The following is a 57,671-nucleotide window of genomic DNA, read 5'->3' as shown; positions in this document are numbered from 1 at the left end:
AAAACGGGTTCCTAATCCCGCTGCGGGAATGACCGCCTTTTTGATCATCTCTCACACCCCGTTCAACGTTTGTTTATATAGCTTTAACATGTCATTTGCATTATCGATCCAATTATAATGCTCTTTCACATGTTGTATGCCGTTTTTTCCCATTTGGTGACGCAAATCGGCGTCATTTAGAAGCCGTTTGAACGCCTCGGCTAATTCATTCGGATTTTCTTTTGGTACGATCAAACCAGTCACATCTTTTTTGACAACTTCCGGAAGTCCCCCGACGTTCGACACGACAACCGGTACACCGCACGCCATCGCTTCTACTGCCGCCACACCGAAACTTTCGCTATCTTCCGTAGACGGTACTGCAAAAATATCCATTTCATTAATATATTTCGGTACGTCTGTATTTGGCACGCGCCCCATAAATGTCGTGACGTCACGAATGCCAAGCGTTTCCGCTAGTTGTTCGTATTCTTGACGCTGTGGACCATCGCCTACAATCAATAAATTCGTATTTGGATAATGTTGATGAACGATCGCAAACGCCTTAATTAAGTCCGCAATTCCGTATTTATCAGAAAGAGCTTTAACCGTGCCGATCGTAACCGTGTCTTTCGTGCGCTTTTCCAGCGGCTGGAAGATGGTGAGATCCACACCAAACGGCGTCACCTCAACATGCTTGTCCGTATATTTTTTCGTTTCCGCCGCCATAACATGGCTTGTGGAGCAAATGACATCTGCTTTCTTCAATGTAAACTCAACAATGCTTCGATTCACACGATTTTGTTGCGGAAATTGGTAAATATCCCGTCCCCATACCGAAACATAAAATAGATGAGCATTCGCAAGAGCGCCGACAAACCCATAACTCGACACATAATGGGCGTGCAAAATGTCGGGTTGAAACGACGCCAGCAGTCTTTTTAAAGCGAATACGCTCGAAATATAGGATAATTTCCCGGGAAACCACTTTGGTAGCACCCATGTTTCGACTTCTTCCGCATGTTCCGGTGAATAATGATCTTTAAACGTGATGACTTTGACGTCAATGCCTTGTTGCTTATAAAACAACGCCCATTTATGGGTATGAATCGATTTGCTTGGGGCTAACAACGCTACTTTCATTTTTCTTCCCCCGTTAACGTTCGCTTCACTTTTTCTACTCTTGCAACCCAGGAATGTTTGTTCATAAATGTTTCCGCAATGCGTTGACGATATTGCTCTTTCCGATCAATCATGATTCGAATCGCTTCCGCCATTGATTGTGGATGATCTTCGCAAATGACTCCGTATCCGTCCTCTTCAATAAAACGTTTTTGCGCTAAACAGTTCGTCGCCACAATAGGCAATTCATTCGATAAATACTCGACAAGTTTCACCGGCACAGAAAAATCGTTGTATTCGCTGCGCAATCGCGGAATAAACGCAAAGTCCATTTGTTCATATAAACGATCCAGCTCTGCTCCACTAATGTGCTTTACATCAACATCTAAGTAGCGAATGCGCTCTTTTTGTGCATCAGGAAGCGCTTCGTATTCGTTTTTGCGACATACAATTGTTAAATGAACAAGCTGTTCTGTTTGATTTACGATTTGCAGTGCGTCAAGAAGCAAAAACAACCCGTAATCCTCATTGTTAATGCCTCCCACATACAATCCTCTAGCAACAGCTTCATTCCGCTTTTCTCGACGAATATTTCTTCGCTTTCCTCCAGGCGGAAGATCCGTCATCGGGCGATCAATCGCTACATATTTCCCCATTTCCACACTCGGCAAAAAGATGACATCACAGTACTTCTCATAAAACCGCTCTTCCCACCGATAAATCGTCTGCATAATTTTCTTTTTCCATCCTTTTAACGGATATAGCTCATCAAATTTCCAGTATACATCACGATAAAACACGCCGACAGGCACGTTACGTTTTTTCAAATATCGCAATACCGTCCGGTCAATGAACGGCTTTTGCGGTTTATGCCCTGGGTCTGTCAGCCATAACGGAATCGTCTGGTTTTCCATATAACAAAACCAAACATCATCAAGTTTCCCTGTGCTGACGAATTGACGGAATTGCTTTTCCCGTTCCGCCGACGTTCCGGAAATGAAAATCACTTCAATCCCTTCTTTGTCGCCCCATTCACAAAACGCCCTATACATTTCATGCGGCCGCAACTTCGAACCGCTATTCGCTTGTTCCGCCAGCGCAAACGGATAATAGACGAGAACTTTTTTCATCGTAATCCCTCATCGAATATTGATTTTTTTCAATAGATTACTCTTTTGGAGCCATGGCCAAACATCCGCCTTCACACGCAAAAATAATACCATTCCACCAAAAAGCACGACAAGTAAGATCCAAATGGGATTGAACAGAAAATCCGTAAACCCTCCGACAATCGTGCGAGGAATGTTGATCGAAAAATAAACGAACAAGCTAATAAAAATCGGGTTTTTCGGTAAACGAAGAAAGCAAATATATAATAGTTGAATGATCATCCCGACATAAAACGTGCCGACGATAATCCCCAAATAACCAAAATTCGCATACGCTTCCGCTACAAAGAGCGTATTGAGCACGCCGCCTGTTCCGTCTTCAATCCGTTCTGGGAACACATGCGCCATCACCATTCGCGCAGAACGGACGTTATCTACATCAAACAAGCCGGTAAGGATGGAAGGCAAACTTCTTCCATTCAAAAATGGCAACGCTTCACCAAATAGATTCAAATGTAAAAACGTTGGAGCAATTTGCGCAAAAATCATCCGTCCGATCGGCCCTTTATTATAGGATAAAAATGATTGGACGTCACGAACTCCTTGAATAACGATATACATTCCTACTAAGGCGATGCTGCCTGCCACTCCATACGCCAGCAATTTAGCAGACGACAATTTCGTTTTTCCAATATAAATACGCACAAGCAAAAACATAATCAAATAGAAAAAAATCGGTGATTTTGCTAAATCATACACGTTGACAAACACGGCTCCTGCAAACAATATAAGGAACAATATTTTCCAACGCGCTTCATTCGTAAGGACAGAAAAAATATAAGCCATTAACGATAACAAAGGAGTTAACGAAAGTGCAAAAATATTGCGAAATAGTACATTTCCCTTAAAACGGAGAGATGCTTCAATCCGTAACTCCGCTAGACTCGTATCCCCATGTCCTTTCAACAGCTCAAAAATCGGCACTTGCGGCGTTTTCCAAATCGTATATAAAATCGCTAACACGCTTAGTCCTGATAAAGCGAGAAACCAATAAAAAAACTCATTTCGATTGGCGGTCACGGGATGAATCGGACTTTCTAAATACCGTTGAAATTCGCTTTTCGGCTCAAAGCCGCATAACTTTGAAACAAAAAGCATCGACAGCGGTAAAAACACCATGACAAAACAAACAACCGCAAAGCCAATTACGCGATACTCGTCCGGTCTAAATAGTTTCTGCGTCATGTAATAATTATCAATCCCCAGCACGATGAACAACGAACCAGTGAAGCTCGAAATCAACAAAGAATAATAATAAACGATCGACACAAGATTCGGCTTCACGACCGATAAACTGCCCGACACATAACGAAACAATGCCGTCGACACAAACAACACAACAAGCCAAATAGACACGTATAACATAAGAATGCACCCTTATGCGCGCTCAATCGCCTCAACAATTTTTTCCGCCGCTTTGCCGTCGCCAAATACGTCCGAATACACCGGACGAACTTCTTTTTTGACCGCAGCGACGATTTTTTCCACATCCGTTCCGACAAGAATGTTTGCTTCTGCCTCAAGAGTTTCCACCCATTCCGTTTGTTCGCGCACAGTCACGCACGGTACTTGCATAAAGTAGGCTTCTTTTTGAACACCGCCGGAGTCCGTAATAATCTTTTTCGCATTGCTTTCAAGCGTCAACATATCAAGATAGCCGACAGGCTCAATCACTTTTAAGTTAGGAATTTTTTCCACGCTCAAACCGTATGCCGCCAATTTATGTTTCGTACGCGGATGAATCGGCCATACTTTCGTTTCTTCGATCTGCGCAAACGCCTCTAAAATATTTTTCATATTTTGCACGTCATCCGTATTTTCCGCACGATGAATCGTAATTAAATGATATTGCTTCGCTTCTAAGCCAAGGTCAGAAAGAATTGTGGATTTTTGTTGAGCTAGCTCTTTATTGTATAGAACTGCATCATACATGACATCTCCGACATTGATGACATTGCGCGTAATATTCTCATTTTTTAAGTTCTCAACTGCTGTATCGGTCGGACAGAACAAAAATTCTGACACATGGTCTGTCATAATGCGGTTAATTTCTTCGGGCATTTTTTTATTAAAACTGCGCAATCCCGCTTCGACGTGAATAACCGGGATGTGCAATTTTGCTGCCACAAGCGCACCCGCGAGCGTCGAGTTGGTGTCACCGTACACAAGCACATAATCGGGTTGTTCTTTCAAGACGATTTCTTCAATTTTGATCAACATTTCCCCTGTTTGCTTGCCATGGCTGCCAGAGCCGACTCCAAGGTGATAATCTGGCTTTGGAATGTTCAATTCTTCAAAGAAAATGTCTGACATATTCGCATCATAATGCTGTCCTGTATGAATAATCATTTCTATATGTTTTTTCCGCAATACCCGCGACACCGGAGCCGCTTTAATAAACTGTGGTCTTGCCCCTAAGATTGTTACAATTTTCATGATCTATCCTCCTCGTTCTTACTAGTATTTCCATCTCTTTCATAAATTCTCCGTCGCCGGTTGACGACGAAACTCACGATCTACGCGGCTTGCAAGCACCATGATGAGAAAATACACCCAGCTCAACAAAATAAACGTCGCTCCCATCTTTGTTTCCTGCACATACACAATGGCGGACGTACTAATGAGCGTGTTGACAAATAAAAAAGCCATTTTCGCAAATGACACCGGTACGTAGTATACTTGCTGACTTTTCCGAAAAATAAACGAAACGGCAAATACGTATGTTGCCATGTTCGCAATCACCGCGCCCCATCCGGTGAAAAACGGAACAAGCGCAAAATTGAGACCAATATTAAGGAGCGCAGCCATCGCAAATATGCGAGTAATATACCCCGTTTCTTTTTTAAAGAAAAGACCGACCGAAATAATTAAATAATAGAAATTTAAAAAGGTCACACATGATAAAAAGGCGACATATTGATACGCCTCATAATAGCTAGGTGCAAAAAACGTTTTCATCACCCATGGACTAACCGTCGCTACCACCATCACACCAAAAAGACCTAAAAGCAATAATGCCATGTAAATTTTTGCAAATATATAAGGACTATCCTCTTTGTCTTTGACAGACATGGAATACGGCCGCCATGCCATTTGTACACCGCTTGTGACAAGTGTAATCATCATCGCTAAACGAAGCGCGACCCCAAACACACCGACTTCTTCAAGCGAAGAGAATCCTTGGATAAAAAACGTACTTGAATTCGAAATGACCCAAAATGCGATCGATGTGGGCGCTAAAGGAGCTGCATATACTAATATTTCTTTTAAAATCGGCCATTGGATACGAAACTTCAAATAGTTCCACGTCATGCGCAACATCAGCACAAAAACGACGACGCTGCTCACGAGTCTACCCATAAACAGCCCGCTCGGAGTCGAAGAAAAAAATTTCAACGCCATGTACGAAAGAAAAGCGACAAGCAACATTTTTAGCACGGTGAACAACACGACTTTTTTCGTTTGAAACTCAAAGCGCATCACCGTCGTTACAACGACAAAAATCGTATCAAGAAGCAACGTAAACAAATTCACATATAGCAAATCAACATAACGTGAGTTTTCCAATATTTTCTCCGCAAACCACGGACCTGCTACGACCACAAGCAAGAACAAAATAGCAACGACAAACAGCCGGAAGTACATGACATTTTGTACATACAACAGCCGTTTGTTCTCATCTTTCGTATCATAATAATAAAACGATAGCGCAGAATCCGTTCCGAAAATAACAAGAAACGTTAACATCGATGTCAGCCGGTCTAAAATATCAACAATCCCATATTGCGTCTTCGATAAAAAGCTCGTATACACTGGCAACATAATAAATGCGATCAGCTTCGTACCAACGTTCATGAATGCGTAAAGGAGCGAATCCGCTCCTAAACGCTTAATTTGCGATAACAATTATAACAACTCCCGCTCATCAACCATTTTGCTGAACTTTGCTGGAAGACCTTTGACGACCGTTTTTGGCTCCGTATCTTTTGTGACAAGTGCTCCCGCTGCGACAAACGTTTCTTCTGCAATCGTAATGCTAGGCAAAATGATCGATGCTCCGCCAACGCGCGCGCCGCGTTTAATCGTCGCGCCTTTAATTTTTGAAAATCTTTCTTCTGTTCGTCCCATGTAATTATCGTTTGTCGTCGTCACGCAAGGAGCAATAAATACATGGTCTTCAAGCGTCGAATACGCTGTAATGTATGAGTTCGATTGAATTTTCGTGCGGTCGCCAATTTCCACGTGATTTTCGATACACACCCCGCGGCCGACGATAACGTACTCGCCAATTTTGACGTTTTCGCGCACGCTTGCGAGATCCGCCACCAGCGTGTTCGCACCGATCACCGCGCCGCGGTAAATGACGGCATTCGCACCGATCGTACAATTTTCGCCAATTTCAAGCGCCGGAATGTCGCCGACAAGCTTTACCGTGCTCGTTTTCGCCGGTTTTGGTGGTTTGCCAAGCACCGCGCCATCGGCGATCGTCGTTCCGTCGCCGATGACCGTGCCTTCATGAATCGTTACACGGTTGCCGATTTTCACGTGTTTCCCAATCTTTACGCCTTTTTCAATGACCGTAAAATAGCCGACTTCTACCGTTTCGTCAAGCACAACAGAAGGATCAATAAAATTCATTTTGTCTTCTCCTCTTCATACAGGATTATAGTTTGACATATTTATTTGGCTTTTCGACGTCTTTTAACGCATTGCGCGTATCGAAAATGACCGGGCTGTTTTGGGCAATCATTTCATAATCAAAGTTCGAATGATCCGTTGTAATCAGTACGATGTCAGACTGTTGCAATAGTTCTGGCGTGAGCGCTACCGTTTCAATGACGCGATTGCATGCGCGAAACGAAGGAACATAAGGGTCAACGACCGTAAATTCCGCTCCGTGCTGCTCTAGCAATTCCACAATTTTTAATACAGGGGACTCGCGTACATCGTCGATATCTTTTTTATAAGCGACCCCCAACACCGTTACTTTCGAACCGCGAAGCGCCTTGCCTTCTTCGTTTAAAATGTGCATTGTGCGGTTCACGACATACTCTGGCATCGCGTTATTAATTTCACCGGCAAGTTCGATCAGACGAGTATGATAATTATATTCACGCGCTTTCCATGTTAAATAGAACGGGTCGATCGGAATGCAGTGACCGCCTAAGCCTGGGCCTGGATAAAATGCCATAAATCCGTACGGCTTCGTTTTGGCTGCTTCGATCACTTCCCATACGTCAATGCCCATGCGTTCGCAAAGAATCGCCATTTCATTCGCAAGCGCAATGTTAATATGGCGGAATGTATTTTCGAAAATTTTCTCCATTTCGGCTACCGCCGGGCTCGATACTTCGTGCACATCGCCTTCCAGCACAGAGCGATAAAGCGCCGCCGCCACTTTCGTACATTTTTCCGTCACGCCGCCCACCACTTTTGGCGTGTTTTTCGTTTTGAACACTTTATTACCAGGATCGACACGCTCCGGAGAGTAAGCGACAAACACCGTTTCCCCTACTTTTAATCCTTTTTTCTCAAGCGCTGGTTTGACGATTTCTTCCGTTGTGCCAGGGTATGTGGTAGATTCAAGAACAACGAGCATGCCTTCATGCGCATATTTCGCAATTTCATTGGCGGAGTTTTCAACATAGGACGTATCCGGCTGATGATGTTCATCAAGCGGCGTTGGAACCGCAATCGCCACCGCATCAACTTCTGCGATGCGCGCATAATCGGTTGTCGCTTGCAAATAACCTTTTTTTACCATCTTGTGTAAATCCTCATCGACCACATCGCCGATGTAGTTAATTCCGTTATTCACTTGATCGACGCGGTTTTGTTGAATGTCAAAACCGATCACTTTAAAACCGGCTTTTGCTTTTTCGACCGCAAGCGGTAATCCGACATATCCTAATCCGACTACACCGATGATCGCTTCTTTATTTTCAATTTTGCGTAACAACTGTTCATAATAACTCATCGCAGATCGTTCCTTTCATTATGATAGTGTAACTTTTTTTCCAGTTTCTGCTGACTCTAAAATCGCTAAAATAAGCCTCACAGGGGCAAGGCCGTCTTCCCCAGTGACAATCGGCTCGCGATCTTCCTGAATCGCTTGTATCATATCTTCGACAATGCATTGGTGTCCTGGTTTTCCGAACGGGTCGTTGTTAATTTCCGCAATCACTTGCTCTTTTTCTTCTTCAGAGACTCCTTCAATGTCCCATGTTTCAATGAAGTTAGCCGTACGACCGCTAATTTTCACCGATGCTTTTTCGCCAAAAATGGCGATCGACTCTTCCAAGTTTTTCGGATAAATCGTCGTCGCCGCTTCAATAACGCCAAGCGCCCCATTTTTGAACTGAACAACAGCGGCGGCCACGTCTTCGGTTTCGATGTTACGCAATCTTGTGGCGACCATCGCTTGCACTGATTCGACAGGACCCATTAACCAAAGCATTAAGTCTAAATCATGGATCGCTTGGTTCATAAGCACTCCGCCATCAAATTCTTTCGTGCCGCGCCACGTCGCTTGATCATAATACGCTTGATTGCGATTCCATCTTACCGTTGCATTAGCATGGCTCAGCTTTCCGAATGCGCCTTCGTCCATTTTTTGCTTTAACTTTTGAATCGCCGGCCGGAAACGGTTCGGATGAACGACTGCCAGCTTCACACCGTTTTCTTTGGCGACGCGAATCATCTCTTCCGCGTCCTCAAGCTTTAGCGCCATCGGCTTTTCGACAATAATATGGCGCTTATGCTCCGCCACGATCTTTGTTAATTTCGCATGCAGACCAGAAGGTACGCATATATTGACAACCGCAATATCTTCGTTTTCTTTTAACATCGTTTCTAAATCGGTATATGTTTTTATTTCTTCTGGAAATCCCGTTAAACGCTCTGGATTCGTATCACATACAGCGGCTAGCACAGCCCCTTCTGCGTTTTCAATCGCTTCGATATGTTTTTTCGCGATATGTCCCATACCGACGATCGCAAATTTAATCATTGATAGTACCTCCTAGCATCAAACACATACTTCAGCAAAATGAGGAAAATAAAAGTGAGAAACACGCCCAATACAAGGCCGCTCGCAATCGCTTCTTTCGCATACGACTTCGACGGAGCGACAGCCTCGGAAAGAACAGACGGCTTTTCATAAAACACTAAATCGCTTCTTACACGATTGGCTGTTTCCATCGTTTTCGTTAAATCACTTTGCGCTTCAACCAACAAATCGGTCGTGCTTTCGATTTGTTGCGGTGTGAGAGACGGCGAATCGAGCTTTTTGTTATAATGTTCAATCGATGTTTGAAGCGTTTTGATTCGCTCATCTAACGAATTCAAGTAAGCCATCGTCGTATCTAATCGTTTTTGAGAATGTTCCTGAAGTTCTTTATTGTAGCGCGTGACGATGTCATCAAGGTCATTTTGTACGCTCTTCTCATCATCGCCTTTTACCGTGATTTTGACATATTTCTCTTCTGTCACGACGACGTCCATTTTATTTTTGATATCTGGAAACTTAGCTACAATATTATCTGGATTCGTTAAATCTTTTAAATTGATTGCCCCTGTAAATACGACCGCTTTACCGGTATACTTTGCATGATTCAAAACAAATTGTACGCCTAAAAACGTTACTAGCGCCATAATCGGCGGAATGATGACAAACAGTAGCTTCTTTTTCCAAAAATATAAAAGATATTCGTATAAAACGAACCTTTGCTTGTCCGCTGACAAAAAACTCACCATCCTTATCATAATCTAACGATGCGCATTTACCAAATGCTATTCAGTAAGAAAACGCCCCCTGCACGCAAGCGGCGACGTTTTCTTATTATTATTTCTTATAAAACTCAGCAATTTTAGCTACCACGTATTCTTGTTGTTCTACTTTCAACTCAGGAAACATCGGAAGCGATACCGCTTCTTTCGCTGCTTTTTCCGCCTCTGGAAGATCGCCTTCTTTATACCCTAGATCTTTAAATACCGGCTGCAAATGCAACGGAAGCGGATAATATACCATCGTCGCTACTCCGTTTTCTTTTAGAAATGCCTGCAATTCATCCCGTTTTGGCACGCGAATGGTGTATTGATGGAATACATGGTAACGATCTTCCATTTCCACTGGCGTCACGACAATGTCCCCGGCCATTTCGTTTAATAAATGCGTATATGTAGCGGCGCGTTCGCGTCTTAATTCCGACCATTCGTTTAGGTGCGGGAATTTGACGTTTAAAATCGCTGCTTGCATTTCATCCAAACGGCTATTATACCCTAACACGTGATGATAATATTTCGGTTTGCTGCCGTGAACACGGATAACGCGGCATTTTTCTGCAATGTCATCATCGTTGGTGACAATCATTCCGCCGTCTCCGTATGCGCCTAAGTTTTTCGTTGGGAAGAAGCTATACGTTGCGGCTGTTCCTAATTCTCCGACGTTTTTCCCTTTATATTTCGCTCCGATCGCTTGCGCCGCATCTTCAATGATGACAAGCTGGTGCTTTTTTGCGATTTCGACAATCGGATCCATATCAGCCATTTGGCCATATAAGTGAACAGGAAGAATCGCTTTTGTTTTTTTCGTAACCGCTTCTTCGATTTTCGCTGGATCAATGTTAAACGTCACCGGGTCAATATCGACAAACACCGGCGTCGCCCCTGCGCGGACGATTGCTCCGCCCGTTGCGAAAAAAGTAAAAGCGGTTGTAATGACTTCATCCCCCGGCCCTACACCTGCCGCTTGTAACGCTATATGTATCGCATCGCTTCCGTTACCGCAACCGATTCCATGTTTGACGTTGCTGTAGGCTGCGATATCATTCTCTAATTTTTTGACATGATCTCCTAAAATAAAGCGTGACGAGCTCATCACTTCGTCTAACACCGTTAACATTTCGGATTTTAAACGTTGATATTGCTCGCTCAAGTCTAGCATTGGCACTTTCATAAAAATTCCTCCAATAAATGTTTGGTATCGATTGATAACACGTTTAGTTTATCACATTTTTTTACTTATATAGTGCTCTTTTTTGACAAAATTCGTATATTGCATCTAAAAAACCGTTTGTACCTTCAACAGACACAAACGGCCAGCATGTTTCATGACTGCACTTATCGATGATCGCTGTATACTTTTCTTCCGCCACGAACTAATTTGCGAACAAGCGTCATAAACGGCTTGTACTGCTCATTGACAAGTCCGATCAACTCCGCTAACACTTCTCCTAAAACGAGCAGAGCAAAAAGGATGAAGATAGATTGCCATAATGTAGAAGAAGAAAATAATATTGCGCTCACGCCAAACATAATGCCGAAGCAGTAAATGAGCAACACCGTGTTGCGATGAGAAAATCCGAGTGCCAACAATCGATGGTGCAAATGGGATTTGTCTGGCGCAGAAATCGGCTTTTTGTTAACGATGCGGCGAATAATCGCAAACGTCGTGTCGAAAATTGGCACGCCTAGAATAATAACAGGTACGACAAAGCTGAATAGCGTGACGCTTTTATATAGACCAAGAAGCGATAGCACCGAAATGGCGTATCCTAAAAATAAGGCCCCTGTATCCCCCATAAAAATTTTCGCTGGGTGGAAGTTGTAGAATAAAAATCCAATAATACTGCCTAATATAATAAGGGATAATGTAAAAATTAGCACCTTATCTGCCATGCCTGCCAATACAGCGATCGTTGCAACTCCGATTGCGGAAATGCCGGCGGAAAGGCCGTCGAGACCATCAATTAAGTTAATCGCATTCGTAATGCCGACAATCCAAAAAACCGTAATCGGGTAACTCCATAATCCAACGTCAAATTTCCCGATAAACGGAATAGTGAGCAACTCCACCTTTAACCCTGATGCCACGACAAGACCCGCCACGACAAGCTGGCCGAGAAATTTGACTTTTGGTGAAAGCTCATACAAATCATCAAGCATGCCGATCAAAACGATCAAAATCGCTCCCACCGTAATTCCTGTCACTTGTTCGTGATACACTCCCCCGACAAAATAACCGACGATCACGCCGATAAAAATCGCCAAACCGCCAAGACGAGGCATGATTCGCGTATGCACTTTTCGTTCGTTCGGTTTATCGATCGCACCGATTTTGATCGCAAACTTTATCACAAGAGGCGTTACTACGATGACCGTTAAAAACGAGGCAAAAAACGCCATAATTGCTTGCATGTTCATAAATAGATCACCTTTGACCTAGGATTAATAGTTACACATCATTTTTATGTTACCACATAAGCGGCGTAAATCAATCTTTTTTTTGCTTCAAAACATTCGGCAAGTTTGGATGAGTCAATAGATATTTGTATTTTTTTCCTCTTATCATTCCGAGCAGTTGATTTTTGCCATAGTATGTTATAATTCGTCTAGGAATGAATTTAAGTAGGAGAGAGAAACATGTTAACAAAGGTAAAAGAATTATTTAACGAAAGTGCTCGCGATATAAAAAGACTTCGTAAGCTTGTCGAGAAAGTGAATGCATTAGAACCGCACATCGCTTCTTTAACCGATGAACAATTAAAAGCAAAAACGGGCGATTTTAAAAATCGCTTACGCGCCGGGAAAACGCTTGACGATTTAAAAATCGAAGCCTTCGCCGTCGTGCGTGAAGCCGCAAAACGCGTGCTCGGACTGCGTCATTACGACGTACAGCTCATCGGCGGCTTTGTCTTGCACGAAGGAAACATCGCCGAAATGCAAACGGGAGAAGGGAAAACGTTAGTGGCTACGCTTCCAAGTTACTTGCATGCCCTTGAAGGAAAAGGGGTACATATTATTACCGCTAACGAATATTTAGCGCGCCGCGACCGCGAACAAATGGGGAAAGTGTTCGAATTTTTAGGGCTGACGGTCGGCCTCAACATTTCGCAAATGTCTCCGCAAGAGAAAAAAGAAGCGTATCAAGCGGATATTACATATGGAACCGGAACGGAATTTGGCTTCGATTACTTGCGTGACAACATGGTATATGACATCCGCGATAAAGTGCAGCGCAAGCTTCATTACGCCATCGTCGATGAAATTGACAGCATTTTAATTGATGAAGCACGTACACCGCTTATTATCGCCAACAAATCAAGCATCGGAGCCGATCTGTTTCAAGTGACAGCCCAAATTGTCAAACAGTTCAAAGCAGAGGAAGATTATGAATTATATCCAGAAACAAAACAAATCTTTTTAACTGATGCTGGTGCGTCAAAAATTGAACAAGCATTTGGCATCGACAACTTGTACGATGCCGAGCATCAAGCGCTCTTGCATAACGTCATGCAGTCGCTGCGCGCCTTCGTCATTATGAAACGCGACGTCGACTACATCGTTAAAGACGGAAAAGTGCTCCTTGTCGACCAATTTACTGGACGCATTATGGAAGGGCGAACTTTTAGCGACGGATTGCATCAAGCGATCGAAGCAAAAGAAGAAGTCGAAATTACTGAAGAAAACGATGTCCAAGCAACGATTACGATTCAAAACTATTTCCGAATGTACGAAACGTTGTGCGGCATGACAGGAAGCGCTACCCCATCCAAAGATGAATTTTGGGACACCTATCACCTTCATGTCGTCACGATCCCGACGAACAAACCGCGGCGCCGCATCGATATGGACGATCTCGTCTATCGCACGTACGAGGCGAAAGCGAAAAAGATTGTCGCTGAAGTGAAAAAAATGAACGATATCGGCCGTCCGATCTTAATCGGCACGACATCAATCGCGCAGTCTGAACGATTATCGCAATATTTAACGAAGCACGGAATTAAACATCAAATTTTAAACGCTAAAACGGAAGAAGACGAAGCGCGCATCATTGCGCTCGCCGGACAAAAAGGGCAAGTGATGCTGGCAACGAATATGGCCGGACGCGGAACCGATATTTTGTTAGGCGAAGGAGTCGCAGAGCTCGGTGGGTTGCATATTATCGGTACTGAACGCCATGAAAGCAACCGCATCGATATGCAACTTCGCGGCCGCGCCGGACGCCAAGGCGATCCGGGCTCTTCGCAATTTATCATCTCATTAGAAGATGAGCTGTTTAAATCTTATGATAAAGAAGAACTTGAAAAATGGCTTAGCAAAGTCAAAACAGATGAGGACGGACTTGTCATTTCACCTGATCCGGTGAAATTTGTCAGAAAAGTGCAAGAAACGGTCGAGCACGCTCACTATTCCGCGCGCGCGCATCTATTAAAACTGGATACCGTCATCGATCGGCAAAGCAAAATTATTTACCAAATGCGCGATCGCATTTTAGCGTGTGAACAAGAAGAAATCATGACCGAAGTGCTCGATTATATAAAAAACTATTTGATGCAAACGATCGAAAAATATTGTTTGCCTAATGTTTTTTATGAAGAATGGAATATCAAAGGCTTGTATGAAGAACTATCGTTTGTATTTTTACGTTTTGACAAAACGATCGATGATTTCAAAGAACTAGAAAAAGAACAAATCGAACAAATCGTTTTTAAAGAATACGAGAAACTAAAAGCAGACTTGTTAACGCTGAAAGACGACGAAGCGCTCGCTTCACAGCTAAAGCGCTTTATGATCCAAACGATCGATTCAAACTGGATCCGCCATCTCGATACGATCACCAATATGAAAGACGGCATTCATTTGCGCGGATACGGCCAAGAAGACCCGTATCGTCTATTTGAAATCGAGGCGTTTCATGAATTTGTCCGCCTCCAACAAGACATTCAAGCCGATATTTCGATTCGTTTTATGAACTATGTTAAAAGCCAATTTGAGCTTGACGGCAACCAATAAGGGGGATCTTTCACATGATTTTCAAACGAAAAGCAAAAACAACCGATCCAAACGCGACTACCCTTCATCCCGAACCAGCTTCCGAGCGGGATGAAACCAAGCAAACCGATGAAATCAAAACGACGCTGTCGTTTCATCCGGATTGGGACGTATCGCCACAGGAACGATACGTTTATCAGTTTCACCATCAGCAGCTTCCGCCGTTAAAACCAAACCAAATTTCAATCTCAGGGATGAAGCTAATTGAGTATAATGAAGGCTTTGTAGTTGTCGCCTTTTTGCGGAGCACGCTGCCAAAACCGATTCGCTTTGAGCAAATTGATTTGTTGTTGCTTGATGAAAACGGACAAGCGATCGCGAAACGAAAATTTGAGATGGATAGTTTCGGAGAGTTGCCGCCAATGACAGCGAGACCGTGGCGCTTTCTCTTTTCTGCGGAAGATAAGCTTGTCGATAAAATTCCGCAAGAAGGATGGAAAATTGCGTTTGAGCTCAAACAAGCGCCAAATCCAGAGAACCATCGCCTTGATTTAGAGGCAAGTTGGGAACAAGCATTATCGACGCAACAGCGGGAGCATTTAAAAAAACTGATGGAAACGTTGCCGCCGCTCTCCGTCGGAGAAGTTAACTTTATGGGGCTTGAAGCAAAAATCAACGAAAAGCGTGATCTCATCGTGACGCTGCTCATTCGCAACGGCAGTGATAAAAACATTCAACTTGAACAAATTCCGCTCGTCGTTGAAGATGCCTCTGGGGATATCGTTTGCAAAGGGGTGTTCCGTCTCGAACATTTCGAGGTGAAAGCGAACACAAGCAAGCCGTGGACGTTTATTTTCCCGTCCAACTTATTGCTGAAGGAAAACATCGATTTAACGAAATGGAAAGTGTATCCGCCACGCTCTTAGCCAATAAAAAAGATGCTGTTTCGAACAGGGAACGTTTCCTTGCTTCAAACAGCATCTTTTTATGTATATGATCAGCGCCATACGTTTAACGAGGTAAGACGGTCATGATGCTCTAGCGCCGCAACTTCTTCCGCACTATTGAAATAACGACGTGCACCTAAATACGATTTTCGCCAATACGATTCATCAAGGTCAGAAATCATGACACCTTTTCCCGAACTCGCGTGAATAAACTTGTTGCCCCCAATGTAAATCCCTGCGTGGGAAGCCGTTTTTTTGTAAGTCGCGAAAAAGACTAAATCTCCTACTGCTAAATCGTCTTTTTCTACTTTTTCGCCTTTTCGGTATTGCTCCTCCGCCGTTCGTGGAAGGTTAACGCCGAATTCCCGATACACGTACGTCAGAAACCCCGAACAATCAAACCCTTTCGGTGTCGTGCCACCCCATTTATACGGAACACCAATGTATTGTTTGCTAAACGATACGATGTCCAATTCTTCTGCAAATGCGTAATGTCCGCTGAAAAACACGAACAGCGAAGCCATGATGATCGCTAGACGTTGTTTCATCTGTCTCCCCCTAACTAAACAACCGTTCTCCATCTTTGAAACCGATTGCAATTTCGGTTACTCCACTTCACCCAATCAAAATTTTACCGCATTTTAGGAGAGTGTTGTGTTTCATTCCTATTAAAAATTCGTGTTTATATTACATTTTTGTTACAACATTTACTTTTAAGTTGCAAAATTCTACAAAATTTTTAATAGAAAAAAGCCGGTTCCGATAAAGAACCGACCTTCACATCTATTATTTCGCTACGCTAAATTCGACGTAAGCCCCTTTTTTCATCAGAGCCCCATCTTTGCTTTTCACCGTTGGCGGGATGACTAGCAAATATGATGTCCCTTTTTTCAACGAGCTGTTCGGCTTAATAACAAGCTGCGTTCCTTTGCTTACTTGCACAGTTACCGGAACTTCCTGCCCACCTAATTCATATAGTTTAATTCCTAGTTTGCTTGTGTCACTAATTAGTTTACGAGAAAATTTCATCGTAAACACTTTATCGGCAGGCACGTTCCGTAGCTTCCCTAATGATTGATATGCACTTAGCTGCTTTAGAAGTAAATCACGATGAGCCGCATACAACTCTTTGTTCACAGCAGTCCATACATTCGGCTTGACGCCGACTTCATGAATCGCCGTTCCATTTGGCGAGAAAAAGCGCGCGATCGTTAATTTCAACACACTTCCATCTGATAAGCTAAAGATTTGCTGCATCGATCCTTTTCCGAACGTCCGCTGTCCGTATAACACCGCTGCTTTTTGGTCTTTCAAAGACGCCGCAACCATTTCTGATGCGCTGGCGCTAGAAGAGTTAACGAGAACGTCAATCGGGCCGCTCATTTTCACCGATTGGTCAATCGCATCATACACCTCAGGTTCGTTCGTACGGTCGCGAAGTTGAAACGCCTTCTTGACATTTGGGAAAAAGCCGAGAATTTGCTGAGCAGCATCGACATATCCGCCCGGATTATCACGCAAATCAAAAATCCATCCCTTTACTCCGGAAAGAGAGCGAATCGCTTGTTCGATATCTTTCACAGATTCGCTATCAAAACTATAAAGACGAATATAGCCAATATTTCCTGCTAATCTCGAAAACTCGACATTCGGCCAATTAATCTTTTCACGCACGATATCGAACGTAAGCGTTTCATTTGTCGATGGACGAAGCACTTTTAAATGGACCGTTGTTCCTTCTTGTCCTGTAATAAGCGTCACTGCTTGCTCTTTTGCGTTACCCGCTAACGATTGTCCGTCTACTTCGATAATCACATCCCCCGCACGCAAGCCGGCTCGTGCCGCTGGACCATTCTTTAATACAGATACGACTTTAATTCCTGCAGGATCTTCATTCATCGTGATTCCAATCCCTACAAACTCCATGTTGATCGAATCGAGAAATTGCTGATATTCTTGTGCGGTCATATACGTTGAATATTTGTCCAAACGTTGTACGATTTCTTGCGGTGTCGAGCCGTTTAATACATCTTCGCTTACGGTGTCTACATAATAGTCGCGAATATATTGGCGAATTTCATCGAGCGTGCTTGCAGACGTCGTCGCGGCGGAAACGCTAAACGCTGACGTTGTAAACGAAAATAAGAAGATCAAAGGAATTAAAAATTTTCTTACCATTTTCTGCATCGTTGTTTCCCTTCTTTCGCAAGGTTATTATTGTATGTCAAGAATCGCCGGTGTTTTAAATTCGTCTAAATAACGGTTCAATTCTTTTTTCGTGTTCTCATCCTTTACACGTAACATCCATTGTTCGCATAAAACAAGCAACCTCTCCACTTTCTCGATATCGTCCTGTTCATATGCCGCAATGATTTGATCAAACGCGAACATGATATTGATCGGGAAAAAGGATCGCTGTTTTGTCGCCTCAGCCGGCTGTTGGAACGTTTCCGTCATTTTTTTCCGGATCGATGACCCATGAACTCTTCCAATCAAAGTTTTCGTCTTTCTCAGCTGTCGTTCAAAAGAAGGATACACGTCGTAAACAACTTCCACATCCCCTGAAGAAAGCGCCTGATCGATGCGTGATTTCAACGCAATTAATCGCTCGCCGCTTTCAATGGCGCTAATGTAATACGATGCTTGCCGAATCGTTTCGCTCGCTTTTTCTAGCCGCTTGCGATACTGCCGTTTCGCCGGACCGTTTTTCAAGCGCTCGATCCGCTGCTTAGCTCCTCCATAGCTTTTTTTCGTTTTGTTATAAAGAGCATAAGGCTTGAAAAGAGGGCGAGACTGCATCGTCCGCTGGAGCTGTTCAGCGTAGCGTTCTAGCTTTTCCACATCGGAAGGTAGCGATGCTGCTTCTGCCGGAACGGACTGAAACGACCATGCAACTGCTATGATGAAGGCCATTAGCACGGCAAACGCACGCCTCATTTTTCTTTCTTTCATAATGACATTCACCTACTATTCTTGAAAATATATACCTATTTTAATAGAATAGAAGGAAAAATGAAACAGCCATTCTTTTCATTTTCTCAATTCATTGGTGAAAAAGAAAAAACAAGGAGGATCACCCACTCCTTGTTGGTTGTTACGTAAAGTCCGGCCAATTCGTTTGTTGCTCGTCACCTTCGATTTTCGCTAACGTCCGATAGCGAAACGGCAACAAATCGCTTTCTTGCTTCTTTAAAAACGGCTTGGCGAGCTCGAACGGAATCAAGTCAAACTGCTCTCTATTTTCCGCAAGCAAATATAAACCAACGATCTTCCCTTTTTCCGATATGTCCAATGTGAGAAACGCTGGATAGTACGTTTCATCTTTTGCTTCAAGAACGGCTTTTGCTGTAATCAAGCCGTTTCCTTCTTCTTCAATATCATCATTGCTTATTTTTTCCAGTACTTTAATGGCCCAGCCTTGTTTTTTATAACCTCCGATTAATTTAGGAGGGTTTTCTTGTAGTTGTTTCAATACATCCTGATTTGTCATAAAAGCGTTATAACCCCCTCCGCGTTAGTGCATGTTTTTGAAGCGATTCTGTCTTATGATATACATACTTTCGCGCGAAATGCAAACGTTTTTCTATGGAAATTCAAGTCACTTCATCAATGGACGGTACGAAAAAAGGGGCGCAAAAATCCAGCCCCTAGTTGTAAATCGCTTGAATGTCATCCACATATAATGTTCCGGCATTTTTGTTTGTTTCGTTGACTTCCATATAACGAACCGGCATTTCTAATGTAACCGGCCATTGCACATCGGCCGGAATGTCGGCAGCGACATATTTCCATCCTGTCCAGTCGACGTTTTTGGCAAAATCAATCCAATATCGCTTTCCGCTTCCATCTTTGATTTGTGCCCGCAGCCAATGGCCGTTCGCATCTCCGTACACCCACATGCCAATTTTCGTCGGACGTCCTTTTAACGTGATGCCGTTTTTGGCCACAGCATACACGCCTGACACTCCTGTCTTGCCGCTGAAGTCGTAATCGATTTGCAACGCTTGTTTTCCGTTTTTGACGGTTGCATTGGTGAGCGATACGTTCGCAAAAGCGTAGTTTGCTCCTGATGTGAGCCACTCAATGCTGTTTTTCTCAAAGTCTTCGAGCATTACCGCATTCGGAATTCCGACGGTGACCGGAATCGTCACGGTCTTTGAGCCGAGCCGAATCGTTAATGTTCCGGTCCCTTTTTTATTCATTGCTTGGAAAACCCCGTTTTCCACTTTTCCTAATCCGTTAGAAACCGTATACGAAAAGGCATTCGGAGTAACAGCAATTTCTTTTCCTTTGTAAAATGCTTGAATGACGAGCGGTTGCGTGCTGTTTTCACGCATATAAATTTCTTTTGGTTGCACAACGAGCTGATCGACATCGTTGATGACATGAACAGGGATGCTTCCCGATACGTTGCCGGAAGAGGCGGTGATCGTTCCTTCCATCGGCTGTTTTGCCGCGACAAAGGAGCCGTCTTTTAAAAACGTCCCCGCATTCGAGATCCAGACGACCGGCTGCTGAAGCGGTGCCGTTGTTCCTAACAGCGTGAGCCCTTTGGCGGATAAGCCGAGATCGCGATACGTTCCTCCCGCCCATACGGTTACTTCCTGCGGTTCGATGACTAGCTGTCTCACTTCGTTTGCTTCTCCTTTGTACACGACAAGAAGCGCGTTGGCAACCGGCCGCGCGAATCCGTCGGACGGCTTGTTTTCCACAGCAAGCTTTCCGTCTTTCTGACGCACCACAAACGTCGACGACCCGCCCCCGTCCAGCGTCATCGCATCGACAGCGCCGAAATCTTTCATCAGCTTTGCTAGTTCATCCAACGTTACGCCGTTGCTGTAGTTCGGGTTGCGCCCATCGACCACGACGGTGAATACATTTCCGTTTTCGTCAATGCCAATCGCTGTGCGCGGATGCACTCCAGCGATATTAAACGATTGTACCACTCCGTTTGCAACAAGGTGATATCGTCCCCCGATCGCTTCTTGCACACCGTTCCATGATTCTTGATCGTATTGAATCGAAATTTGAACGGTATCGCCGGCTTTCGCCTGCTGCAAGTAGCTGCTTGCTTCCCCGTGCCCGGATAGCACGATTTCTCCCGGAAGCAGTGGCTCGTTTCCTACGCCGACAATCACTTCTTTCACCGTTCCGGTGACGATGCTATTTCCGTTCAGCTTCCCTTGTACGTTCGTCAGCACAACTTCCGTACCGAGCGGATTCGTCAGCGTGGAAGCGGAAAAATACGGCGTATAAAGGACAAGATGGTTCGCATAACGAGGTTTGTTGATCGAATGGATCATATGGCTGTTCGCCCCGTTAATCGTCATTTCCATCGTGACGTCTGGATTGCCGATCAGCGATTTTCCATTTGCACCGATGCCAAAAATCACTCGCTGATCCACAGGCGTTGTGTTCGTCGTCATAATTTCTCCGTTATGCACCATTAAATCGGTCGGAGAACCGTTGTCTTTAAAATAGTCGCCATTGACCGCCCCGAGCACAAAATGTCTGTCAAAATCAGCGCGATTAGCTTGTTGAAGAACGGTTTCAATCCCAAGCACCTGCTCGTTGGACAGCGCCGTTTCAATGCCGATGTTGTCCGCTTTGACATCGATGTCGAGTTTATAGACGTGCTGCTTACCGCGAGCGCTATTAATCTCTAATTCTGATTTTTCAACCCCCGGCACAATGACGGTGGAAGACTCGCTCGTCACCGTTCCGAGCGATAGTTTTTTAACGCTATACCACTCTGGATTGACAAGCTTTAGCTTCTCTTTTGACGGCGTTTTATACAGTATGTATCCTTTGATATTTGTTACGTATAAATTGCCGCCAAGCCCGTATTGCGTTCCGTCATATGAATAGACGCGATATTGCTCTTTCGGTTTCAACACCCTTACAAACTGCAATTTTCCATTCTCTTTTTTCCATAAATTAATAGATTTTAACACTTCGATTTTGCCAATCTGTCCTTTTACAAGCTTTGTCCTTTCCCAATACACAACCGTTTCCGCATGAACGTTTGGCATCGGTAACACCCATAGCAACAAAGCCCCAAAGAAAAGACTAGCCAACCACTTGCGAAACATGGAAAACTCTCCTTTTACTAGTTTCATAGACGTTTTTCGACATACATTTTATATTATACGACAAAAAAGGTGATTGCTTCCATAGTTTTTTACAAAGTTTTCTTCTATTATATTCTACTTTCCACTTTGATGTTTTTCTAAAAAACAAAGGAACTAGCGGCCTAACACTAGTTCCTTTCGTTTCAGAAAACTACGGCGTATAAAAATTTTGCGTATAATACGGCTGGCCGGAGGCGCTGAAGGCGACTCCTACGCCCAATCGTTGAAAGTCTGGATACAATATATTCTGCCGGTGTCCGAGTGAATCCATCCACGCTTCGTGAACAAAAATCGCGTTGAATTGTCCGTAAGCGATGTTTTCTCCAGCTGTGCGATAAGAAATGCCATCCCGCGTCATACGATCAAACGGGGACAACCCTTGTAAATTCGTATGGCTAAAATAGCCGTTTTGCACCATATCTTCGCTATGCTTTCGCGCTGTGCTTGCGATTTTCGCATCCCATGATAGAAGCGGGAGATGGTTTCGCAGGCGAATCGCATTGACCAGATCAAAAATTTGATATTCATAGGCTGTGCGCAATGCTGCACTTGCCGTTCCGTAAAAACCGTCTTTCTTTTCTTCCAGCTCCCGTTTGACGATTTGCACAGCGGTTAAACGGTTATTGCTATATTTATCGTAAAAAAACGTGACGTAGCTTCCGTCGATCAAATACATATCATATTCGTCATCTTGAATCATGTATTGCACGGTTCCTTTTTGAATATAAGAAAGCGGTGTGCCGTATTTCGCCTCCACTTCTTGTTTAGGGGTGCCGAGCGTAATGCCAGTTTTCGTTTTTACAATCGGCTGATTCGTGTACATCGCTGCGATGCGATCGTTCTGATAGCTGACCATCAAAAAATCTTTATAGTTTCCCCGGTCGTACGTTTCCCAATATAAGCCGTAATCGTTTAATGTTTTCCGCTTCGCTTTTCCGTAAATCGCTTCCACCTTTGCGCGCGAATCGCCGATCGCTAACTGATTCATCGAAACGGCTGCGTTTGTTTGTTTCGCTTGTTGAATGCAAGCGACCATCGTCAATTTCGTTTTCGACGGCGTTTCGTATTTGACATTCGCATCCCGTTTGACATAATAACCGCCGCCGACACTTAAATAGTCAGATTGAAAGGCATAAATGCGATAAACGGTTCCTGGATATAGCGTGCGCACGACAACTGGTGCACTACCGTTCAACGTTACTAAACCCGTTTTCTTTAACACGGTTAAACGGCCAATTTGACCCGGCTTCAGTTCTGCTCCGTCCCACCAAACTTTTTCACTGCCGGTATACGTGGCGCAATTTTCCGCTGCAGCTGCTTTAGAAAACACTCCAGCCAAACTGCCGACAATCAACAACATAGCAATAACCCCTATTCGAACCGCTCTCATGAAGCTCGCCTCCTTAGAAGTTGACTTACTTCTATGATACTAGGAAAATCACAATTATATAAGAGCCGATTTGTACCAATTTGAATGCAAGTCACAGACTTGCCTGCGACAGTCTAAAAAATTAGTAGCCTATTTTCCGATCCGTTAAATTGAGCGGTCATGCTGCGGAATATGATGTCATAATGATTATACGCAATATCCGTTTGCTCGCTCATTATCGCACTTCCTTTCTTTTTCTGTGAAAATAACGGATCCATGAGCGGTTATTTTCATACGTGGGTGGTGAGCAAAACTTGCTCATGGATGTTTTATTTTACTACATTTTTCCGTGAAATAAACAAAACCAAAATGGAGTGTTTCGAAGTATCATTGCGTCAACTATAGGTGGATTGAGGGATAATGGAGAATACGTTTATGATTCACCCCATCACGTCCAAGCGACATTTTCGCGTACCTTTTCGACAAACGCAGCAAAACTCCTGCAATGAAAAGAAAATTTTTTAGCACGCGACAGTAGAGTGAGCCCTACTCTTTCTTGCCAAATACGTTACATCGTTTGCATAATAAAAGTAGATAATTCATAAAATAAAAAAGCTGAGCGCGGCGAACGCTCAGCAAGCAACTACATGCCGCAAGAAGAGCGGCTGACCTTCAGATGTGCAACAGATAAAAAGAAATAACCGTTTCACACCTTTGGTCGAGGGGGACGGTTATTTCTTTTTGTTTACATTCGGGGTGTGACCACGCCACAATTTTCTACCCGGGTGGTGACAGGCACGCATCTGAGTGTATTGAATGATGCGCTAAACTTGAACATGCAGGTTATGGTCATGATCTTGGTTACTACTACCGTCAATGATGAACGGGACATTCAATGCCTGCGAGATTTTAAAAAGTGTCTCTACTCTAGGACTTGTAAGCCCTGCTTCAATTCTTCCAATCGTGGATTTTGGAACTCCAATAATGGATGCAAGTTCCTGTTGAGACATATTCAGCTGCTTCCGTCTTGTTTTAATCTGAGCAGCTATCGTTCCTTCTAATTGAAGTTTTTGAACATGCCGCTCGCCTCGAATAGCTGCATATTTCTTAAAAAAATCACTCATTCTTTTTCCCGTTACAGAAAACTTATAAGACTTTATAAGAAACTTATAAAGATCTACGTTTCCTTCCTTGTTCATCGCACCCGATTTCGCCGAAGCTACTCTCGTTTCTTGCGGCGCTCCGAAGGCTTAAACTCCCCACTAACGGATGGGTACATATCCATGATCGCGTGTCGTGCTAAACCATGGACTTAGCGTAGTTTTTCAAGTTGATGCTTGCGTTCAAGTCGCGATCCATTTCCATTCCACATGCTTCGCAGCGATATGTTCGTTCAGATAAAGACAGCTTCTCCTTCACATGACCGCAATTGCTACACATTTTGCTTGAAGGATAGAAACGATCGGCAACAACAAACTTGATTCCACGCCATGCACATTTGTACGTCATTTGTCTTTTGAACTCATGGAATGTTTGTTCTTGAATCGCTTTCGATAGCTTGTTGTTTTTAAGCATTCCACTTGTATTTAAATGTTCCATCACAACATACGCTGGTTTGGCTTTCACCAATGTTGCCGTGATTTGGTGGGTATAATTTAATCGTATATTTTTCAGCCTTCTTCGCTTTTTCAGAACAAGGAGTTCTAGCTTCTTGATGTTTTTTGTTTTTCTGTAACGGTATTCACCTCCTTTGGTTTGGATTTTATTCATTTCATACTTTCGCGACAGCTTTCTTTGCAGTTGCTTGATGCTTTTTTCCAACTTTTTCACTTTGGGCATTTGGTTGATGTTTTTGAACGTCCTTCCATTGCTTACCGTTGCTAAGTTTTTTACGCCTAAATCGACACCCATGCCTTCAGTGTAGGCTTCATGCTTCACTTCTCCTTCTTCTACACCGATCGTTAAAAACCAATGGAGTCCGTCAAATACGACTCTTGGGTCCGTATATTTCACATGCTTTCCATAAGGAATTTTTCCTCGTTCTGCGAGACGAATCCAATTCAGCTTTTGTTTGTTTTTCTTTCTGGATGTCGTCAGTTTTTCTAGTTTCACATGGGTATGTGTGATTTTGATTTTTGCGGTATCTTGATAAAAACTTGGTCGGGTTCTTTTTTTTGTTTTGAACTGTGGAAACTCAGCTCTCCCTTCAAAAAAGTTTTGGTAGGCAGTTGTGGCATCTTTGATTGCTTGCTTCGTGATGTTGTTGGAATATTGATTGAGCCACGCATATTCCTTCGTTTTTTTGAGTTGTGTCAGCCGCTTTCGGATGTGATCATCGCCTAAAAATTTGCCACCCTGTTTGTCATTTTCTTGTTCTTGTGCTAATGCAAAATTGTACGCCCACCTGGCAACACCTGCACATTGAAAAAGCTTCGTCTTTTGCTTATTGTTGGGCAGAAGCATGACTTTGTACGTTTTGATCATCTTCTCCCAGCTCCTTTAGCATCTTCTTGGCTTTGTTTTAATTATAAAATAATCATGAGGTTTTTATAAATATTTATGCATTTATAACTAACAGTTAAAAGCCTCCTCGTTTATTAATAAAGGCAAGGATCAAAAGCGCAATAACAGGCGTGTTGATTAACCAATAAAAACCAGTTGACATCGCTCTATTCCTAGCTTTTCTGCCGTTGTCGGCAAACGGTTCGTTTGCCGACTGGGCATGCGCACAGCATGCCCTCCTCGAACAATGAACGCTTTGCGGGCAAATTACATTTGCCCGCCGGCGTTCTTGTTCGAGGAAAAGGCAGAAAAGCTTATGGTCAGCCATATGATTCTATGTTTTTTAGTAAAATAATGGATAATCAACACTAGTGGCGCAATAACTTTCATATGCTGATTCGGTCGGCACAATATCCTTTCGTCTTATCGCTCCATTATACTGCTTGTCGAAATAATGAAGCAGTATGACTTTTGAAAAATTGTGGATCGCAAATATAATTCTGTGATTTCCAGTTTTTCCACCCTTTATGCCCCATCTGTAAAAATTATCATAACGAGTATTCATGCTAAGATGTTTTAATGACGGAGGAGTTATATCGTCCGAAACGCTGTTGTCTTCCGGATCAGACGGATATGGATTATGTTGAATAATCGTAAGTTGCCTTGCATATACATCAGCAACATGACACCATATAACCGGACGGACCTTTTTGTCTAAGTTCTTGCTCTGCTTTATCCAAGAGATAATCTTCAAATTCCTTTACATTTCCTGCGTATATTACCTCAAACAATATCCTCTACCCTTTACTAAATTATTATTACACACATGATAGCATTTATGCTACTGAAACACAAATAATTTATAAATTACATTTTCCTTAATACTTCCATCTGTTCTTCTTTGGATGCGTCTACATTAAGTAGCCGTGGTTTGAATGCTTCCATGCCGAGCAAGTCGTCTAATCATTTCAATGCGCGTTCCAGCATTGACTAAGTTTTTGCAAAAACTATGACAAAAGCGATGCGAGGTAATGTTCTCCATATTAGTCAGCCGAGCGTATTTAGCCAACATCTCTTGGATTCCTCTTTCGGATAAAAACGGGGAACGCTCGGATACAAATAATCGTGTGGATTCTTTATGTGTGTCATTATGGGAAGGAGTGACTGATTTTCATGCATGGGTGGAGAGAAAATTTTTCTCATGGATGTTTACAGAATACGAAAAATCAACATAACTCATTCATGATTACATTCGCTATTACAACCACCGACGTATACAAGGTGTTCTCGATTATCAAACACCTGTTCAATATGCAAAAGTTAGCTAAAGAAGAGCACAAGGAGCTATATTTTCTCCTTCTCGTCTTACCAATCCATTCTCAGAATTCCGAGGGTCTGTCAAGCGCTCTCCTTGACAGGCTCTCGGGGTTCTGAGACACTGAGGAAAAGACGAGAAAAGGAAAGGAACCCAGAGCTTTATCACTCTGATTCCCTCGCAAAACCGAATTTATACTGTCTACTTTTCGGATCGCAATGCGTAACCGTCTTAATCCGTTGGTCGCGGGAGAGCGGTTACTTCTTTTTGTTTATATAGACGGCGATGGTGACAGTTAATGCCCACATTCCAATGATGCCTATTCCTCAAGTACCTTGTTTAGCTTCTTATCAAAAGTATATACCTGATATCCCTTCACTTTATTATAGGCGTATAAAAGGGTATCGACAAAGTCCAGCCGTCTTTTTCCAAACAGAATGAGCGCTTCTTCTAATATTTCAATATCATGCACATCGATATTATCGTATTTAAACAGTTCTAAAAGAGTATCGCATATCTCGTCATTTTTTACTCTGTACACTTTTTCAAGAACATAAACGACTTCAACTACTACCTCATTCGGCAATAACACCTTGTTATTTTCAATAATCGTTGCGGCTTTCGCTGACAAATCATCATGATCATTAAGCAAATATCTTAGGATAATGTTTGCATCAACGATTTTCATATTGATCCACCACGGCTTTAGACCAAGCATCGCTTTCTTGAGCTCGCAAAGCCTCGTTTTTATATTTTGACAGCACTCCCCTCAAGCTCTTTTTTTCTACTTGTTCTACATCTTCTTCATCTGTATAAGGAAGGATAATGACTTCTACTTTCCTATTTTTCAATTTTTCGGGTATATCTATAAATTTTTCCAAATCATTGCTGTTTTTTATTACTCTCACAAAATCCATACCTCTTCGCTCCTTTCAATTAAGACAGGACTCTTTAAACATATTGTACCATTTAACCGTAATATTATAACATGAAAATTCACTTTACTGATTCTTGCCTAGTCCAATTCTCGTTTAAACCCACTCGAACGCCTCTAACAATAGCGAATGAAGCAGCTTATACACATTCCTAAAAATAAAAGTCGCCCCAGCTCCAAAATGGAATCGAGTCGTTCGTTCAAAGTTATAATATATGTTTCAAATGCTGGTTGATGCGAAAAAAAAGAAACAGAGAGCCACTCAACGACTCTCTGTTTCTATCAATCTTCGACAATCTTCGGGGCGTGACAGGCACGCTACCCTACCCCATATTCTTTTGTTTTTCTAATACGACATCAATTAAATAATCCATTTCTTCTTTCTTCTCCGCTCGATACAAATCATCTAATAAGTGATGCAACAAATACAAATCAGTAATAAGGTCTACTTTGTTTTGCATCGGTTTACTTTCCAAACCTAATCTTGCGCTTAAATATTTTTTTATTGCCTGCTGGCTTTCATTGATTCTTGCTCTTTCTTCCGCCATTCGGATCACTCTCGCCATACTTAACACCTCCATTAGTTTTTCTACATACTCCTTATCAATAAACTTGTCGGAAACCGCAATAATCGTTGCCAATAAACGTACTTGTTTTTCCTCATTTTTGATCCGTTTCGCAATTTCTACTGTTTCAATCGCTCGTTCGGAACGATTGAGGGAACTTCGCATTAATGGGAGGAAAATGAGATGCAGCTCATCTAGATCCGTAAGCTCTTCCCCATTTTCGACTTTCGTCCACAAATTTTGAATAATGGCATCACCATTATATTTTTTCATCAACACCGCTTGTGCCTCATATTGAACAGAACCGTAGCTTTTTTGTTCTAACACTTTTTCCACATCGGCTCCATAAATGACTACTGTCTTAATAGGCTTTTTATACCTTTCATACGCACTCACATCATATTGAAGAAATCGATCCAAATCTTTCTCATCAAACGTCGTTTGAAACTCAAGATGCAAATACGTATCATCTGCAAGCAAAAATAGAAAGTCCATTCTTCGATCATTAACCGCAATAGTCGGCAAATCCGTTGCTTCTACCCGAACAATCGGAGCAGTACGAATCCCATAGAAATCCAGAACCTTTTCTTTAAATTGAGCAGTCATGTTACGGAATATGATATCATAGTTATTATATGCAATATCCGTTTGCTCACTCATCATTACACTTCCTTTCCCTTTATTTTACTACAAATTTTTCATGAAATAAACATAGGCAGCCAATCACTCTCCCTATCTCCGCTCAAAATTGCAATCAACACCCTCCCTTCATATTCCTTTCTTGACGTCCTTCTTTTATTCTCCGAAACGCCATCGCCTTCCATAACGATTCATCGGTGATGTCATCGGCTCCTGTTAAGTCGGTAATAGTGCGAGCGAGACGAATGATTTTTGTTTGCACGCGGTTGCTCCAGTCATTCGTAGCCGCCCAATGTTGAAACAGTTGCTGTTGACCTTTCGTTAGCGGACTTTTCGCAAGCAGTACGTCAATCGGCACACGTCCGTTCGTTACTTCTTCCCCATATCGTTCGTATTGTCTTAAACGCGCGGCCTCCACCCGACTGCGAATCGTTTCCGAACAGTCTACTTGTTTTGATTTTTGAGTCAAATCCACTGCTTCTAACGATAACAATATATCGATGCGGTCGTAAATCGGCCCTGAGATGCGCTGGCGATATGCTCGGATTTGTTTCGGGCTGCATAGACAATATCGCTTTTTTGAACCGAAATATCCGCATGGGCATGGATTCATCGCCCCGATCAAAATAAAATGTGCTGGATACGTCACCGTCGACGAAACGCGGCTAATCGTTACTTTGCCCGTTTCTAACGGCTGGCGAAGCATGTCCAACGTCTTTTTCGTAAATTCCGCCATTTCATCAAGAAATAACACCCCGCGATGAGCAAGAGAAACTTCTCCCGGCTTCGGATGTGTTCCTCCCCCAATCAACGCAACCGATGATGCAGAGTGATGCGGATGACGAAACGGTGGGGAGGAATCGTTTTTCGGTTCTCCTGCTAGTTGGTATAAACTAAGCACTTCCAACTGCGCTTCATGGGAAAGGCGCGGCAAAATCGTCGGAAACGTCTCAGCTAACAAACTTTTCCCACATCCTGGCGGTCCGATCATTAACACGTTATGTTCCCCTGCTGCGGCAACTTCAAGCGCATACTTTGCATGTTCATGCCCAATGATATGTTGAAAATCGCGGTGATTGTTTTGTGGAACATCAGCGACTGAAGGAAGATGAAAAGTTGGAGAAATCGTTTGTTGCCCTTTTAAGCATTGTACAACTTCATCTAACGTTTGAACGAACACACAATTGACATGTTGCAAGTGATGAAGGGGTAGGGTAGGATCGTATGGCGCATATACTTGCTCAAACCCAAGCTTTTTTGCCGCTAAAATGGCTGGTAACATCCCATCGACAGACTGAATGGCTCCATCTAATGACAATGAGCCTAGAAACGCAATATGTGGCGGAACTGGCTGTTCGAGCTTTCCTTTTACTTTTAAAATGCCAATCGCCATTGCTAAGTCAAACATCGGGCTTTGTTTTTTTCGCTCTGGCGGCGACAAATGGATGACAAGTTTTTGCTTCATCACATCGCACCCAAATGCATGCAATGCCGCAACGACTCGCTCCTTTGCTTCTTTCACCGATGTATCGGGCAATCCAACAATCACAACGGAAGGCATTCCCGGTAGTTCTCTCACTTCCACTTGCACACGATACCCTTCCATCCCACGCAAACCGATGCTACAAACTTTCATTTTATTCCTCCTTGACGCAGTTCGGTACAACATCCTCTTTCACAAACTGCACATATTTTTTCTTTTTCTCAACCATCGTTCCAGAAAAATAACGAAGGAGTACATCGATGTTCATAAATGAAGGCAATGCGGGAGATTGGTGATAAAAATGGAAACTGCTCCAGCGATAATGTTCGGGGAGATGTACCATACGTGCCTCGACAGGGTTGAGATGAATATAGCGACTGACCTCTAACATCCCTGCGTCATCGTCAATGATTTTACTGAAGTAGCGCTTTTCAAACACATGACCGGTTAACCCGTAACGTGTATTATAATAATTGGCGTATCGTTTATTAATAAATGCCATCACTTTCGAAATGGATTCCTGTTGCGAACGGAGCTGCAAATGGAAATGATTCGTCATGAGGCAATACGAAGCGAGTTCAAACGGAATTTTTTCATGAAGCTGTTCGAGGATATACAAAAACGCGCGGAAATCATTTGCTTCTTTAAACAACGGATCACGCCGGTTTCCACGGCACACAATGTGGTAAAACAAATGCGGCACCCAAATCCGCCTCGCCCGACCCACATTTTTCACCTCACATCAACTTTCTTGCGTATCCTTTCGACAAAAACGGGCAAAATCCTGCATCGAAAGAAAAATTTTTTGATACTCTGCACGCAAAACTACTCTCTCGACGGGTGACAGGCACGCTACCAACGGGTGACACTCATCCCACTTGTCAAACCAGCTATATCATTTGTATAATATAAGCAGATATTTCATAAAATAAAAAAAGCTGAGTGCGGTGAACACTCAGCAGGCAACTACATGCCGCAAGAAGAGCGGCTGACCTTTAGATGCGTAACAGATAAAAAGAAATAACCGTTTCACACCTTTGGTCGAGGGGGGACGGTTATTTCTTTTTGTTTATATAGACGACGATGGTGACAGTCAATGTTAGCATTCCGATGAACACTAAGCTGAATTGCGCAATAAGACTCAATGCTTCATACGTCGTCATATTCCCACCTCCCTCCATCGGGGAAGTGGTCAACCGCCCACCCTGCTTATGTAGTTGCTACGGAGATAGTAACATTTTTCTATCACTCTCGCAATTTCAACAACAGCTGCCACAAAAAATGCCACAGCACATCAACAAAAATGCAGAAAAAGAAACAGAGAGCCACTTAATGACTCTCTGTTCTTATCAATCTTCGGGGCGTGACAGTGGAGTGAGCCTTAATATGCATTCTTATTCACTAATCCATTCGAAATCGTTTTAAAAATAATTTTAATATCAAACAACAGGCTCCAGTTTTCGATGTAGAAGATGTCATGCTCGATGCGAGCCTTAATGGACGTATCTCCACGCAATCCACATACTTGCGCCCATCCGGTGATGCCAGGACGAACATGGTGCTTGATCATATATTTAGGAATTTCCTCTTTAAACTTTTCAACGAAATAAGGACGTTCAGGTCTTGGACCAACGACGCTCATATCACCTTTTAATACATTAAAGAATTGCGGCAGTTCATCCAAACTTGTTTTCCGCAAAAATGCTCCAAACTTTGTCCTCCGCGGGTCATTTTCCACTGTCCACTGTGTATCAGAAACAGACTGAGGCAAATGCTTCATCGAGCGGAATTTGTACATATAAAACGTTCTTCGGTTCAGTCCAACCCGCTCTTGCTTAAAGATAATCGGCCCTGGCGAAGTCAGTTTGATTCCAATCGCGATCAATAACATAATTGGAGATGTGACAATAATAGCAACAAGTGAAAACACAACATCAAACGAACGCTTCAATATGCGATTTCTTAACTCATCCAACGGTACGTCCCTTACATTAATGATCGGTAAATCCCCGAAAATCTCGAAATGAGGAACAGCTGGAAGCATATCATAAAAATCAGGAATAATCGAAACTCGAACTCCCATTTTTTCACACACTGCAATAATTTCTCGATATTTCGGATATGCTTGCAGAGGAAGTGCAACAATTACTTCGTCAATTAACTGGTGGCTCAATACATGCTCAAGATCAGCAGTTTGTCCAATAATCGGTTTATAATGAGCAAACTCCGGTGCATGCTTAGTGCGAAAGTCATCTAAAAACCCAACGACCTCCAACCCGTATTCCGGATGCATTTGAAGATTTTCAAAATACTTTCTGCCAATCGATCCTGCACCAATAATTAAAACAAACTGTTTGTTATACCCCTTTTTTCTTAACTTGCGGAGACTTTGTTTTACAACGTAACGATAGATCGAAACTAACGTCAAATTCCATGCAAAATATAGCAATAGAAACGACCGCGACACATCAACAGTTTTAAAAGTAAAGAGCACGCTTAATAAAATAAACATGCTCAACGTATGTACTTGCAATACCTTCGCTAACTCATTAGAAAACTTCTCTTTCCGTTTAGGCGCGTACAATTCTACTAAATATCCTATTACAATAGCAATAGCGCCATAAACGAAGCTCCAAAACCAATAATCTTCCAATGGCAAATGACCGCCAACACCGTCGTGAAATACTTTAAACTTCAGCACCCAAGCTAAGAAAAAAGCGCCTTGCATCATTGCAAAATCGACAAAAGCATAAAGCTTCGTTAAAAACCGCTCTCTCCCTCTAATCACCTTAACCACCTATTTTCCGAAAAGTGTTAATTATTGCAGAAAGTATGAACTTGGCTGCTATGCCCATATAAACGAAATAATTCACTATAAATGGATATTTTCTAGCATAATGCTTCTTATGGAATAAAAACATAGCCCGATGAAATTCATAAACAATTTTAAAAGGTTTCTTTTTACTGCTTGCCCCTTTGTAATGGATGATGCTTGTAAATGGGCAATAATAAATCTCCCAACCCGCCTGTTTGATTCGATAGCACCAATCGATATCTTCACCGTACATAAAAAACTGTTCATCTAATAACCCGACTTGCTTAATCACTTCTCTGCGCACGATCATAAATGCCCCTACCAAACAATCGATTGGATGCGGTTCGTTCAAATTCATATAGCCGAGATGATATTGATTAAATCGCGGACTTTTTGGGAAAAGTCTCGCCAATCCCACTAAGTAGTAAAAAGAAGCCTCCGGAGTTGGAAATCCCCGATGACAAGCCCGGTCTAATTCTCCATTCGGCAAAACAACCTCGCATCCGCTCGCTCCAACCTTCTTATTTTTATCCATAAATTCTATCATTTTCTCAATGGTATCTTCTTTTACAATTGTATCAGAATTTAACAACAAAATATAGCGTCCTTTCGACAATTTTATTGCTTGATTATTTGCCTTTGAAAATCCTACATTTTGTTTATTTTCAATCACCGCCACATTCGGGAACTTTCCCTTGATGATATGGACGGAATTATCCGAAGAATGGTTATCTACAACAATAATTTCATAACTATACTTTGTCTTAGATTTTAAGATAGACTCAATCGCCCCAACTGTTAGTTTCGGTGTATTATAATTAACGATAATAACGCTAATATCCATTGTTTCACCTGCTTGTAAAAAAATAATCCGGCCTAACTAACCGGATTATAGTAAATAATTGATCTATTGTAAATATATCACTTCAAATCCTAAAATCAGTTTTTAAAAATTCTTTCAACGCTTCACGCCAATGTCTTAACATTGGAAACCCATTCACCTTCATCGCAAAATTGTCTAATACAGAGTATTTAGGGCGTGCTGCCGGTCTAGGAAATTGTTCCGTCGTAATTGGATTTACCTTCACCTTGATATTACTTTCTTCAAAAATCGCTTTCGCAAACTCGTACCAAGAACATGCCTCACTATTTGTCGCATGATAGATTCCAAATTTCTCAGTTTGGACTAATTCAATAATAAAGTGGGCTAAGTCAACCGTATATGTAGGAGAGCCAATTTGGTCATTGACAACACCGATTTCTTCTTTTTCTTTCGCCAGTCGAAGCATGGTTTTGACAAAATTTTGTCCAAACTCACCGTATACCCATGCCGTTCTCACAATAAAATATCGAGAACATAACGATTTTGTTAACTCCTCACCAACGAGCTTAGATTTTCCGTATACTCCCAACGGATTTGTTTGATCATATTCCCTATAAGGAATCGCTGAATTCCCGTCAAATACATAATCGGTACTAATGTAACATATTTTCGCTCCAACTTTTTCCGCTGCCACCGCCAAGCTTCTTTGTCCAAACGCATTCACTAAATAAGCTGTTTCTTCTTCTATTTCCGCTTGATCTACTTTTGTATAGGCAGCAGCGTTTATGATGATATCAGGTTTAATCTTTGTAATAACTTCATTTACTATGCTCTCATTCGTAATATCCAAATCACTTTTTGTAAACGAATATAGTTCAAAGTTCGTTTGCTGTAGTTGCCTTACAAGCTCTTGACCTAACTGCCCATTTGCCCCAGTGACAACAATCTTCATTATAATCTCCCTAACTTCTGTCCATATTGTCTTTCATAATACTCTTTGTATTCACCTGATAAAATGTTTTCCCACCAAGAACGATTTTCTAAATACCAGTCAATCGTTTTCTTTAATCCTTCTTCGAACGCATATTTCGGCTTCCATCCTAACTCTTTACGGATTTTTGTCGCATCAATGGCGTAGCGTCGATCGTGACCAAGGCGATCTTCAACAAATATAATGAGCGATTCAGGTTTGTTTAAATATCGTAAAATTGCCTTTACTACTTCGATATTCGTTCGCTCATTATTGCCGCCAATATTGTATACTTCTCCATTTCTTCCCTTATGTAACACTAGATCAATCGCAGAACAATGATCTTCCACATGAAGCCAATCACGAACATTCAAACCATCACCATAAACAGGGAGCGGTTGATCGTTTAAGGCATTAATAATCATCAACGGAATTAACTTTTCTGGAAAATGGTAAGGGCCGTAATTATTAGAACATCTTGTAATATTCACTGGCAATCCGTATGTTTCATGATACGCCCGTACTAAAAAATCTGCACTAGCCTTGCTCGCACTATATGGACTGTTTGGAGCTAACGGTGTTGTTTCCGTAAAATAACCCGTTTCTCCTAATGTTCCATATACTTCATCAGTGGAAATCTGTATATATTTTTTCACACCATACTTTTTCGCTGCATCAAGCAACACTTGAGTGCCTTGAATATTCGTTCGTACAAATACTCCCGGATCAGTAATACTGCGGTCTACATGCGACTCAGCCGCAAAATTCACAACCGCATCGATACCTTCTGCAAACAATGATTCAATCAATTCCCGATCCGTAATATCGCCTTTCACAAATCGATAATTCGGCTCATTTTCAACTTCTTTTACATTTTCCAAATTCCCTGCATATGTAAGTGCATCTAGATTAATAATCTGATAGCTTGGATATTTTCGAACCATGTAATTGACAAAATTACTGCCAATAAAACCTGCTCCACCTGTAATCAATACTTTCATCTGCATTTCCTTCCCTTAATAAATGAAATTGTTTTCTGCTTCTGCTAGCCTAGGATGCTTACTGTCTTTTTCAGACAAAATAGGAGAATGAGTAGGCCAATCAATCTTTAAATCTGGATCGTTCCAACAAATTCCTCGGTCATGTTCTGGTGAGTAATAATTATCTACCTTGTATAGCACCTCTGTATTCGGCACAATCGTACAAAACCCATGAGCAAAGCCCTTGGGAACTAACAATTGCCGCTTATTCCCTTCACTTAAAATAAATCCTTGCCATTTTCCATAAGTTAGTGAACCTTTACGAATATCAACAATCACATCATAAATCGCTCCACGAATCACCCGAACTAGCTTTGTTTGAGCATAAGGCTCTAATTGGTAATGAAGTCCTCTCAACGTTCCGACTTCTATCGATAAAGAATGATTGTCTTGAACAAACTCGTAATTGAATCCTAATTCTTTGAAAACTTGATCATTGTAACTTTCCATAAAGAACCCACGATGATCACCAAACACTTTAGGCTCTATAAGAAAGGCATCTTTAAATCTTGTTTCAATAATTTTCAACTAACTCACCTTCTTTACTAACCCGATTGGCAATATCGAGCAAATATTGCCCATAACCGTTTTTCTTCAAAGGCTCGGCTAATTTTAGCAGCTGCTCTCTCGAAATGTAACCTTTGCGATACGCAATCTCTTCCAGACACGCTACTTTTAAACTTTGCCTTTTCTCAATTGTTTCAATAAAAAGCGAAGCCTCTAATAGCGATTCATGCGTTCCCGTATCTAACCAAGCAAAACCGCGCCCAAGCAATTCAACATGAAGGTCTCCCATTTCCAAATATGCCTTGTTCACATCCGTAATTTCAAGTTCTCCACGAGCAGAAGGCTTAAGCGACTTAGCGATGTCAATAACACGATTATCATAGAAATATAAACCCGTCACCGCATAGGTAGACTTCGGATTTTCCGGCTTTTCTTCAATAGAAATAACTTTACCATTCTTGTCGAATTCGACTACACCAAAACGTTCAGGATCTTTTACATTGTATCCAAATATAGTCGCTCCACGCTTTCTCGATGCAGCTCGTTCCAACATCTCCGTAAATCCATGACCGTAAAAAATATTATCACCAAGAATAAGAGCCACATGATCATTACCAATAAACTCTTCCCCAATAATAAACGCTTGTGCCAGCCCATCAGGCGATGGTTGAACAGCATAGGATAAAGATATTCCTAAGTCACTTCCATCACCAAGAAGCTGTTCAAAGCGCGGCGTATCCTCTGGAGTGGAGATGACAAGAATGTCGCGAATACCCGCGAGCATTAAAACGGATAATGGATAATAGATCATTGGTTTATCGTATATTGGTAATAACTGCTTTGATATTGCCTTTGTCAAAGGGTATAGGCGTGTGCCGCTGCCGCCGGCCAAAACGATGCCTTTCATATTTACCTAATTCCTTTCTTTGTAAATTATCCTAAATGAATTTTAACAATAAATGCATACAATTATTGTTCACTATTAAGGTCATTTATAAGTTTTTAGTTTCTTCTAAAACCCGTTTTATAGAACTGATTTTATATAGTATTTGAGCGCTCAAAATATCCTAAAGTCCGTTTTTCACATAATCAATCAAATTACTTTAATCAGAGGTCATATATAAGTTGAATTAAAGATTTACAATCGGACGCACAGCCAGTCGATTGTTTGTTCTGGGTGTTGGTTGATCCGTTGAATGAACGCTTGAACATTTGCTCGGATTTCCTGCACCGTCGAATAGAACACGTTGTAGATGACATCCGATTTCAGCCATTTCCATAATCCCTCGATCAAATTCAACTGAGGACTGTATGGTGGCAAAAATACCAACTCTAATCAATCTTCGTGTTCTTCCAAAAATGGTTAAATGAGTTTGGCATGATGAATACGAGCATTATCTAAAATCATGACGATTTTGCCCGTTGGATAACGCTCTAATACAAGCTGAAGAAACCGAAGGAATGTTTCGGCGTCATAGCGCTCTTCTTCAATCCAAAACACGTCACCTGTTTCATAATTTAATGTGCCAATCAACTTCACACCTTGATGTTTCCCAAACGTCGGTATGATTCGTTGCTTTCCCTTGACAAACCATGTCTTTTGAATAGCTTGGTAATCACGAATCATTGATTCATCTTGAAACAGAATGTGGGAGATCTCTCCATTCAACAGTTTTTTTAACATCTGGAAATGTAGTTTCGATAAGCTCTTTCTGTTTCTCTTCATCGGCATTGGCTAGCGTATAGATCGGTTTGGTGTAACTTAAACCTAATCGATGAAGGATTTCGCTTGTTCCGCGAATGGTATACGTTTGCCCCCATTTCCGTTGAATGAGTTCGGTGATGATCGCTAGCGTCCAATTGTATTTCGCTTCAAATCCTACATCAATAGGAAGCTGATGTTCGATGATATGTGCTAATTCTTTTTCCTGATGCGGAATCAGTTTACGCGGAGCACCAGGTGAATATTTCATATCTAATCCATCCGAGCCGTGTTGGGTATACGTATTGACATAGTTATAGATCGTTTTCTCCGAGCGACCGATAATCTTTGCGATTTCTTCCTTTGCGTACCCTTGCAAATGAAGATAGATGGCTTGGTAGCGCTCGTACATGCGTTTACTTTTCGTTTCTTTCATTGCGATCCATAGCCTTTCGATTTCATGAATATAGCTCATCATATTCTCTCCGTTCCTTTTTGCTTTCTCTCATTATTTGACATGGAACGTGAGAAAACCTTTATTTCAATTTATATAGTTCAAGTTTTTTGCTTTGTTACTTAAAATATATTTTTTGTTAAAATAGTGTTGATGTATCTACTGATTCCTTCTTCTATACTAATTTTAGGCTCATAACCAACCGTGTTAACCAATTTTGAAATATCTAATATATTTTTTAATACATTAGTTTTTATAGGCGGCTTTTCTAAAATTGTGATTTTTTTACCCAATATTTCTTCAACCAAGGAAATCAGCTGCTTAATAGATGTTCCCTTTCCAGAGCCCAAATTCAAAGTCTCATTATAAATATCTAAGTAGATAGTTTTATAAATCAACTCACTTAAATCATCTATATAAATATAGTCTCTAATTGTATTTATACTTGCCCATAACTCAAACGGTTCGTTATTGACAGCTTTATAAACAAGAGTAGGAATAATTCCTTGATTTTTATTAGGAATATTAATTCCACCGTAGGGATTAGAAATTCTAAAAATTAAATAACGAAAATGGGAAGCCTCATTATTTTTTATCCTAATTAACTGTTCAAAAAAAGCTTTTTGTAAACCGTAAATACTAATTGGATTGAGAATTTCATTTTCACTTATATAATTCTTATTTACATTTCCGTATACAGTCCCTGCTGAAGAAAGAAATACAAATTTTTGTATATACTTTTCAGAAAGAAAGTTAAGTAAATTTATGAATGGTATATAGCTATTCTCTATATCATTTCGTAAGTCCATAAAATAATTGTTAGCGTTAATACTACCTATTGCATAAATCACCGTAGTCTCTTCATTAAACATATGTTTATAGCTATTTATATTTTTTATATCATCTTCAATAAATTCTATCTCTTCTTCTAAAAAATTGGAGTATACAGACTTTCTGCCAATAACACTTACGTCGTAATTTTTTTTACAAAAATAATTAGCTAAATTTAACCCCAAATAACCACAGCCTAGTATAAGAATTCTTTTCATTTTTCCTCCAATATACTTACAATAAATTTATAAACCTTATCTACTTCCTTAGACCAAGAAGTTTCTTCCAAAAACTTCTCTGAATTGAGTATAAGACTTTCTCTATACTCTTTATTTTTTAACACTTTTTCCAAGGATTCATTGATACTACTAGTCGTCGCTTTAGTATATACTAGCAAGTTTTTGTTATTATCAATCCAAGAATTATTACTACCTTCGTTTATTATAACTGGGCAACCAGAAGCGAGCAGTTCTAAAGGAAGAAGAGATAAATTTGTAAAAGAGAGTATTAAAGCTACATCACATTGACTATATAAATCAGGCAATTCCTCAATTTTCACTATTCCAGCGTTTAAATGTTTAAATGGAATTTCGTATTCCGAAACATCCCATCCAGCCATAACTACTTCTGTTTCAGGGTTATTTTCACAGTAGACAGATAATGCTAAAAGACCTAGTTCAAACCCCCTTCTATCAGTTGGAGGTCTTGAATAAAAGAAAATTCGAGTTTTTTCAGGATCCCTTCTCTTTTTTCTTTTATATATATCCTTATCATACGAAAAGCTAAAGCTTTCACACTTCATTCCATATGAATTACTTAATTTTTCTTTTAGCCAAGTCCCAGCTGTTATTCCGTAAAAATTAAATCTATATGTTTCCTCAGCAAAAGCATAATTGCTCCCTTTAGGATAAAAGTATGGCTCAAAATCCTGTACAAAGTAGGCTTTCTGTGAACATTCGCCAAATGCTCTCACATAATATGCAGTCTGCCAAGAAGTCGCAATTGCCAAATCATATACTTGATTAATCTCGTATATTTTTTCTGGAGTATTTAGAATATAATAGTTAGCATTGGTTTCGAAAAAATATTTATTAACAATTTCTTTTAATGTTTTAGTATCTCTCCATTGTGTGTTACCGCATATATATATGTCAGATCTTACTTTGTAATTCTTTTCGAGTAAATGAACAAACCTAAATATATTTAAATGTCCCCCTGACCCTATTCCGAAATCGGGAATGAACCAAGCAATTCGAATACAATCTCCTTTTTTATATTTTATTTTCGGCGGGTTTTCTTTTAACAAAATATAGGAATAAAACTCATTTATATCTCTTTTTATTAGTACTTTTTTTGTTCCTCTTAATACTTTAGATTTTATAATTCTGAGCCCTCTATACATTCCTTCATTCTTTAGTATGTTTATGACCTTTCTCAAGTTATAATATAAAACCCTCATGCCTCTCTATCTCCATTTATTATTCTATATTCTCTAGAGAAAATTTTATTTAAAATATTAAACCTATTCCCCTTTACACCCAAATATGCTCCTAAATATCTGTTTGTATTCTTTAAAATTGAATAGATTGACCATTTTATTTTTTCTCTAAACAAAATATTTTGGTTAAACAAAAAACACATATCAGAAAACCAGTGTTTACAAATATAAATTGGAATAAGAAAGACGCTTTTCACAGGTATATAATTGTATATATTATTCAAACCTCTATATTCATCATAATATCTCCGAAACTGCTCGCGAAAAGAGTAACGATGAGAATGATAAACTATTGAATAAGGAGTATATGCTTTTTTATAACCTCTTTCTATAATTTGTTTTGCCCACAATTGATCCTCTGCAAAATCCACATCTGGATAAGGTATTTTTTTCCATATAGATTTTCTCATAGCAGAAGAATTGTCAGAATAAAAACAAAGCATATGTCTATAGCCTTCATCTAATTTGTAGCGTTGTTTATCTTCCAGATAGTGTACAGTAATTTCTTCACCAAAACCTTGAAAATGCCTATTAATTAATTCTTTTTCAAAAATATCGCAATCATCATAAGGAATATGTCTACCAAAAACCCCTGCTATATTATCATCAATTTCAAAAGGAACTAATAAATTTTCAAGCCAATAATTATCATACGGCAAAGCATCTTGTGTTAAAAAAACTAAAATTTCTCCTTTTGCTCTTGAAGCTCCTAAGTTTCTAGTCTTCCCATGCCCAAATTCTCGAGGTTCTATTTGTAATAGTCTTACATTATTTCTCTTATTCATTTTAGATCTAACAAATTCGACAGAGCCGTCACTTGATCCTGAGTCGATTATTATAATTTCAAACGTTCCATCTCTCAATTCCTGTTCTAACACTTTATTCAATACTTTCTCAAAAATTTGTCCCCCATTTTTAACAGGAATGATAACAGATGCTCTTATTTTTTGGGTCATTTTTTATTTTCCCCTTTTCGAAATCTTCTACTCAGATAATAGAAAATACTCGACATAATTTTACTTTCTTCTGATTGTAAAGACATTATTTTTTTACGATAATCCACTAACATATTTTCTAATGTTTTTACAGAGTTGGTTAATTGTTCTATTTCTTTTTGTTTTAAAGACACTTCTCTCTCTAATCTTCTCCACATAGATTCCGCATGGTTTACTCTCTTCCAAAGTTGTTTATTCTCTTCAACACACTCTACATATAAATAACTCTTCTTAAGTTCTCTAACATAAACATCCAAATATTTATTAATAGTTATATTAGAGATTAAGCTATTTTCTTCTGAATTTACTTCACTGCTCGAGTCTAATCCTATCTTTTCTAGAACCTTAAAAATATTTTTATCTAATAAATATTTATTAGAAGCAAGATTGTAAAAATATTCTCTTCTATTAAAAGCTTTCTCAAATCCTTGTAAGATATCCCTATAAATTTCCTGACTTTCCCTTCGTTTTCCTGTACATCTTCCAGAAAAATTATAGTACTCTGCTCTAGAAAAATTCTTCTCATCAATCCAACCTGGTCCACCGAAATAATCATAACAATAAAAAGGAATACCAGCAGCCATTGCCATTTGAATGGTTCTTCCAATAGTAATTACTAAATCATATTCAGCTAATTTTTGGGCAGTAAGTAAGGTGAAGTTATGCCCATGTCCATATAAATCAACCTTAACATTATTATTTTCAAAAGTAGTAACTAAATCATAAATTTCCTTAGGAATATGATTTGAAACAACACAAATTTTTTCTAATTTACATTGCTTCCACTTTTGAAAAACATTAAAATATTCTCCACTTACTGAATTGTGAAAAATAAAAATTTTATCAGAATCTATCCCTTGTTTCATCATGGCATCCCTAGTTTCTTGAGAATTAGCTAGATACAGATTAATATTAAAAGGTATTAAAGGAATAGATTCTAGTGGTTCAAAAGGAGATAAAGAACTATATATTATTTTGTCGGCTTTTACACCCAACTTATAGATTGAATAATAGAAAGTGGGGAAATGCTGAGACCAAAGCAAGTCATACTCCTTATTTTCTAATTCACCTTCAAGAACATTAATAACTGTAATATTATTTTCAATAAATTTTTGCTTTATTGGATTATCGAATAAAAAACTAATTACAGTAACATCATAACACAAATAATCTTTAAAAAATTTGGCTAAATCAAAAATAACCAATTCTGAACCAGCAAAATTTTTTAAATGATGGGTAGTAAGCAATATTTTTGGGGACATATATATCACCTTGGATGAATTTTGATAGCATTACTAAATAATGATTCTCCCCACTCATATAATGGGGTCCCAAAGTCCGACTCTAAATGTATTGCTTTCCCCTTCCTTTTCTCCCATTTACAACCATATGGATGATAAGGAAAATGGTTTATGTAATAATCACAAGTTTCCTCCCAATGTTTTACTGATAGAGATTTTCCATAATGTTGACAATAAAATCGGGTAATAACTTTAAGATTCGAATCATATTGGGGTTCCCTTGAATCGTCAAGCTCATAATATATTTTATTTTTATTCATTTTCCAAAGCATAACAATGTCTCTTCTCTCTGGACCAAAATACCTTCTAAAATTCAATAAAGGTTGTCCTTTACAGTATGGTTCACAGTTATTAGGAGTTAAATAAGCATCAAATAATGAAATTCTTATTAAATCAACATCTTGTGCCTCTTCGCTCTGAACAAAACTTCTTATGTCTCCAATATATCTTTCATCTGCATCGGCACAAAAGATCCACTTTGGGTTGAACGTATGTGCAAGATTTAATAGTTTTCTTCGATGAACAGTTTCTGCTTTGATTCTTTCTTCTGCACTTTCAGCCCAATTAAAATTTCTTATTATAGCAATAACCTTAGGGTGACGCTTTAAGTACTTAAAAGTTGAGTCAGTACTCGCATCATCATAACAAATTATTGCATCTGCGAAACTAGAAATATGATCCAATGTATCTTCAATAATTAACTCCTCATTCCTTATCCTTAATATACAGATAATAAGTATATCTTTAGGAACTCGGTTTCTAAATAAATATAACTTTTCTTTCCTAAATCTTCGAAACAAACTCCCTAATATATCCATAGATGCTTACTCCTAAACTTTCCTTCAGCTAAAGGAATACCATTTTTATTTTTTTTATTTTCAACTTGGAACTCTAAAACGTAATCCTGTCTATCATAAGGAAACATTGATAACTCATCAGAAATTATTACCGAACCATAGTATGTACCTTTTACAAAATCATTTTGAGGTATTTTTAAACAAAAACTTTTTATCGGTTTATCAAAATATATATCATCCCTTACAGTATTGTATAAAGTAACAATGTTACCTTGTTCATCATATATAATTACTCCTATACCGTAATCCTTTATATATTCGTTAAATTCTAATTCAATATTTATATAGATATCATCATCCAAAGTATATAAAAATTTGTCAGTTTTAACATTTTTAATGTAAATTTTATTCAAAAAATTACTATTTAACCTTTGCACGCTCAAATATCTACTCTTCTGACTATTAATATAATTTTGGTACTCGCTACAGACTACATCGGCTTGACCATCCATCTTTACTTTTCCTTTTTCTAACCAAATAGCTCTGTCACAAAAATTTCTAACACTTGATATAGAATGACTTACAAAGAAAATAGTTTTATTTTTCCTTCTAAATTCTTTCATTTTAGTAAAAGATTTTTCCTGAAAATACATGTCTCCTACAGATAGTGCTTCGTCGACTACTAAAATATCAGGATCTACATTAATCGCAACTGAAAATGCAAGTCGAGCGTACATTCCACTTGAGTATAGTTTTACTGGATAGTTTATAAAATCACCTATGTCTGCAAATTTAATTATCTTATCTAAATTGCTCTCTATCTGTTTTTTTGTTAAACCAAGTAAAGATCCGTTAAGATAAATATTTTCAATTCCAGTATATTCAGGATTGAACCCTGCACCTAATTCTAGAATAGAAGACACTTTCCCATTGACCGATACTTTCCCTTTAGAAGGTTTTAGAACTCCTGATATTATCTTTAACAAAGTCGATTTTCCTGAACCATTTAGCCCTAAAACTCCTACTGTCTCTCCTTTACTCACTTTAAAAGAAATATTGTCAAGCGCATAATGCTCTTTGTGATACTTTTTCCTTGAAAAACTGATTGCTTCTCTCACTCTATCTAAAGGGTTTTCGTATAGTTTGTATATTTTAGTAAGATTTTCTACTATAATCGCTTCTTCTCTGTTAAACATTTTCCCATCCACCACCCTAAATCACATCGGCAAAATGAGGTCTAAGTTTTCTATAAAGATATGTACCTAGACCTATCGTAAAAAATGTTACACCCCAAAAAAACAATGTCTGACGGGGATACTGCCAAAACCAAGCGTTATATATAAACGAATTCCTATATCCTTCTACAACATAATAAAATGGATTTAGTTTAATGAGTAAATGATATTTTGATGGCAAAAGATTTAATGACCAAAAAATTGGAGTAATCCAAAAAGCTATTTGTAATATTAATGCTAAAAACTGCCCTAAATCCTTTACAAAAATGATTAAGGAAGAGGTTATTAACGAAATTCCATATACGAGAGTTATTGTACATAAAATATAATAAATTACTTGTAAATTATAAATCTTGGGTTTGTACCCATAGAAAGAAAAAAATAACAATAGAACTAAAACGAAAAACAAATGAATAATTAAAGAAGAGCATATTCTTACAAAAGGAAGAATATTTAATTTAAAAACCACATTCTTTACAAGAAACTTATTATCTAAAATAGATGTAGAAGAATAACTAATAGAATCTGAAATAAAAAACCAAGGTATCATCCCTGTCAATAACCATAGTATAAATGGATAGTTGTTAACTGGCACAGATTTAAAACCTACTTCGAATATAAACCAAAAAACCCCTATGTTAACAAGTGGAGGAAAAAACGCCCAGAATAACCCTAAAAAAGAGCCTACATATCTATTTTGTAAATCTTTTTTTATTAATTGAATTAGTATATATCTATGCTCCCTAATAACTTTAAAATTATTTACTAAAAAATTAACAGACACCATAAATTCCTCCATCTACAACTTTAAGCGTTTAAATAGAGCTACTATAGTTTTAAATATTTTATTATTTTAAAAAAACAAGAGCTATTATTTCTTAAGAATGTAAAGAGGAGAACTTCAAATATAAACAGAAGGAAATCAAATTTGGCTAATTTTAGGTACTTAAGTAAGTTTCTTAAAGATATCTTATTACTTAAATCTAATCTCATTTTTGCAATTTCAATATGATAATATACGATTTCTTTGTATTCACCTGTTAACCATAAATTCGATAATATAAATTCGTATCTATTGAACTGTTTCTTTATCCTATAATATACATAGTCATCTATAGTATAAATGTTACTAAGTCTTTTTTTACCTATCTGATTATTTGGATGCATTCTATATAAAACCATTGGATCGTGGATATACCCTATTCTTCCTCTTGCAGCTGCACAAATAGCGAGCCAATGGTCGTGTACATACTCATCGTAACTTGGAAAAGGTATCGCACTCTTCGCAACATCAGTCCTAATCATCATTGCACATCCTGTGACGCTATTTCTATTAATTAGGTGAGCAAAAGTATTGTCACCATGGACATGTTTTAGTCTAAAATTGCTTCTCTTAAAACTCTTATGAATGATACGATCATTTTCATCTATTAAGCTCAAATCAGAATATACGAGTGTGCAATGATGTTTCGTGATGTGACTCACTAAGCGCTCCACCTTTTCAGAAAGCCATATATCATCTTGATCGCAGTAACAAATATAATCGCCATTGGCTTCTTTTGTTAGTCGCTCAAAGGTCTTATTGCTCCCAACATTCTTTTCATTTCTTATTACCTTGCATGGAAACCTAGAGATAATATTTTCCGCCGTTTTCTTTACTTTTTCATACTCTGCATCATTAGCACTATCATCACAGATGATGATTTCAATATTTTCGTACGTTTGATTATTCAAGCTTTGCAACTGTTTCTCGAAAAAATCTGTACGCGGAAAATACGTAGCAACCACAATCGAAACCAATGGCATCTCCATTTAAAATCAACTCACTTTTTCCTGCTTATTTTGCATAAGGAAAGAAACTAACAATCCAAGCAATATCCAGAATATTACGGCTGTACCGATGATGGAATCGTTAAATAACGCCTGAATGAGATACGCACCACAAGCGATAGCGACGCTTGCGAAAATAGCTTGTTTATCATCAACTAATTTCGTATTGATCAAACGTTGTATTGTCAATATCCCAATGTTGACAATGAAAGCAACAAACGCAAGCAGGGCAATCACACCAGCTCCGTAAGCAATACCGATGTACATGTTATGCGGCTTATCGACTATAACAGTATATGTCTCGATATTGGCTTGCTTTTCAGGGTCATCTTGCGGGAAAAAGTAAGGAAGTGTATCAAGACCGTATCCAAATAATGGACGATACTGAATAAGTTCCCACGTTTTTTTCCATATGTATAAACGTCCCGATCCAGGACCAACTCCTGATTCAGGAAGTTGTGGAAGTTGATACTCCTTATTTTCTTGATTCGATCCTGTTTTCGCATATACATGACTTGCATCAAAAGCTTGCTGGAATTCATTGACTACAGCACGAGCTTCCGCAAACGGATTGCTTTTTATAAAAAACCCAAACGTTTCATCCCATACTTTCGGATTATGGTTTACCATGACAACATAAATGCATGCTGCTCCGACTAAAAAAACGGCAAAAGTAACTGCGAATTTACGTTTGTATATTGCTTTAAAAACAAGCGAAAAGACAAGCGGAAGGGTAAGCATTAATGTAAGAAATCCACTAACCGAAAGAGAACTTAACAACATCGCAAAACATAGTAAAGACATCACGAAATTTATAATACTTCTGATCTTATTTTTATCTAATAATGCCCAAGTGAAGAAAAGGGTCGTAAGAACAGCCGAAACCCCACTTACATAGTTCCCGTGGTTAATGGTCGCAAGTAACCGCGAACCTTCCGTCAATTTTGCGCCTTGGGGAAGATTTGAGTAAAGCAATTTTTTCACCCAGTTTAATTCGAGTACGTTATAACCGTAAAAATTAACAATCCCCAACAAAGCGTTAATCAGCACAAATGGGTATAGGCAATATAACGCCCATTTTAGCCTCTTCTCTGTATAATGAATATTCGCAGCGATAAAAAACAACATTAAATAACAAAGATACGTAATAGCCCCCTCGTTTCTGTCATACATTCCATAAAGGGCAAGCGTCTTATACGGCGCAAAAACAACCGACAAAGTAATAAAGATCGCTAACAAAGCTAACGATATGTTTATTTTTGTTTTTGGTATAGAGTATCTAAGCACGGCAACCTTATATATAAATAGTAGACTTAAACATGCAGTGGAAATTAGCAATAAAATGTGTTTGTAATAAGTAAATACATCTGCTTTCTTTCCCGTATCCAAAATATCCGTTTCCGTAATGGACGGGCTGATATAATCGGTAATATGTACTCTTGTTAATAATGGAACAAAGACTAAAGTAAAGATGAGTCCGAAAAACAAGAATCGATCTACTTTTTCTATTTCAAGCCTGTCTTCTTCCTCATCGCGCTCAATTTTTAAATATCTATATAAATCAGACATAGCCATCCACCTTATGTAGCGATTATTTTGTTCGTTTATGAATGAGGGTCAGAAGTTCATCAATTCTAGAATGGTAGTTTTCGGATCCCGGCAGCTGCTTACTTTTTTCGAGATATGCCTTCGCCTTTGCGTACTCCCCATTAAAATACAAAATCTCGCCGAACTGTAATGTGAAAATCGGATCTTCCTGCAGGAAAGGCCGTTGTGTAATAGCTTTTTCATAATAAAGAGATGCGCGTCGAAAGTCGTTCTTCATCGCATAGGCTAACCCAACATAGCGCATAATGTTATAACGGTCCGGATATTTCTTTAAAAGCGGCTGCAATAATTGCAGCGCTTGCTCCCCATTGCTTTGCTTGATCCATTCAAAAGCTTGCTGATACTGAATATAATCCTGCTTAAACTGCTGGTCTTGCCGTTCCCCTTTCCAATAAGCATAGCCAATACCAGCAAAAACAAAAACGATCAAACCAAAGAATACATACCGATTGAGTCTTTCGCTCATTGTTTATTCGCCTCATTCTACTAAAAATCGACAATCCTCTACCTGTAAATTTTAGTAGATTATTATCAATAAAGCAAGTGTTTCTTCAAACAAATATACCCATGATCTCTAAAAAAGGGTAAATTTATTCAAATTTTATACAATAAACAGAGCAAGATATCATTAGAGTATAAGTAAAAAGTCCTGCAAGAGAGATATCTCTCTGCAGGACTTCTCATTTTGAAACAATCACACACCTAAAATATTATTTTGCAACGTTTACTACGTCACTTGAAACAGTGTTACCTACAACAGTTGGAGATGCACCTTCTGCACTAACATCAACTAGGTTCGTTGCGCTTACAGTAATTGGTTTAGTTAAGTCAGTTACAGGAGTTGCTAATTTCAAGTAAACAGTTTTATAGCCAGTATTACCAGTTGCAGATACTGGAGTTGTAGCAGCGCTATCAGTATAAACTCCTGTTACATTATTTAATGTACCATCAACTTTAACTGTAAAGTTGTTACCAGTAATAGCATTTGAAAGTGTAGAATGTGCAACAGGCTCGCTGAAAGTTACTTTAATTACATCTGCGCTAGTTAATGTTGCAGTGAATGTTGGAGCTACGTTTTCATTCATGGATTCTGTCGTAGTAACAGTATCCATTGCAATACCGGACACGTTTTTAATGTTGCTAACTGTAATTACATGAGTACCTGTCCACGTATTAGCCCCTGGAGCAAGAGTTACAAGAATTTTATTCGTTGCTCCATCAAACACAGCTTTTGATAAAGCTACTCCGTTAATATTAAAGTTAGACAAGTTAAGCGCAGAAGCATCTAAGTTTTGAGTAAATGTGAAACGTAAAGTGTTGTTGTCTACTACTTCAACACCGTTCGTACTAACATTAGTATCAAGAGCAGGTTTTGTTGTTAAGCTATCTGTGCCACGCACAAATGTAATTTGTTTACCTTCAGCATATGCATTAGGGTTCGAAGCTAAGTCTTTAACTAAAGCTGTTGCTCCTGTTGGTAAAGTAACTGTATATGTTCCTTTTGGTAAAGAAGAAATATCTAATGCAACAGATTTAGATTTACCATTTACAGGATTGTACAATTTGAAGTTTGTACTATTTGTTGTAAGTGTCACACCAACTTGTTTGCGCACATTGTTTTCATCAACATAATAGTCGTTGCTTGACACAACAGTAATATTATTCTGAGTAGTTACTTCCTCGTCGAATGTAAGAACAAGATTTTCAATACCATTTATTTTCACTACTTGACTGCTTACTAGTTTTGGAGCAGTTGTGTCAGCTTTCAATTCTACTACTTTCGTGTAAGCATCTCCTACGTTACCTGCAAGGTCTGTATAGCTGCTTACTTCAACTGCTTGAATCCCAAGTTGAGCACTATTCAATGTTGCTGTATAAACTAAACCTGTAGAATCAACAGAAACGGAAGCAGCAGTAGTACCGCCAATTTTAATTGTTGGATTACCTAATAATTTTTCACTGAATGTAACTTTAACAGTCTTGTCGTTTACTGCTTCAACGCTTTGAACAGTAGGTTTAGTTGTATCAACAGTAGTTTTCATAACTGTTAGCTCTGCTGGGTTTGGATTAATTACGTTTCCGTTATAATCAACAGCGCCAAAGATTTTCAATGTTAAGGCTTTATTTACTGGCACAGACGAAGAAGCTAAGTTAATTGTCATTTCATCGCTGCCAGCAGTAAAGCTTGGAGATACTGAAATTTCAGTCGTTCCATCATAAAGCTTCACTGTACCAACGCTATTTAACGGCTCAGAGAATTTAACTTTTAACGTTAAGCCGTTATCTGCATAAGAATAAGATAGAACCGCAGGTCTTACTGAATCAGTTGTATCAATCGTTGTTGTGTACGCAGGAACATCCTTGCCATCAGTTGTTTTAACGTTCTTAATATCAACAACGTAACGTTTTGTAAAGAAATCACTGTTAGCAGCAACTAATGTCAAAGTTTTCTTATCATCGCTTAAAGATGCTTTAATATCTGTTTGGCTGATAGCAGGTTGCCCATCAAGCGCAGTAAACACAATTGAAGTAGTCTTCAACGTGTCATCAGACGTATCAGTAGTACCTTTATCAACTAATACAGTTGAAGCATCAATTGGTTTATTAAATTTGATTTGTACTGTTCTAGAGTTAACCGCACTTACACCTACAACTGCAGGAGCAACTTTCGCCTCATACGCAGCTTTTACAGTTGCTTGTTTTGTAGTTAAGTCAGCTTTGAACGCAGTTGCTTTCGTTAATGCGTCTTGAGCTTCTGCTAATGCTTTTTCAGCTGCAGCTAGGTCGCCTTTGTTTGTTGCTTCTTCAGCTGCTTTTAATTTCATAGAAACAGTTACGTCATAGATTAAGCTGTCGCGAAGTTGTTGCGCAGCTGCTTTGAATTGAGAGCGAAGCAAGTCGCGAGTTGTTTGACCGTAAACACGATCTAAGATTACTGTGCGAGATTTTAACTCATAAGAAATTTTGTGATAAAGCTCTTCTACTTTTGCAAGATCTTTCGCATCAACAGCAGCTTGCAATTCTTGGCGCATTGCGTCTAATTTCACTGCATAGTTGTATGCGTCAATGTAAGGAATTACACGTGAAGTAATGTATACTTCATATGTAGCTTCTAAGTCAGCTAAGTATGCGTCTTTGTTTGCGCCGCCTGCTTTTTTCACTAATGCTACCGCATCAGCATACGCTTTTTTCGCTTTGTTGTACTCAGCATATACAGCTTTGATGTCTGCAAATTCACCAGTGTTTGTTACTGTGTGGCTGTAAGTGTAATATGCATTTCTCATTTGCGCTTTTGCTTGGCTTACAACCGCATCTACATTAGTAGCCGCTTCAGAAGCGTTTGGGTTTGCAGCTACGAATGCACTTGCAGCAATTGCGCTTGCTGTTGCAAGTTTGATAGCTTTCTTTTTGCTCATATAATACGTCTCCCTTCTTTATCTAAACTTTAGAGCAATGAAATAAAGATTAGTAATTTCATTGCCTAAAAGATTTAACTGGGGCAAAACATTCCTATTAACCTATCGCTAGGCAATAGTAGTAAATGGTGCGTATGTTGCTACATCTTGATGTTCTTTCCCCATCTCTCCACGTTTACTATAATAATACATTTTTCTTGTAATTTCTAGTCTTAAATACAAATTTTTTAGGCAATTCTCTTATCGAATCGATTACAAATTCATTACAAAACCATTACAAAACCATTACAAAATCACACACTATACATCTATACGCATTTTTTTTCAGAAATAGAACTTTTTTTGCGCATACGCATCAACCACATGGTCGATTTTACCATTATTTTCGAAAAATACGTGAACAAGAGCACCTAAATTTGGTGCTCATTACAACAAAGTAATTAACGCTTTTTTATTTTGCTGCATTTGTTCATCTAATGCTTTAATTTTTTCTTTTAATTTCTGAATCTCTGGTTGGTTCGTGCCAACTTTCTTTTCCAACGCGCGAATTTCATTTTTCACCGCTTTTAATTGGTTAGAAAGCGAAAGCAATTTGCCGATGAGCTCGTCAATTTGTTCTTGTTTTGCTTCTTCATCATCATTTTGATTCTCTGCCGGCTGATCGACAGAAGTCGTTGTTTGAGCGCCTGTAGAAGCTGGCGCTGTTGAATTTGTTGCCGGAGCGCTTGGTTGCGTCGGATCTGTCGGCGTCGCTGGCGCTGGCGTTGTTGAATCCGTTGGCGCTGGAGCTGTTTGCGTTGGATCCGCCGGCGTTACCGATGTTGAATCCGGTGTGGTTGATTGCGTTGGATTGGCCGGCTCGCTAAGCGCTTCGATGTCGGCTGTCACGCTGTTCATCCGCTCTTCGATTTTGCTCACTTTTTTATTCAATTCAGCCAATTTTTTCGCAAGCATTTTCTGCTCTTTTTTCTCTAGTTCCTGTTTTTTCTTATTTTCTTTTTTCTTCTCTTCTAGCTTCTTCACGACAAACTCGCTTTTTTCCGCATGCTTTGCTTTCGCTTCCCGCTTCCCGTCATATTTTGCGGCAAACGCAGGAGATGCGACAAGCATGGAAGCAAGTAAAATTGGCAACCCTTTTTTTAACATTACCATCCCTCCTTCTTCATTTTCTTGCTTGGTAATGGCAGCTGGCTGGCATAGGTTTCCCCGTAGCCCCTATAGCTTTGCGGCGCTAAGTTTCCTTAGCTGTGCCTTTGTGAATAATTGTACCACAATTTTCTTCCCATGGAAGCGAGCCAAAATCACTATTTTTCTAGCAAATCTATACAAGAATGAGAGGCCCGACCATGCGAACCTCTCCTCTTTTAGTCTATCTTTTTCACTTGAACGGAAAACGGGGCGCTCAGCTCTGTTCCTGTTACGTCATAGCGGCCATCTAGCAGCAAATCCGTAAAGCGAAATTGCCCTTGAAACTGTTCCAGGTCGTTCGCAATCGTAAACTGAAACTGCATATAATAGTCATCGTTATTGACGAGTTGTTCGGCCACCTTTTCGATTTCCGCCTGCGGCACATTGTATTGCTGCAAATACGAAATGGAGTTTAAAATTTGATCATAACGGTCATCGAAATACGCGCGCAATGTCACAACGTTTCCGTCCACCGTTCCTTCTACTGGGAGCGGGTCATTGTCCATGTAAAAATACCAGCCTGAAAGCTCGTTGCCGTCTTGTTTTTCAATGACAAAGGAAACACGTTCTTTGCCGCTAACGAGCTCATACTCCCCTTTTAACGCTTGTTTCACTAAGGAAGTGAATTGCTCCGCCGAGAGCGGAACGTATTGAATGTTAGTTGTTTTTTGGACGTACATGCCGCTGCCGACGCCGTAAAAAAGTGCACCTTGTACAGTTTTGCTGCTGTAGACGCGGTATTGTTGCCCTTTTTTCAATATTCGGACGACGTTCATTTTATTTTGTTTCCATTGGTAAAGTTCCGTGTTTTTCACCACGACTACTTTCCCGATCGTCCCTTTTTTCAATTCCATGTTGCCCCATAACACTTTCGCTTCGGCAACGCGCCCGCCCCAGCTGAAAACACCCGCCGCAACGACGAACATGATTGCAACACTCGTCAGCCATTTTCTCATCATCGTATTGACCCCCAAAACGTAATCATACATTTATTGTAAACGCATTGTTTAAAATAGGAAATACTTTTTTTCGTTATACTCACTCGTTTTCCATCTTCATAGCAAATCGCGAAAACAGAGACCTCTTGAGCTCCTGTTTCATTCCGTTTGATACACCCCAGCCAATACGGGCGCACGGCCGATGGAAATGTAAGTCACATGCGAACGTCTCGCTTCTTCAGGCGAATAGCAATTGCGGCCGTCTAGGACGATCGGCGTGCGCATATGTTCGCGGAACACGGAAAGCGGCGTTCGCTTAATTTCATCCCACTCCGTCACGATGAACGCCGCATCTGCTCCGCGAATCGCTTCGATGATCGCATCGGCATATTGAACCGACGGAGGAAAGTGTTTTTTGGCGTTATCAACCGCAATCGGATCGTATGCGACGACGGTTGCCCCTTCCCCGATGAGCTGGTTGGCAATGACAAGCGAAGCCGCTTCCCGCACATCGTCGGTATTCGGCTTGAACGCCAAACCGAGAAGCGCGATTTTTTTCCCGCGCAGGCAGCCAACATATTGTTTCGCTTTTTCAACCAACATCGACTGTTGCTTGTTATTCACTTGGATGACAGCTTCTAGCAATTCAAAACGGTGCTGCACGTTGCCGGCGATTTGCACGAGCGCTTTTGTATCTTTTGGAAAACAAGACCCGCCATAGCCGATCCCCGCTTGTAAAAACTGCGGACCGATCCGCTTGTCAAGCCCGATTCCGTAAGCGACATCGTCAATCGTCGCCCCCACTTTTTCGCATATGTTGGCTATTTCGTTAATAAAGCTAATTTTCGTCGCTAAAAAAGCGTTCGAGGCGTATTTAATCATTTCCGCGCTCGCCAAGTCCGTTTTCATCATCGGGATGCCTAGCGGTTCATATAACTTGGCGACGACAGCAACCGCCTCTTCGTCCTCTTTGCTTGCGCCGATGACGATGCGGTCGCCATAAAACCAATCATGAATCGCCGACCCTTCCCGCAAAAATTCCGGGTTCGATACGACGCTTATCCGCAAAAACGGCGGTTTCAACCGTTCCATCATTTGGCGGATTCGCTCGTTTGTTCCGACCGGCACCGTGCTTTTCGTCACGATAATGACGTCCTTTTCCATATTGCGCGCAATTGAACGAACCGCTTCTTCAATATACGTTAAATTCGCCGAACCATCTTCCTGTTCCGGCGTACCGACGGCAAGAAAGACGATATCCGCTTCCCCATACGCTTTTTTTTCATCCGCGGTAAAAGACAATCGCCCTGCGCTCATGTTCTTTTGGATTAATTGTTCAAGCCCTGGCTCGTAAATGGGGGAACGTCTTTGTTGTAATGCCGCTATTTTTTCTTTTTGAACATCAAAACAAACGACCGTCTGCCCCATTTCGGCTAAGCACGTTCCCGTCACTAGTCCGACGTATCCGGTTCCCGCTACTGCAATGTTCATTCCGTTGCTCCTCTCGTTACAGTGTGTTACGTCTATCTTACACGATTTTTCACACTTCTGTCAGATGTACAGTATTTCCATTTTGCAGTGTCTATTGTTTGTTTACGATGAAGAAAAGCGGAGGTGATGCAAGGTCGTTCTGTCTATGAACGGAGCGCATCACACCGATGGAGCTTGGAGCTGGACAGCGATTCAAGATTTTATGTTTTCTTATCATGAAACAAAAACGAACTGACTTTATAAAAAAGCCAGTCCATGCGCTTACCAATACCGCTTCGCCCCCATGTAGCGCGCGCTCCAGTATGGGCTGTTGAACGGGCTGATCGTCACGCCGGTGGAGCTGCCGCTATGGAGAAATTGATTGTTGCCGACATAAATGCCTGCATGGGAAACGGTCGAGCCTTCTGTTTGGAAAAAGACGATATCGCCAACGGCAGGAATATCGACGCTTGTGCCGGCGTCCCACATCGTCGCAACCGTGCGCGGGATCGTGATGCCTTGCTGCTGGAACAAATAGACGATCAAGCCGCTGCAGTCAAATCCAGTTTCCGGCGTTTGGCCGCCCCATACGTACGGTTTGCCTAACAGCGGGGCAGCATCGGCGACGAGTTCAATCGGGTCGAATTTTTTTGCAGGTGCTTGTGCGGCAAGGCGCGTATATGTTTCGTCATCGACCATTCCCGTTACTTGCAATTTTGCGCTCTGTTGAAACTTTTTCACCGCTTCGGCTGTCGCTTGTCCAAAATAGCCGGTGATTTCCGGATACGTAAAATAGCCGAGCTGCTTAAGCTTCGTCTGCACTTCTTTCACTTTATCGCCGCTTGCGCCGATCGTTAAAAAGATGGCTGGCTGCGTGGAAACCGGCTGCGCCTTTTTCGCGAGCGCCTCCCCTAGTTTCGCCAGCGTCGTGCGATCGGCGACACCCGTAATCGGCAGCCCTGCATCTTTTTGAAACTTTTTCACCGCCTCTCGCGTCACCGTGCCGAAATAGCCAGTCAGCTGCGGATACGTAAAATAGCCGAGCGTTTGCAGTTGCTGCTGAAGCGTTTTGACCGCTTCACCGGACGCTCCAAGTTTCGATTCCGCCGCTGATTTCGCTGTTGACGAAGCGACTGTGTTCGTATTGGTCGCAAGCTGCGTCGTTTGTTTCATTGCCGGTTTAGCCGATGTCTTTACCGCTTGTTTTGCCGCCGGTTTCGCCACCGCTTTTAAGGCGGCATACGTTTTCTCATCGACAACGCCTGTCACCGGCAAGCGAGCAGACGCTTGAAATTTTTTCACCGCCGTTTCCGTAATCGCGCC

The 57,671-nt window shown here is 40.4% G+C and carries 50 protein-coding genes, 2 pseudogenes and 1 riboswitch (2 of these 53 cut by a window edge); of the genes and pseudogenes, 3 read left to right on the top strand and 49 right to left on the bottom strand.

The window, feature by feature from the left end:
• From galU to HNQ34_RS06445, 12 genes are all read right to left on the bottom strand, one after another.
• Nucleotides 1-48, bottom strand: the 5' portion of a protein-coding gene (galU, locus tag HNQ34_RS06500) for a UTP--glucose-1-phosphate uridylyltransferase GalU (RefSeq protein WP_183252792.1). The gene continues 819 nt to the left of window position 1, outside the view; 48 of the gene's 867 nt are visible here — the first part of the coding sequence; it begins with the start codon at nt 46-48; its stop codon lies beyond the left edge, outside the window.
• 3 nt (nt 49-51) lie between these two features.
• A complete protein-coding gene (locus tag HNQ34_RS06495; protein WP_183252790.1) occupies nt 52-1,122 on the bottom strand; it encodes a glycosyltransferase in 1,071 nt (356 codons plus the stop codon).
• Complete coding sequence (locus HNQ34_RS06490; protein WP_183252788.1) at nt 1,119-2,231, bottom strand: glycosyltransferase; 1,113 nt, start codon at nt 2,229-2,231, stop codon at nt 1,119-1,121. Before HNQ34_RS06490 ends, HNQ34_RS06495 begins: the two co-directional genes overlap by 4 nt.
• A gap of 9 nt (nt 2,232-2,240) precedes the next feature.
• A complete protein-coding gene (locus HNQ34_RS06485; RefSeq protein ID WP_183252786.1) occupies nt 2,241-3,635 on the bottom strand; it encodes an O-antigen polymerase in 1,395 nt (464 codons plus the stop codon).
• Between the two features lie 12 nt (nt 3,636-3,647).
• A complete protein-coding gene (wecB, locus tag HNQ34_RS06480; RefSeq protein WP_183252784.1) occupies nt 3,648-4,706 on the bottom strand; it encodes a non-hydrolyzing UDP-N-acetylglucosamine 2-epimerase in 1,059 nt (352 codons plus the stop codon).
• 39 nt (nt 4,707-4,745) lie between these two features.
• Entirely contained in the window at nt 4,746-6,176 is a 1,431-nt protein-coding gene (locus HNQ34_RS06475; protein ID WP_183252782.1) for a lipopolysaccharide biosynthesis protein, read from the bottom strand.
• A complete protein-coding gene (locus HNQ34_RS06470; RefSeq protein ID WP_183252780.1) occupies nt 6,177-6,908 on the bottom strand; it encodes an N-acetyltransferase in 732 nt (243 codons plus the stop codon).
• 25 nt (nt 6,909-6,933) lie between these two features.
• On the bottom strand, nt 6,934-8,247 hold the full coding sequence (locus tag HNQ34_RS06465; protein ID WP_183252779.1) for a nucleotide sugar dehydrogenase: 1,314 nt from the start codon (nt 8,245-8,247) through the stop codon (nt 6,934-6,936).
• Between the two features lie 18 nt (nt 8,248-8,265).
• The gene (locus HNQ34_RS06460; protein WP_183252777.1) at nt 8,266-9,279 is read right to left on the bottom strand and encodes a Gfo/Idh/MocA family protein; all 1,014 of its coding nucleotides are present in this window, start codon (nt 9,277-9,279) and stop codon (nt 8,266-8,268) included.
• Complete coding sequence (locus tag HNQ34_RS06455) at nt 9,276-10,022, bottom strand: lipopolysaccharide biosynthesis protein (RefSeq protein ID WP_312856104.1); 747 nt, start codon at nt 10,020-10,022, stop codon at nt 9,276-9,278. Before HNQ34_RS06455 ends, HNQ34_RS06460 begins: the two co-directional genes overlap by 4 nt.
• 91 nt (nt 10,023-10,113) lie before the next feature.
• Nucleotides 10,114-11,226 (bottom strand): DegT/DnrJ/EryC1/StrS family aminotransferase, encoded by a 1,113-nt coding sequence (locus tag HNQ34_RS06450; protein ID WP_183252773.1) that lies wholly within the window; start codon nt 11,224-11,226, stop codon nt 10,114-10,116.
• 164 nt (nt 11,227-11,390) lie between these two features.
• Nucleotides 11,391-12,473 carry a glycosyltransferase family 4 protein gene (locus tag HNQ34_RS06445; protein ID WP_183252771.1) on the bottom strand — a complete coding sequence of 361 codons (1,083 nt, stop codon included), beginning with the start codon at nt 12,471-12,473 and terminating at the stop codon, nt 11,391-11,393.
• Nucleotides 12,474-12,692: 219 nt separating this feature from the next.
• Between HNQ34_RS06445 and secA2 the strand changes: the two genes are divergently transcribed.
• A complete protein-coding gene (secA2, locus tag HNQ34_RS06440; protein WP_183252769.1) occupies nt 12,693-15,065 on the top strand; it encodes an accessory Sec system translocase SecA2 in 2,373 nt (790 codons plus the stop codon).
• Between the two features lie 14 nt (nt 15,066-15,079).
• Complete coding sequence (locus HNQ34_RS06435) at nt 15,080-15,970, top strand: accessory Sec system S-layer assembly protein (RefSeq protein ID WP_183252767.1); 891 nt, start codon at nt 15,080-15,082, stop codon at nt 15,968-15,970.
• A 71-nt stretch (nt 15,971-16,041) separates the two neighbouring features.
• Here the strand turns inward: HNQ34_RS06435 and HNQ34_RS06430 are convergent, their stop codons facing one another.
• The 9 genes and pseudogenes from HNQ34_RS06430 to HNQ34_RS17450 all read right to left on the bottom strand — a co-directional run.
• Nucleotides 16,042-16,539, bottom strand: a complete 498-nt coding sequence (locus tag HNQ34_RS06430; protein ID WP_183252766.1) for a C40 family peptidase — start codon at nt 16,537-16,539, stop codon at nt 16,042-16,044.
• 238 nt (nt 16,540-16,777) lie between these two features.
• The gene (locus HNQ34_RS06425; protein ID WP_183252764.1) at nt 16,778-18,178 is read right to left on the bottom strand and encodes a S41 family peptidase; all 1,401 of its coding nucleotides are present in this window, start codon (nt 18,176-18,178) and stop codon (nt 16,778-16,780) included.
• Nucleotides 18,179-18,205: 27 nt separating this feature from the next.
• Nucleotides 18,206-18,943, bottom strand: coding sequence for a hypothetical protein (locus HNQ34_RS06420; protein WP_183252762.1), 738 nt, complete (start codon nt 18,941-18,943; stop codon nt 18,206-18,208).
• Between the two features lie 142 nt (nt 18,944-19,085).
• On the bottom strand, nt 19,086-19,481 hold the full coding sequence (locus HNQ34_RS06415; RefSeq protein WP_183252760.1) for a hypothetical protein: 396 nt from the start codon (nt 19,479-19,481) through the stop codon (nt 19,086-19,088).
• Between the two features lie 157 nt (nt 19,482-19,638).
• The gene (locus HNQ34_RS06410) at nt 19,639-22,083 is read right to left on the bottom strand and encodes a phosphodiester glycosidase family protein (protein WP_183252758.1); all 2,445 of its coding nucleotides are present in this window, start codon (nt 22,081-22,083) and stop codon (nt 19,639-19,641) included.
• 190 nt (nt 22,084-22,273) lie between these two features.
• Nucleotides 22,274-23,512 carry a CAP domain-containing protein gene (locus tag HNQ34_RS06405; protein ID WP_183252756.1) on the bottom strand — a complete coding sequence of 413 codons (1,239 nt, stop codon included), beginning with the start codon at nt 23,510-23,512 and terminating at the stop codon, nt 22,274-22,276.
• 803 nt (nt 23,513-24,315) lie between these two features.
• The gene (locus HNQ34_RS06400) at nt 24,316-24,690 is read right to left on the bottom strand and encodes a helix-turn-helix domain-containing protein (RefSeq protein WP_246363880.1); all 375 of its coding nucleotides are present in this window, start codon (nt 24,688-24,690) and stop codon (nt 24,316-24,318) included.
• Between the two features lie 100 nt (nt 24,691-24,790).
• Complete coding sequence (locus tag HNQ34_RS06395; RefSeq protein ID WP_183252754.1) at nt 24,791-25,975, bottom strand: RNA-guided endonuclease InsQ/TnpB family protein; 1,185 nt, start codon at nt 25,973-25,975, stop codon at nt 24,791-24,793.
• Nucleotides 25,976-26,909: 934 nt separating this feature from the next.
• Nucleotides 26,910-27,083, bottom strand: a pseudogene (locus HNQ34_RS17450) (tyrosine-type recombinase/integrase); the annotation flags it as partial.
• Nucleotides 27,084-27,231: 148 nt separating this feature from the next.
• On the opposite strand from HNQ34_RS17450, the gene HNQ34_RS17920 reads away from it, so the two are divergent.
• Nucleotides 27,232-27,321: an IS3 family transposase gene (locus HNQ34_RS17920; protein WP_183252869.1), complete on the top strand. Its 90-nt coding sequence runs from the start codon at nt 27,232-27,234 to the stop codon at nt 27,319-27,321.
• 306 nt (nt 27,322-27,627) lie between these two features.
• On the opposite strand, the gene HNQ34_RS06380 is transcribed toward HNQ34_RS17920, so the two are convergent.
• The 28 genes and pseudogenes from HNQ34_RS06380 to HNQ34_RS06250 all read right to left on the bottom strand — a co-directional run.
• Nucleotides 27,628-27,996, bottom strand: coding sequence for a PIN domain-containing protein (locus tag HNQ34_RS06380; protein WP_246363876.1), 369 nt, complete (start codon nt 27,994-27,996; stop codon nt 27,628-27,630).
• Nucleotides 27,983-28,225 carry a hypothetical protein gene (locus HNQ34_RS06375; protein ID WP_183252750.1) on the bottom strand — a complete coding sequence of 81 codons (243 nt, stop codon included), beginning with the start codon at nt 28,223-28,225 and terminating at the stop codon, nt 27,983-27,985. Before HNQ34_RS06375 ends, HNQ34_RS06380 begins: the two co-directional genes overlap by 14 nt.
• A gap of 340 nt (nt 28,226-28,565) precedes the next feature.
• Nucleotides 28,566-29,468, bottom strand: a complete 903-nt coding sequence (locus HNQ34_RS06370; RefSeq protein ID WP_246363871.1) for an RpnC/YadD family protein — start codon at nt 29,466-29,468, stop codon at nt 28,566-28,568.
• A 94-nt stretch (nt 29,469-29,562) separates the two neighbouring features.
• Nucleotides 29,563-31,083, bottom strand: a complete 1,521-nt coding sequence (locus HNQ34_RS06365) for a YifB family Mg chelatase-like AAA ATPase (RefSeq protein WP_183252745.1) — start codon at nt 31,081-31,083, stop codon at nt 29,563-29,565.
• Between the two features lies 1 nt (nt 31,084).
• Nucleotides 31,085-31,657 (bottom strand): transposase, encoded by a 573-nt coding sequence (locus HNQ34_RS06360; RefSeq protein ID WP_183252743.1) that lies wholly within the window; start codon nt 31,655-31,657, stop codon nt 31,085-31,087.
• A gap of 328 nt (nt 31,658-31,985) precedes the next feature.
• Entirely contained in the window at nt 31,986-32,093 is a 108-nt protein-coding gene (locus tag HNQ34_RS17270; protein ID WP_019418134.1) for a putative holin-like toxin, read from the bottom strand.
• 218 nt (nt 32,094-32,311) lie between these two features.
• Entirely contained in the window at nt 32,312-33,718 is a 1,407-nt protein-coding gene (locus HNQ34_RS06355) for an undecaprenyl-phosphate glucose phosphotransferase (RefSeq protein ID WP_183252741.1), read from the bottom strand.
• A gap of 1 nt (nt 33,719) precedes the next feature.
• Complete coding sequence (locus tag HNQ34_RS06350) at nt 33,720-34,589, bottom strand: glycosyltransferase family 2 protein (RefSeq protein ID WP_183252738.1); 870 nt, start codon at nt 34,587-34,589, stop codon at nt 33,720-33,722.
• Nucleotides 34,590-34,671: 82 nt separating this feature from the next.
• A complete protein-coding gene (rfbD, locus tag HNQ34_RS06345; protein ID WP_183252735.1) occupies nt 34,672-35,520 on the bottom strand; it encodes a dTDP-4-dehydrorhamnose reductase in 849 nt (282 codons plus the stop codon).
• Nucleotides 35,520-36,539, bottom strand: a complete 1,020-nt coding sequence (gene rfbB / locus HNQ34_RS06340; RefSeq protein WP_183252732.1) for a dTDP-glucose 4,6-dehydratase — start codon at nt 36,537-36,539, stop codon at nt 35,520-35,522. Before rfbB ends, rfbD begins: the two co-directional genes overlap by 1 nt.
• A 15-nt stretch (nt 36,540-36,554) precedes the next feature.
• Nucleotides 36,555-37,106, bottom strand: a complete 552-nt coding sequence (gene rfbC / locus HNQ34_RS06335; protein WP_183252730.1) for a dTDP-4-dehydrorhamnose 3,5-epimerase — start codon at nt 37,104-37,106, stop codon at nt 36,555-36,557.
• Entirely contained in the window at nt 37,093-37,992 is a 900-nt protein-coding gene (gene rmlA / locus HNQ34_RS06330; RefSeq protein ID WP_183252728.1) for a glucose-1-phosphate thymidyltransferase RmlA, read from the bottom strand. Before rmlA ends, rfbC begins: the two co-directional genes overlap by 14 nt.
• Nucleotides 37,993-38,223: 231 nt before the next feature.
• A pseudogene (locus HNQ34_RS06325) lies at nt 38,224-39,265 on the bottom strand (IS630 family transposase).
• Nucleotides 39,266-39,363: 98 nt separating this feature from the next.
• The gene (locus HNQ34_RS06320) at nt 39,364-40,290 is read right to left on the bottom strand and encodes an NAD-dependent epimerase/dehydratase family protein (RefSeq protein ID WP_183252727.1); all 927 of its coding nucleotides are present in this window, start codon (nt 40,288-40,290) and stop codon (nt 39,364-39,366) included.
• Nucleotides 40,287-41,531 carry a rhamnosyltransferase WsaF family glycosyltransferase gene (locus tag HNQ34_RS06315; protein WP_183252725.1) on the bottom strand — a complete coding sequence of 415 codons (1,245 nt, stop codon included), beginning with the start codon at nt 41,529-41,531 and terminating at the stop codon, nt 40,287-40,289. The genes HNQ34_RS06320 and HNQ34_RS06315 overlap by 4 nt, the downstream gene beginning before the upstream one ends.
• A complete protein-coding gene (locus HNQ34_RS06310; protein WP_221277322.1) occupies nt 41,528-42,526 on the bottom strand; it encodes a glycosyltransferase family 2 protein in 999 nt (332 codons plus the stop codon). Before HNQ34_RS06310 ends, HNQ34_RS06315 begins: the two co-directional genes overlap by 4 nt.
• The gene (locus HNQ34_RS06305) at nt 42,523-43,827 is read right to left on the bottom strand and encodes a glycosyltransferase family protein (RefSeq protein WP_183252723.1); all 1,305 of its coding nucleotides are present in this window, start codon (nt 43,825-43,827) and stop codon (nt 42,523-42,525) included. The genes HNQ34_RS06310 and HNQ34_RS06305 overlap by 4 nt, the downstream gene beginning before the upstream one ends.
• A gap of 5 nt (nt 43,828-43,832) precedes the next feature.
• Nucleotides 43,833-44,684: a glycosyltransferase family 2 protein gene (locus HNQ34_RS06300; protein ID WP_183252720.1), complete on the bottom strand. Its 852-nt coding sequence runs from the start codon at nt 44,682-44,684 to the stop codon at nt 43,833-43,835.
• Nucleotides 44,672-45,859: an ABC transporter ATP-binding protein gene (locus HNQ34_RS06295; RefSeq protein WP_183252718.1), complete on the bottom strand. Its 1,188-nt coding sequence runs from the start codon at nt 45,857-45,859 to the stop codon at nt 44,672-44,674. Before HNQ34_RS06295 ends, HNQ34_RS06300 begins: the two co-directional genes overlap by 13 nt.
• Nucleotides 45,860-45,875: 16 nt before the next feature.
• On the bottom strand, nt 45,876-46,682 hold the full coding sequence (locus HNQ34_RS06290; RefSeq protein WP_409978357.1) for an ABC transporter permease: 807 nt from the start codon (nt 46,680-46,682) through the stop codon (nt 45,876-45,878).
• A 44-nt stretch (nt 46,683-46,726) separates the two neighbouring features.
• The gene (locus HNQ34_RS06285; RefSeq protein ID WP_183252714.1) at nt 46,727-47,710 is read right to left on the bottom strand and encodes a glycosyltransferase family 2 protein; all 984 of its coding nucleotides are present in this window, start codon (nt 47,708-47,710) and stop codon (nt 46,727-46,729) included.
• Nucleotides 47,711-47,716: 6 nt separating this feature from the next.
• Nucleotides 47,717-49,297 carry an O-antigen ligase family protein gene (locus HNQ34_RS06280; protein ID WP_183252711.1) on the bottom strand — a complete coding sequence of 527 codons (1,581 nt, stop codon included), beginning with the start codon at nt 49,295-49,297 and terminating at the stop codon, nt 47,717-47,719.
• Between the two features lie 22 nt (nt 49,298-49,319).
• Nucleotides 49,320-49,802 carry a tetratricopeptide repeat protein gene (locus tag HNQ34_RS06275; protein ID WP_183252709.1) on the bottom strand — a complete coding sequence of 161 codons (483 nt, stop codon included), beginning with the start codon at nt 49,800-49,802 and terminating at the stop codon, nt 49,320-49,322.
• A 244-nt stretch (nt 49,803-50,046) separates the two neighbouring features.
• Complete coding sequence (locus HNQ34_RS06270; protein ID WP_183252706.1) at nt 50,047-52,752, bottom strand: S-layer protein; 2,706 nt, start codon at nt 52,750-52,752, stop codon at nt 50,047-50,049.
• 426 nt (nt 52,753-53,178) lie between these two features.
• Nucleotides 53,179-53,898, bottom strand: coding sequence for a hypothetical protein (locus HNQ34_RS06265; protein WP_183252703.1), 720 nt, complete (start codon nt 53,896-53,898; stop codon nt 53,179-53,181).
• A gap of 33 nt (nt 53,899-53,931) precedes the next feature.
• Nucleotides 53,932-54,014, bottom strand: a riboswitch (cyclic di-GMP riboswitch).
• 102 nt (nt 54,015-54,116) lie between these two features.
• Nucleotides 54,117-54,899, bottom strand: coding sequence for a hypothetical protein (locus tag HNQ34_RS06260; protein ID WP_183252701.1), 783 nt, complete (start codon nt 54,897-54,899; stop codon nt 54,117-54,119).
• A gap of 138 nt (nt 54,900-55,037) precedes the next feature.
• Entirely contained in the window at nt 55,038-56,369 is a 1,332-nt protein-coding gene (locus tag HNQ34_RS06255; protein ID WP_183252699.1) for a UDP-glucose dehydrogenase family protein, read from the bottom strand.
• 261 nt (nt 56,370-56,630) lie between these two features.
• Nucleotides 56,631-57,671 carry the 3' portion of a C40 family peptidase gene (locus HNQ34_RS06250; RefSeq protein WP_183252697.1) on the bottom strand. Its footprint extends 183 nt past the window's final position, so the window shows 1,041 of its 1,224 coding nt (coding positions 184-1,224); its start codon lies off the right edge, out of view — the gene reads right to left on this strand; the stop codon is at nt 56,631-56,633.

This window comes from Anoxybacteroides tepidamans (assembly GCF_014201465.1).
Taxonomy (GTDB): Bacteria; Bacillota; Bacilli; order Bacillales; family Anoxybacillaceae; genus Anoxybacteroides; species Anoxybacteroides tepidamans.
The sequence above is the reverse complement of the archived record's forward strand: the minus strand, read 5'-3'. Positions and strand labels throughout refer to the sequence as shown.

Coding starts and splice junctions, on each gene's coding strand:
- HNQ34_RS06400 (WP_246363880.1), bottom strand. CDS start 24,690: ATGAACAAGGAAGGAAACGTAGATCTTTATAAGTTTCTTATAAAGTCT.
- HNQ34_RS06305 (WP_183252723.1), bottom strand. CDS start 43,827: ATGTCCCCAAAAATATTGCTTACTACCCATCATTTAAAAAATTTTGCT.
- HNQ34_RS06365 (WP_183252745.1), bottom strand. CDS start 31,083: ATGAAAGTTTGTAGCATCGGTTTGCGTGGGATGGAAGGGTATCGTGTG.
- HNQ34_RS06260 (WP_183252701.1), bottom strand. CDS start 54,899: ATGATGAGAAAATGGCTGACGAGTGTTGCAATCATGTTCGTCGTTGCG.
- HNQ34_RS06430 (WP_183252766.1), bottom strand. CDS start 16,539: ATGAAACAACGTCTAGCGATCATCATGGCTTCGCTGTTCGTGTTTTTC.
- HNQ34_RS06485 (WP_183252786.1), bottom strand. CDS start 3,635: ATGTTATACGTGTCTATTTGGCTTGTTGTGTTGTTTGTGTCGACGGCA.
- HNQ34_RS06300 (WP_183252720.1), bottom strand. CDS start 44,684: ATGGATATATTAGGGAGTTTGTTTCGAAGATTTAGGAAAGAAAAGTTA.
- HNQ34_RS06350 (WP_183252738.1), bottom strand. CDS start 34,589: ATGGATATTAGCGTTATTATCGTTAATTATAATACACCGAAACTAACA.
- HNQ34_RS06370 (WP_246363871.1), bottom strand. CDS start 29,468: ATGAGTGAGCAAACGGATATTGCATATAATAACTATGATATCATATTC.
- HNQ34_RS06450 (WP_183252773.1), bottom strand. CDS start 11,226: ATGAAAGTGCCAATGCTAGACTTGAGCGAGCAATATCAACGTTTAAAA.
- HNQ34_RS06405 (WP_183252756.1), bottom strand. CDS start 23,512: ATGAGAGCGGTTCGAATAGGGGTTATTGCTATGTTGTTGATTGTCGGC.
- HNQ34_RS06320 (WP_183252727.1), bottom strand. CDS start 40,290: ATGAAAAGAATTCTTATACTAGGCTGTGGTTATTTGGGGTTAAATTTA.
- HNQ34_RS06420 (WP_183252762.1), bottom strand. CDS start 18,943: ATGAAAGAAAGAAAAATGAGGCGTGCGTTTGCCGTGCTAATGGCCTTC.
- HNQ34_RS06375 (WP_183252750.1), bottom strand. CDS start 28,225: ATGGATTTTGTGAGAGTAATAAAAAACAGCAATGATTTGGAAAAATTT.
- HNQ34_RS06415 (WP_183252760.1), bottom strand. CDS start 19,481: ATGACAAATCAGGATGTATTGAAACAACTACAAGAAAACCCTCCTAAA.
- HNQ34_RS17270 (WP_019418134.1), bottom strand. CDS start 32,093: ATGACGACGTATGAAGCATTGAGTCTTATTGCGCAATTCAGCTTAGTG.
- HNQ34_RS06410 (WP_183252758.1), bottom strand. CDS start 22,083: ATGTTTCGCAAGTGGTTGGCTAGTCTTTTCTTTGGGGCTTTGTTGCTA.
- rmlA (WP_183252728.1), bottom strand. CDS start 37,992: ATGAAAGGCATCGTTTTGGCCGGCGGCAGCGGCACACGCCTATACCCT.
- HNQ34_RS06465 (WP_183252779.1), bottom strand. CDS start 8,247: ATGAGTTATTATGAACAGTTGTTACGCAAAATTGAAAATAAAGAAGCG.
- rfbD (WP_183252735.1), bottom strand. CDS start 35,520: ATGAAGATTGTTGTCACTGGGGCAAATGGGCAGTTAGGTCAAGAGCTT.
- HNQ34_RS06275 (WP_183252709.1), bottom strand. CDS start 49,802: ATGAGCGAAAGACTCAATCGGTATGTATTCTTTGGTTTGATCGTTTTT.
- HNQ34_RS06380 (WP_246363876.1), bottom strand. CDS start 27,996: ATGAAAATCGTTGATGCAAACATTATCCTAAGATATTTGCTTAATGAT.
- rfbB (WP_183252732.1), bottom strand. CDS start 36,539: ATGAAAGTATTGATTACAGGTGGAGCAGGTTTTATTGGCAGTAATTTT.
- HNQ34_RS06265 (WP_183252703.1), bottom strand. CDS start 53,898: ATGTTAAAAAAAGGGTTGCCAATTTTACTTGCTTCCATGCTTGTCGCA.
- secA2 (WP_183252769.1), top strand. CDS start 12,693: ATGTTAACAAAGGTAAAAGAATTATTTAACGAAAGTGCTCGCGATATA.
- HNQ34_RS06255 (WP_183252699.1), bottom strand. CDS start 56,369: ATGAACATTGCAGTAGCGGGAACCGGATACGTCGGACTAGTGACGGGA.
- HNQ34_RS06445 (WP_183252771.1), bottom strand. CDS start 12,473: ATGAACATGCAAGCAATTATGGCGTTTTTTGCCTCGTTTTTAACGGTC.
- HNQ34_RS06435 (WP_183252767.1), top strand. CDS start 15,080: ATGATTTTCAAACGAAAAGCAAAAACAACCGATCCAAACGCGACTACC.
- HNQ34_RS06310 (WP_221277322.1), bottom strand. CDS start 42,526: ATGACCCAAAAAATAAGAGCATCTGTTATCATTCCTGTTAAAAATGGG.
- HNQ34_RS06395 (WP_183252754.1), bottom strand. CDS start 25,975: ATGATCAAAACGTACAAAGTCATGCTTCTGCCCAACAATAAGCAAAAG.
- wecB (WP_183252784.1), bottom strand. CDS start 4,706: ATGAAAATTGTAACAATCTTAGGGGCAAGACCACAGTTTATTAAAGCG.
- HNQ34_RS06470 (WP_183252780.1), bottom strand. CDS start 6,908: ATGAATTTTATTGATCCTTCTGTTGTGCTTGACGAAACGGTAGAAGTC.
- HNQ34_RS06295 (WP_183252718.1), bottom strand. CDS start 45,859: ATGTTTAACAGAGAAGAAGCGATTATAGTAGAAAATCTTACTAAAATA.
- HNQ34_RS06490 (WP_183252788.1), bottom strand. CDS start 2,231: ATGAAAAAAGTTCTCGTCTATTATCCGTTTGCGCTGGCGGAACAAGCG.
- HNQ34_RS06315 (WP_183252725.1), bottom strand. CDS start 41,531: ATGAGGGTTTTATATTATAACTTGAGAAAGGTCATAAACATACTAAAG.
- HNQ34_RS06425 (WP_183252764.1), bottom strand. CDS start 18,178: ATGCAGAAAATGGTAAGAAAATTTTTAATTCCTTTGATCTTCTTATTT.
- HNQ34_RS06280 (WP_183252711.1), bottom strand. CDS start 49,297: ATGTCTGATTTATATAGATATTTAAAAATTGAGCGCGATGAGGAAGAA.
- HNQ34_RS06495 (WP_183252790.1), bottom strand. CDS start 1,122: ATGAAAGTAGCGTTGTTAGCCCCAAGCAAATCGATTCATACCCATAAA.
- HNQ34_RS06460 (WP_183252777.1), bottom strand. CDS start 9,279: ATGATTAAATTTGCGATCGTCGGTATGGGACATATCGCGAAAAAACAT.
- HNQ34_RS06270 (WP_183252706.1), bottom strand. CDS start 52,752: ATGAGCAAAAAGAAAGCTATCAAACTTGCAACAGCAAGCGCAATTGCT.
- HNQ34_RS06285 (WP_183252714.1), bottom strand. CDS start 47,710: ATGGAGATGCCATTGGTTTCGATTGTGGTTGCTACGTATTTTCCGCGT.